Below are 57494 nucleotides of genomic sequence, written 5' to 3'. Positions count from 1 at the left end.
GTGGGAACCGACTGCCGACACCGCGAAGGCGATCATGGAGTACGCCCGCGACCATCTCGCGCCGTACCTGAAGGTGCGCCGGGTGGAGTTCTTTGAGTTGCCGAAGACAATCTCGGGCAAGATCCGTCGCGTGGAACTGCAGCAACGTGAGTCGTCGGCCTCGACGGCGGGCGAAATGATTCCGACCGAATACCGCTACGAGGACTTGCTGAGCTGACGCTCGTGACTACCGCAGCGTCGTCTTAGAGGAGGGTCGCCGGACGAATCAGGTTCGCGAGGTCCACGAGGAGGAAGCGGTGGGCGCGGTTATCGCGGGTGGCTCGTGCCAGTTCGCGGAGGGAGCGTTCGGTACCGGCGCGCAGGCCATGCTCGTTGAACGGGAAACCGAGGAAGTCATCGGCCGGGAAATCCTCGTCGAGATGGCTGTCGATCCAGCCGAGGGCCGTCCCCAGAATGATGAGCTGTAGTCGGCCGCGGCGGGGGTCGTCCCAGCTGATCTCCTCAAACCGTTCAGCCGCCTCGAACAATTCCCACCGAGCCACTTCGCTCGGATTGCGGCCGTGCACCAGGGTGACGATCGCCGATAGCTGGGCGGTGCCGTAGTGCCGCGACGTGGTGGGGACTTCGTCAAGGGGTTCAATCGCCTCGTCAAAACTCCCCTCGGCCAGAATCATCCGGGCCAAACCAAACGCCGCGGAGACGATGCCGTGGTCGGTGAGCCATAGGTCGTGATAGTTCTGGCGAGCAATGTCGTACCAGCGCTCCACCTGGGACAGTTGGTTATTGGAGGTCGAATCCTGCGCCGACAACCAATACCCGATCAACTCGGCCGTACCCGCGACCGCAAGCTTCGGCGCAACCTCACCGGGCATCGCCTCGAGGACCTCGTGGAAGCGTTCGAACGCCAACTCCGGTTCCGCATTCAGGAGTGAACAAATTCCGAGATACCAGTGCAGTCGCCACGAATCCCCGTGGTGCACGGCCACTTCACGCAGCAACTGCAGTGCCGTATCGAGGTTTCCCAACTCCAGATGGGCGCGGGCCTCGGCAAGATCGAGTTCCAACGACGGGTGCAGCGGATCGATATTGTCGCTGGCATCAACGTTCGCCAGCATCGCCTTGAATCCCTCGGCGCGGGCCGCGCGGATCGTGTCCAACGTCTGCCTCGGATACGACAGCGCCGCCGAGGTCAAGATTCCGGCAGCCGGATCCGCCGGGTCGACGAGGGGAACCGGAAGGGCGCGGGCAATGTCTGCCGGGTCGTGGAGCGCGGCATCCTTGGGGTCGAAGAACCCGTCGACCGGTGCCAGCAGCAAGTCGGTCCCGAAGGTCGACCGCTGCGGGGTAAACACCGTCGACATCGACGGGCGTGGCACACCGGTGTGCAACGCCACCGTCTCGCGGAGCACGTTGAGGACCTGCGTCGTCATTTCCTCAGCCGAGGAAAAACGCTCGTTCGGATCCTCCGATGTCGCGCGGTGTAGCAAGAAGTAGAACGACGGGTTTTCCCTGAACAGCGGGGTGGTTTCCGGATCGGGCAGACCATCCAGGTAGCGGCCGTCGACCATGGGCATATCGACAGTCAATACGGCCAGAGTGCGCCCGATGCTGTAAATATCGGTGACGATCTGCGGTCCGGTTTGAACAATCTCCGGTGCCTGAAAACCGGGCGTTCCGTACAGGTGGCCGGTGCCGTTAATCGCCGAAACCGCACCCATATCAATGAGTTTCACCTCATCGCTGGTGATCATGATGTTGTCGGGCTTCACGTCGTTGTAAACCAAACCGACCGAATGCAGATACCCGACGGCCGAAAGCACTTCCAAGATGTACGCCATGGCGTGTTCGATCGGCATCAATGTCGGCTCGCCACGATCCGATGTGGTGAGTTGCTTCAGCGTGTGACCGCCGACGTACTCCATCACGATGTAGCCGACCGGGCGACCATCGTCGGTGACCCACTCGACAAAGTTGAAAATCTTGACGATGCCGGGGTCATTGACCGACGCCAAGAACTGTCGCTCCGAGATTGCGACAGCCTGAGCTTGGGAGTCGGACGAGTTCAGCAGGCCCTTGAGAACGACCGGGCGATCGGACACGTTGTGGTCCACGGCCAGGTAAATCCAACCCATACCGCCGTGGGCGATAGCGCCGGCGATCTCGTACTGATCGGCGACGATGGTGCCGCGCTTAAGCCCGGGCACAAATGAGTAGCGCGAACCGCAATTCCAACAGTCGCCGGAGAGCGGCCCCTCGCCGCGACCAGACGAACGCCCGACGGGTTCCCCGCACTTCCAGCACTTGCGTTTGCTTTCCACGATCACCGGATCGGACAGCACGGCGTCGGCCGGGTCGATATCGGTGATCTCGGGGAGCGGCACCAGTTCGCTGCCGAGGCGGCGGTCGTGAATGTGGGCGGCCTTGCGACTCTTGCGGCGGGAGGCGGCGATGTCGTCGAGAATGCGTCGGACCTGGGTCGACTGCGTAATCGGGGTGGCGAATGCGCCACCAGCCCCGACTGTCCCCACTGTCCCGGCCGTCCCGACAGTCTCTACGGTGCCGGCTGGCATGGTGCCCGCCTGCGTTTCGACGGGCTCAACCTTTTTTTCGTCACTCATGGTGGGTCAATCTCGATATCTGGTCGGCGGTGGCGAACCCGGCCCCAAAATGGCGAGGTACTGGTTGTACGACCGTTGCCAGCTGCCGTCGGCGCTGCGTGCGGCAAGGACCGCGTTGACGAAGCGAACCATGTCGTTCTGGTTTTTGGGGATGCCGACACCGTAATTTTCGGTACCGAGGCTGGCACCGGTCACGTGCACCCACGGATCCTGGCTGGCGAGACCGGCGAGGATGGGGTCGTCGGAGGTGACGGCATCAACCTGTCCCTGCTGCATCAGCACCAGGCAGTCGGCCCAACTCGACGTGGTGATGAACTTGACGTCGGGCACCCGTTCTTGCACCCGTGCGATCGAGGTGGATGCGCGCGTGGCGCACACGTTCTTCCCCGCGAGGTCCGACACGGTCGAGATTCCCGAATTTCGATACACCAGGATCTGCTGCGAGGCGGCGTAGTAGGGGACAGAGAAACTCACCGACTTGAGCCGATCGCACGTGATCGACATGGTTTTCACCACGATGTCGACGGTGCCGTCCTCGAGGGCTTTCATGCGGTTCTCGTTCGACAGCATTCGGTATTCGATCAGGTTGGGGTCGCCGAAAATCGCGTCGGCAATCCAATGCGCGACGTCGATGTCGAAGCCTTGGACGTCACCGCTGATGGGATCGCGGAAGCTCAACGGGTTGCTGCCGAGGTCGGTGCCGACAATGAGGCGACCACGCTGGAAGATCCGTTCCATCGTCGACTTGGCGGGCATGCTCCGGGGTTCCGGCAGCGGAGTCGGGCGGAGTCCGACGGTGGCATCGCAGGTGTCGTTCGACGCCGGTGCGTCGGGTGGGGCACCAACGGTCACCTCCGGCGGCCACGGGGCCTGCGCGGTGGCCGAGGGAGGCGGATTGGCACTGTCGGCTTCGGTGGTGCAACCGGTCATCGCGATCATGATGGCTGCCGCTGCGACAGCGAGGCGGGCTGAGCGGGATCTCGTCATCGGTACTCCCGAATGCGTGGGATGAGGCCGAAAATCACCGCGAAGGCGGCCAACACGCACACCAGGCCGATGCCGGTGCCGGTATACCCGAGAAGCGTCTGAGCGGTACTGATGTTGTCCCGGAAGGTGGTGCGGGCGTCCGCGATCGCCTTCACCAGGGCGTCATTGACTTCGTTGTAGCCGGTGGCCGTACTGATTTTGCCGTTACCGATAGTCAGGGCACGCGCGGCGGTGAAGTCGCCTCCGGCGAGCCGTCGACCCACTTCTTCGTGGGCGCCACGCCACCTTTCGAGCGCGGCTTGGGCATCGCTGATCGGCTGGGTGAGCCCGGGGTTCTCGGCGTGAGATGGATCGTTCGCGAGTCGGTCGGCGTCTGCGCTGATCTGTTCCAGGTCTTGCACAAAGCCGACGTCGAGTTCGCCGGGATCGGTGCGGCGCACCAGCGACAGAGTTTCCGCTGACCGGGCTTGCTGGGTCAGGATGCGCATCGTCGTCAGCGTGTGGAGTGGTTCGGCACCCGCGGTCTTAGCCGTGTTGGCCGCAGCCACCGACAATAGTCCCGACACCAACAGCCAAACCGTGCCGATCCCGAGGGCGGCCAGCGCCCCGATCAACCCGAGATTGAAGTGCCTGCGCGTGCGTCTGGCCAAGTATCGGCCGGTCGCGAGCAGCATCAAAATAATGATCAGCAAGGCCACGTACACCCCCCACGGGGGCACGGTCAGAGTGCGCTGAGGATCGGAGATTGCCGCCGACCGGTCCTCGTAAAGGCGCTGTGCCGCAGGCAGAATCGTGCCAAGCATCAGGGTCGACGCTTCGCTCAAGTAGGCCGAGCCGACCGGGTTGGCGAGCCGATTGTTGGTGCGGGCAGTTTCGATCAGCCCGGTGTACACCGGGATGCTGGTCGAGAGCGTGTTGAGGTCGTTGCGGGCGGCCCGCTGACTGTCGGTCAGGTCGTCGCCGTTCGCCACACCGTCGGCAGCGGCGACGAGCGCTGTGGCCGCCGTGGCGATGGAATCGGTGTACTCCGACCGCAATTCGGGGGATTCGCGCCCCCCGGAAATGAAGGCGGAGTTGGCGGCGGCGTCAGCAACCGACAGTGAGCTGTACAGGACTTCGGCCGCCTCGGCTTGCGGTTCGGCCCGGCTGACCAGCGCTTCGAGGGTCTGACTGCGATTGTTCAGCGAAGCCGACGAGTAGAAGCCGGTGAGGCCGCACGCGAGCGTCATCGTGATCATGATCATCAGCAACTTGCCGGGCGTCGTCGTGGCATAAAACCGCAGTGTGAGCAGCGGAGACGAGACGCGTTCGCGGGTAATCGCCGAGATCTCGCGGCGGTCGGCGATAACCTGCCGAAGGGTGGGGTTCGCCGACCCGCGCTCGGGCAGCACGCTTCGGCCCGCGTGGGTGAGTGCAGAGCGCACTCGGTAAACCTGGCCGGCCACGTTGTTCCCTTCGAATGAACTGTGTCCAACCCTAGTCGGCGCGACTGCGCTCGCGCTGCCAGGCCGGTACGGTGATTCTTCAGATATCGGAAAATCCCTTTGCTGGAGGCAACGCAGTGCGTGGAGACGGTGACGGCTGGGTGTTCGACGGCGCAGGCGGGCGGTACTGGGGGCGGCACGGTGCGGCCGGTCTGCTGCTGTTTGCGCCCGACGCCGAAGGAACGGTGGTCGTGCTGTTGCAGCACCGGGCGATTTGGTCGCACCAGGGCGGAACTTGGGGGCTGCCGGGCGGTGCCCGCGATTCCCACGAGACTGTTGAGCAGGCCGCCGTCCGTGAGGCCAACGAAGAAGCCGGGATCATCGAAGCTGACCTCACCGTGGTCGAATCGATTGTCACCCACACCGCATCCGGTGGCTGGACGTACACGACGGTCCTCGCCGAGGCCGAGAAGCCGGTGGTGACCGTCGGCAACGGCGAGTCCGCCGAACTGCGCTGGGTCCCGGCCGACGAAGTCGCCAACCTGCCCCTTCACCCGGGTCTGGCCGCCTCCTGGGCCGACCTGCTACCGAAACTGCTGGTTTAGCTGTCGGTGACTCCGGACTTCAGAAACGCTAAGCGGCAAGCTGGTTTGCCCCGGCGATCAGCGCATTGACTGTCGCTTCGTCGCCGTCCCGGCCACGGCCCGACGACCATCCCTGTCGAGAGTCGCGTTCGCACAGAAGGTAGGTGACGGTTTCGTCGCCGTCGCGCTGCTGCGACAGCCGGACGATTTCGATGCCCGCGCCGAGGGCGTACAGGATTTCGGTCATGGCGGCGATGGTGCCGGTGGCGGTCGCCGAAATGTCGTGGGCGTCCCTGCCGAGAGTGATGTGGGCGCGCGCGACGACCGTGTCGGCCCGCGCGGGCTCAATGGACAGAGTTTGCAAGGTGATGAAAGCTGCCGCGCTCATGTCTGCAGAGGATGGCTGGGGGAATTGAATGTAAGGCATCTGGAAACTTCATTTCGGTCGAATCTTTGATGACCGACTAGCTCCAGGGTGTGGAGACGACAAACCCGCAGCGGGGGGTCGGTCGAGATCAGACCCCGCTGCGGCGGGTTACGAGAAGGTTCCACAACATGATGTCGGGCAGCCTACCCGATTTTGAGGGCTCGCGCAGCTGTCGTCGGATCAGTGGCGCCGGTAATCGCGCGGACCACCACAATCCGCTGTGCGCCAGCAGCTTTCACCTCATCGAGACGTTCGAGGTCGATCCCGCCGATCGCGAACCACGGCTTATTGGGGTGGCGTGCGGCGACGTCGGAGACGAAGTCCAGGCCCGTCGCTGCGCGGCCCGGCTTGGTTGGCGTGGTCCAGCAGGGGCCGGTGCAGAAGTAGTCGATATCGGGATCGGTGATGGCGTCGATGGCCTCGTCAATGCGGTGGGTGGAACGGCCAATCACCATGTCCGGCCCCACAATTTCCCGTGCCGCCGCCGGTGGCAGGTCGTCCTGGCCGAGGTGCAGCACGTCGGCACCGACGGCCGCCGCCAGGTCGGCGCGGTCGTTCACGGCAAGCAGCGCCCGATAGGCCTTCGTGAGTTCAGCGATCTGCCCCAACAGGTCGATCTGCTGCAGGGTCGTCAGCTCACCGAACTCGCGCTCGCCGGGGGACCCCTTATCGCGCAACTGAACTATGTCGACGCCACCGTCGAGGGCCGCGCGGACAAAGTCGACGAGGTCACCGCGTTCGCGTCGTGCGTCGGTACACAGGTACAAGCTGGCATCTTCGAGGCGGGTGCGCGCGTTCATGACCGCCACCTTAGTGGTGTGCCCGGCGCGGTAAACTCGGGGCGTATTCCTCACACGGGAGCTCGGAGGTTCGTCGGGCTGAGAGGGCGTCGCGCCGACGCTGACCGTCACACCTGATCCGGATAATGCCGGCGTAGGAAGGCTCTCATGCTCGGTGAACTAGCGGTCGTCGGTGGTGGCGTCGTCGGCTTGACGTGCGCTCTCGCCGCCGTCGATAGCGGTTGGCGCGTCACGGTATTCGACGCCGGACCCGACCGCCGAGCCTCCGATGTGGCGGGTGGCATGCTCGGTTGCCTCGCCGAAGGGCACCCCGGTGAAGACCGGCTCCTGGCCATTTCCCGCGAGTCGACGTCCCTGTGGCCGGGGTTGCTGAATCGTCTCAGTTGCCCTGACATTCTGACCGCGACCGACAGTCTCCTGGTCGGGGCCACACCGTCGGATGTTGCCGCGCTGGAAACGCAGATGCGGTTTCTGCGGTCGGAACTGCCCGACGACACACACCGGATCCCGTCGGCGTCGGCCCGCGAACTACGAACCCTGGAACCGGCCCTTGCCCGAAATGTGGCGGGCGGATTCCAAGCGGTCGGGGAGGGCGCGGTCGACAACCGTAAGCTCCTCGCCGCTTTGCGTGCGGCGCTCGACGCGGCGGGCGTAATGCAGGTGCGTGCCGAGATCGACAACCTCGCCGACGTGCCCGGCGAGCAGATTCTGGTGGCCGCCGGACTCGACACTCGACGACTTCTCCCCGACGTCGACCTCCGCGGTGAGAAGGGGGAAATCCTCCGACTGCGCCGCACTCGATGGTCAGTTGCTCCGCCGCGCAATGTGATTCGCGCGCGCTGGCACGGCCGGCCGGTGTATCTCGTGCCACGCGAAGACGGCATTGTTCTGGGTGCCACCCAATACGAGGCCTACGACGACACCGACCGCGCCCCACTGGCCGGGGGCGTCGCGGACCTGCTGGGCGACGCCGATGAATTGATGCCGGGCCTGCGAACTTACGAACTCACCGAGGTCAGCGCAGGCATCCGACCGTCGTCGGCGGACGGCGTACCGCTCATCGAACGCGTCGATGAGCGGGTGACGGTAGCCGCCGGACATGGCCGTAACGGGATCGCGCTGGCACCCTGGACGGCGCAGCAGGTCCTCGCGGTACTGGCACAACACTCAACACACACCTCGACCGAAGATAGGGGAGTCCACCATGGAATTGACCGTGAACGGTGACACCGTCACCCTCGATGAAGCGCCGACCGTCGCGCAGTTGTTGACCCACCTCGACCTGCCCGAAACGGGGGTCGCGGTGGCCGTCAACGGGATTGTGCGACCTAAGAGCGAGTGGGACCAGGTCTTGCTGCCGTTCGCCGAACTCGACATTCTGACGGCTGTGCAAGGTGGCTAGCCCGGGAATCGAACCGCTCCGCATTGCCGAGCGTGAGTTCGGGTCGCGGCTCATCACCGGAACCGGCGGAGCCAGCAACCTGGCGATTCTGGAACGCGCGCTGGTGGCGTCCGGAACCGAGTTGACGACCGTCGCGATGCGCCGGATCAGCCCGGAGTCGGGGACCGGCTTGCTCGACCTCCTCCGCCGCCTGGGGATCGCGCTGCTGCCGAACACGGCGGGATGCCATACGACAGCCGAGGCCGTTTTGACCGCGCAACTGGGGCGCGAGGCGTGCGAAACCAACCTGGTGAAACTGGAGGTGGTCGCCGACGACCGCACGCTGCTCCCGGATCCGCTCGAGCTGGTCGACGCCGCGCTGGCGCTGGTCGCCGACGGATTCGATGTGCTGGCATACACCAACGACGACCCCGTCCTGGCGCTCCGGCTCGAGGACGCCGGGGTTGCGGCGGTGATGCCGCTCGGGTCCCCGATCGGTACCGGACTGGGCATTTCAAATCCGCACAACATTGAGATGATCGTGGCGCGCGCCGGGGTGCCCGTCGTTTTGGACGCAGGCATTGGGACGGCGAGCGACGCCGCCCTCGCGATGGAACTCGGTTGCGACGCAGTGCTTCTCGCCTCTGCCGTGACGCGCGCCGACGATCCGGAAGTGATGGGCGCAGCGATGAAGCATGCGGTGATCGGCGGCTATTTGGCGGCCAGGGCCGGGCGTATTCCGAAACGCTTCTGGGCGCAGGCGTCGTCCCCGGCCCGAGGGTAGGAACGGTGGCTTAGGCTTCGGCGTCTTCGCGTCCGCGGTGCCAACCGCCCTTCTCCGGCGGTGCTTCACCGAAGTGGTCGGGTTCGCCGGTGCCATACCAAGCCACAAGGACCGCACCGACCACCGCGCCGATGAAACCGACGACGGCTAGCCAGCCGAGGCCGACGCGCGCTGAGTCGCCGAGGAATGCGACGCCAATGATGCTGGGGCCAGCCGTTTCGCCAACCACCAGCATGGCGGTGACGCCACTGACCGCACCCACCTGCAGGGCAACGGTTTGGACATAGAAGCCGATCGCCCCCGCGATCGCGATCGACCACGCGGCCGGATCAGTCAGCAGGGTTACCAGGTGGAACGGTTCGAGCCCGTGCAGAACGCGGACGGCGCATGCAATGACGCCGAACAGCAGACCGGCGCACGCGCCGCCGATGGGTGCCGCGAACTTGCCGCCGCGGTAGACGCCCACCAGCGAGATGGTGCACAGCGCGAGGGTCGCGATGAACAATCCCCAGTGGAATGCCATCGAGGCGTTGTCGTTGGCGCCGGGCGATGACGAAACGCCGAGCATAAACAGCGAAAGCACCACCAGCCAGATCGCGACCCAGTCGCGGGTGTGCAGCGTAATGCCGAGCAGCAACGTACCGAGCAGGGCTGTGACCACCAGGTTTGCCGACACGATCGATTGCGCGAGGAAGAGCGGAAGAAAGCGGGCGGCTACGGCTCCGCCAGCAAATCCGACCACCACCATCACGGTGCCGAAAATGAATGCGGGGTCGGCGATTGTCGAGAACGTCGATTCGACGGATGGCGAAGAGCTACCATCGATTCCGGCTTTGCCGTCTTCGCGTTGCTCTACGGCGACCCGTCGGGCGCCCAGTGCACGGAGCACGGTCGAGACGCCATAGGCCACCGCGGCCATCGACGCCGCAATGATCCCGATGACAAACAAGTAGACAATCCCCTGCGTTGATGTGGTCGAGCTGGTCTTCTGGAGTACTGATCTTATTGAGTACTGAGGCGATTCTGAGTACTTGGTAAGAACACGCTACACGGCCAGCATGTTCCCGGGCGTTCTCATTGTTTGGTTCTTGTCTAGGCTGTACCCGTGGACTCTGGTGCGCGCAAACATATATTGATTACCTTCGGCAGGTCATTTCTGACCTTGAACCTGGCGAGGCTCCTCGCTGCGGGCGGATACAAGGTCTCGACCTGCGACAGTTTGCCGATTGCGGTGAGCAGGTATTCAAACGCGGTGTCGAAGTTTCATCGGGTGAGCCCGCCGAAGTTCAAGCCGCAGGAATACTGCCGCGATGTTGCCGAGATTGTGCGGTCCGAGGGCATCGACATGGTGATCCCCATTCACGAAGAGACCGACATTCTGGCGATGATGCAGGGCCTCTTCCCTCCGACGTGCGATCTGTTCCTGTCGCCCTTCGAGGTCGAAGAGATGCTGCACAATAAGTTGTCGTACCAGGAGGCTCTTGTCGAGCGGGGTTTTCCGACGTTGAAGTTTGCGAAGCTGGCGTCGCCCGACGACGTCAAGGATCTTGACTTCACTACGCCCTTCGCCGTGAAGCAGACCTATTCGCGAGGCTCGCAGCAGGTTTACAAGGTGCAACCGGGGCAGTCTCTCGACTTCTTGACCTACGATCCCGACAATCCCTGGATTGCCCAGGAATGGTTGGAGGGCGACCGCTACTGCACGTACTCGGTGTGCCGCGATGGCGAAGTCTTCGCTCACGCCACGTACCCGGTTCGGTATGCGATCGACGGGAGTTCGTGCCTGACCTTTGAGCAGGTCGACCATCCGGGGATCCTCGAATGGGTGCAGCGGTTCGCGAAGTCGGTCAATTTCACCGGGCACATGGGTCTGGACTTTATCGACCATCCGGACCGCGGCCTCTACACGATCGAATGCAATCCGCGGGGAACCAGCGGCATCATGATGTTTACCCGGGAATGCGGTCTCGACCGCGCCTTCTTTGGACAAAACACCGAGGTCCTCAGCCCTCCGACCGGGAACGTCCGGATGATCGGGGTTGGCATGGCGCTGTACGGCTGGCGGAAATCGTCGTTGCCGAACAATAAGTTCCGCACCTTCTTGCGCGACTTCCGCGCGGCGAGTGACGTCATCTACGACCCGCAAGACAAGATGCCCGCGGTGATGCTGATCCCCGCCTACGCCGCGATTCTGACCCACGGTTACAAGTACAAAGTCGGCCTTGCCGAGGCGTTCATGCACGACCACGAGTGGGACGGCCACCAAATCCAAGGGTTGGATTAAACTCCTAGGGGCTGGTGCGCAGTCGCGAACAGAAGTCGACCAGCAGGCCTGCGGCGCGGCGTTCGGGGTCGAGCATCACGCCGCCGTGGGCTTGGCCACCGATTTCATGGAATTCGGCGTTCGGCAGGTGACTTGCGGCCTCCCGACCGCCCGCGGGCGGGAAAAAGAGGTCGTTCTCGAAGGCGATGACCAACGCCGGCGCGGTGATCCCGGCGAGACGGTCATCGGTGGGCTCCTTGGCGAGCATCCAACTCCGCGACGCCGACAGTTGCCCCTTCAGACCATCGGGCGCCGACCACACCGGATCGCCGGAACTCAAGATCTCCCGCCATGAGCGGACGGCCGCGTCGTTCGACAGGGTGGTCGGGCTGAGGGTGGTCATTAACTGTTCAAAGATGGCGACGTGCTCGGGGATTTCGCCGAGTCGATCGAGGAGTCCCAACTCCATGTCGTTGACGATTTCCCCGATGGCCGATGAGCGTAGACCCGCCAACATGGCAACACCCCTCACGTGGCCGGGCCATGCCGATGCCAAGGCCTGCGTCACGTAGCAGCCCATGGAATATCCAGCGAGAATCGCGTCGTCGACTTCGAAATGGTTCAGCACGGCAGCGGCGTCGTCGGCCATTTCGGGCACCGAGTATGGTGCTGGCGGTGCCGAAGACGGGGTCACGCCCCGCGCGGAATAGGTGATCACTGAGAACCCGGCTTTAACGAGGTCGTTGGGGATTCCAGTGAATTGCCATACGCCAGAAGGCATCCCGAGTCCGCCGCTGAGCAGCACGGTGGGGCCGTCGCCGATGCGCGTTGCCGCGATGGCGGTGTCGGACGCGGTCGTGATGAGTTGACGCTCGGTCACGATTGCGCGGCGGCCAGGCGGTCGATGATTTGCTGCAAACTCTGTGGCGACCGGGCCATCACGGTCTCGCCCTCGGCGACCACCAGTGGGCGCTGGATCAGCGACGGATTCGCGACCATCGCATCAAGCAGGGCGTCATCGTCGGCGTCGTCGAGATCTAGGGTCGCGTACACGGGTTCGCCCGACCGGATCGCGTCGCGGACCGACAGCCCGGCCGAGGCGATCAACTGTTTAAGTTCGGCACGGTCGGGGGTGTCGGTGAGGTACTCGACGACGGTGACGTCGGCCCCAGCTTGCCGCAGCGCGTCGAGGGCGGTGCGGGACTTGCTGCAGCTGGGGTTGTAGTAGATCGTGGCGTCCACGGATGGCCCTTCTTTACTGGCTAAACGAGATCGGCGAGCGGCACGCTCGAGTCGGCGAGTTTCGCCGGATCGACGGGATTTCGCGCCGCAAGGAGGGCGGCGATGTCATCGCCAGCATCCCAAATATTGACGTTCATTCCCGCCTGGACAATACCGTCGCTGGTGACCCAGAAGGCGAGGAACTCCCGGCCTGGCACATCACCGCGGGTAACGACGCTGGTCTCGCCCGCGGTGTGGCCACGGTATTCCATGCCGAGGTCGTACTGGTCGGTGAAGAAGTACGGCATCCGCGAGTACTCGTCGTTGCCGCCGAGAATGTTGGCGACCGCGGTCGCTGGCTGGTTGAGCGCGTTTGCCCAATGCTCGGTTCGGACACGCATACCGAGGACAGGGTGTTCTGCGGCGGCAATGTCGCCGACCGCATACACGTCGGGTGCGCTGGTCCGCAGACCCGCATCGGTAGCGACGCCACCGTCGACAATTTCGAGGCCACCGTTCTCCGCGACCGCAGTTTCCGGCCGGGCCCCCACCGCCACGAGGACGGCATCGGCGGCGATCGTCTCACCGTTCTCGAGTTTGATTCCGGTGGCCTTCTCGTCCGCGACGGTGATGGCGGCGACCTTGCAATTAGTTTTCAGGTCGACGCCGTGGGCGCGATGCAGTTCGGCGAATGCTGCCCCGATTTCGGTGCCCAGCGCCGCTTGTAAGGGCTGGTCGGCGGCTTCGACAACGGTCACCTCGGTGCCCGCATTGCGTGCCCCGGCGGCCACTTCGAGACCGATCCAGCCGCCGCCGATGATGGCCAGGCGCTTGCCCTCACCGAAAGTCTGCAGCAGGGCGTCGGCTTCGGCGACAGTCCGCAGGTAGTAGACGCCGTCGGCGTCCGACCCGGGGATGGGTGGGCGCGCGGAGGTAGATCCGGTCGCCAAAACGAGTGAGGAGTACCGAACCGATGACCCGTCGTCGAGCTCGACGGAGTGGGCGGCGGTGTCGAGGGTGGTGGCGCGGACGCCGAGGCGAAGGTCGATGTTGTTGTCGCGGTACCAGGCTTCGTCGTGCACGGTGAAGTCCGGCAGCGCCTTGGTGGAGGCGAGGAACTCTTTCGACAGTGGTGGGCGTTCGTAGGGTGCAACGCTCTCGGCGGCGATGAAGGTGACCGGTCCGGTGAACCCCTTCTCGCGCAGGCCTTCGGCGGTCTTCGCGCCCGCGAGCCCACCCCCGACGATCACGATGGGATTGGACGAATTTGTACCTGTGGACATGTCACTCTCCCTACTAAAGACGAATTCCTTCAATTATAGAGAGTCTTGGGGGCTCTGGCTACGTCGCAGGTGAAGAGAATCTCGACGACTGAGGCCTCGCCATGTCGGTAGAGTCAGGTTTTGTGCGCGACTCACGAGCCCGATACATCGTCATCGGGCTGATGCTGGCATTGGCCGGAATCTGCTATTCGTCGTGGGTTCTCGACTACTTTTTCCACTCCGGACTCGACCCCCTGCGGTCGTTCCTGTCGGAACTCGATAGCCGGCACATGCCGCACCGGCACGTCTACACGGTGGGCGACGTTCTAACGGGGATCTTCTCGATTCTGGCCGCCATCGGTCTCCTGTTTCCGCCGAGCCTGGTGCGCAATAAGTTCTCCGTCACGGCAGCCATCGCCATTGCCGCGTTCGGTGCCTCGACCATCGCCGATGCGCTCATGCCGATCGACTGCCTGGCTGGCCGCGACGTAGGTTGCCCGGACCAGTCGCGAGGTCTGCTGCCGCAACTGGAGCACATTCATGCCCTGACATCGTCGTTGGCAGTGATCGCCATCTTCGTTGCGATGATTGCCGCATCCCTGGCCGCCTGGCGCACCCGCGACTGGGACACCCTGCGATATGGCGGCGGACTGGTGTTCGCGGTCGTCGTGCTGGCTACCGTGTGGATGCTGGCCGCCGACCGGCTTAGCGGCGACTACCGGTTGGGGTTGGCGCAGCGGATTCAGGTCGGCGGCATGAGTATCTGGCTGATCTTCTGGGGCGCGTCGATCACGCGATGGCGGCCGCGCCCCAGCCAGGTCAGCGGCGGAACGTCGTCGTAAACGCCTCGCGCGCGCCCGGTGCGTTCGCCTTCACTTCGTAAGCGGACAGCTTCAGCGACGAACTGTCGACGTCGAGGGTCATGAACCCGCGGTCTTGGTGGTTCTCATACTTGGAGCGGAATCGCTTGGTCGACGGCTTGCTCGTCGACTTTGCGGCGGCACCCGAGACGATCTGTCGCGTGCCTTTGAGGCCCGCAACGTTCTCGAAGACCTGCTGGCTGTGGTCGTGGCCGGAGAACAGGAAGTTGGCGCGCCCGGCAATGTGCTTCTCGATGAAGCGCTTCGCTTCAATGCCGTTCATCGGGGCGGGCAGGCCGTCGTAGTCGCCGGCTGGGCCGTGCGAGCCATTACTGACGTAGGCGTGGTGGGTGCAGACAATCTTCCACGGTGCCTTTGAGGCAGCCAACGACTTGTCGAGCCACTTGCCCTGCGCGGTCATGTAGTGGCCGTCGGGATTCCACTCCGGGGACAGGAACGGCGGGATGTAGGCGGCGAGCGGGTTCAAGTCGACGATGAAAAAGTCAACAACACCGAGCGACACCGAGTAGTAGCGCTCCGGCATGTACCAGCGACGCGATCGCTTGTGGTACTCCACCTCGGTGTTTCCGCGGAGCAGCCAGCCGCCGTCGCCGGGGAAGATCGCCGTGTTGTCGTGGTTGCCAAGCGTCATCAACCACGGGAAATCCAGCCCGGCATTCGGCTTCTCGAACTTGTTCTGGAACTGCTTGTCGTCGGGGCCGTCGGGTCCGGTCTCGTAGATGTTGTCGCCTAGACCGAGCGCGACGTCGAAGGGCTTGGCCGCGTGCAGCTTCCGCGCCGCATCGGTGACGGCATACTGCGGCTTCTCGCCGGTGCCTGCGTCTCCGGTCACGAGGACACGGAGTGCGCTGCTTCCAGTGGGGAGCGGGTACCGGTTGACGGCCGACGCGACACCGGTCCCGAGAGTGCCAAGGCCTGCGGCTGCGACGCCGGTGGCTGCGGCACCGGCAAGGAAGGAACGACGATCGATGGTCATGGGCATCGATGCTGCCATGCCGAGGTTAACGGCGCAGGGCTCGGGGAAGCTTCGTCAGCCAACTTGGCGCAGTTTCAAGTTCACGTTTTAGTAGCCGGCATCTGTCAGACTGACACGCGATGTATGCAGAAGATGACTCCCTCCCAGTTACTCAGTCCCGTGTATCGCGCCGCACCTTTATGGGTGCCGCGGGCGCGGGTGCCCTCGCCGTCGCGATGCCTGCGGGAATTGCTTCCGCGAAGCCCGCTTCCAGTGGCGCATTCCGGCACGGTGTCGCCTCCGGTGACCCGCTTCCCGGCGGCATCATTCTCTGGACGCGCGTAACTCCGTCGGCCGATGCCAAGCCGGGATCGGGCCGCGGCGCGGGCTCGACCCTGACCTGGGAAATATCCTCTAACCAGGGATTTGGTTCCATTGCGGCCTCGGGTTCGGTCTCGACTGATGCCTCACGCGACCACACGGTGAAGGTCGACGTGAGCGGCCTCGCTCCCGCGACGCACTACTGGTACCGCTTCCGTGTCACCGGTGGTCCTGCCGCTGGCGCTGTGTCGCCGACCGGTCGAACCAAGACTGCGCCCGCGACCGATGCTGATGTCAGCAAGGTCCGATTCGGTGTTGTCAGCTGCGCCAACTGGGAAGCCGGCTATTTCTCGGCCTACCGTCACCTGGCGAACAAGTCGAACCTTGACGCGATCATTCACCTCGGCGACTACATCTACGAGTACGGCGTTGGTGGCTACGGCGGCAAATATGGGACGGTCCGCAAGCACGAACCTGCACATGACATCGTCTCGCTCGCCGACTACCGGATCCGGCACGCCCAGTACAAGACTGACCCCGATCTGATGAAGCTCCACGCCGAGTATCCGTTCATCACAACGTGGGACGATCACGAGACCGCCGACAACTCCTGGCGGGCCGGTGCTGAGAACCACAACCCACGCACGCAGGGCAGTTGGGCAGCACGCAAGGCGAACGCCGACAAGGCGTACTTCGAGTGGATGCCGATCCGCCCGGTCGTCTCGGCCAACAACCGCCAGATTTACCGTCGGCTGCGCTACGGCAATCTGCTGGAGCTGTCGATGCTCGACCTGCGTACCTACCGTGACCAGGAAGTCTCGCAGTTCAGCAACAAGACCGACAGCAACACCGCCACCATCACCGGCAAGGCCCAGATGAAGTGGGTGACCGGTGGCATCACCACGTCGACCACCAAGTGGCAGCTCGTCGGCAATCCGGTGTTGATTTCACCGTTCCTGTTGCCGCCGCTCGATCCCAAGACCACTGGCCCGCTGACCGAACTGACCGGCATTCCGGAGAACGGCATTCCGTTCAACGCCGACGTGTGGGACGGCTACACCAAAGACCGGGCACGACTGCTCAATGCGGTCGACAAGGCCGGGAAAAAGAACGTCGTCTTCCTTACCGGCGACATCCACATGTCGTGGGCCAACGACATTCCGCGCGAGCCAGCCAACTATCCGGGCGCGGGCACCTTCGGTACCGAGTTTGTGGTGACGTCGGTGACCAGTAATAACCTCGACGACATGGTCGGAGCGCCCGAGCACACGATCGGCAGTGTTGCTGGCGACGCCATCAAGGCCGCCAACCGGCACACCCAGTGGATCGACACCGACGCGCACGGCTATGCCGTCCTGACCGTCGATTCCGCTGCCGCTCAAATGGATTGGTACTCCGTCCGCGACCGCGCCGACCGCAACACCGGCGAGTACTACTCGCAATCGTGGAAGGTTCGCTCGGGCACGCGCCGGTTAAGCAAGGCTGCCGGTCCACGGTCGTAGCCGCGCAGGCGAACTTTCTGAACGTCGCCGGACGCTATCAGAGTGATATCATTAGGCTATGAACTTCAGGCAGGCGTGGCGTACCAACGGATTCCTCGGACTGATCGGCGCGCTCGTCGTGCTGCTTGTTTGTGCGGCGGCGGTGATCGGCACCATTGCGGCGATCTCCGGCGGATCGTCCCCGGCGCTAGCGGTCATTACCGTGCTCGCGGTGATCGTCGGAATCGCCGCGCTCCTCACCCTGACTGGCCTCACGACGGTGAACCCCAACGAGGCACGCGTCGTGCAGTTCTTCGGCCGGTACATCGGCTCGGTCAGCGACGCGGGCTTCTATCTCGTCACCCCGCTCAGCGAGCGTCGCGCCATCTCGCTTCGTATCCGAAACTTTGAGACCCAAAAGCTCAAGGTCAACGACGCAGACGGTAACCCCGTCGAGATCGCGGCCGTCGTGGTCTACCGGGTCGTCGACAGCTTCAAGGCGGCCTTCGCGGTCGACGACTACGAAGAGTACGTCGCGATCCAGTCTGAGGCTGCGGTCCGGCACCTGGCGACAACGCATCCCTACGACTCGCACATCACCGACGTGGTGAGCCTGCGCGACGGCGCGACCGTCGCCGAAGAAATGACCGTCGAGCTGCGCGAACGCACCAAGCTGGCAGGCATCGAGATCATCGAAGCCCGCATCACCCACCTGGCCTACGCGCCGGAAATCGCCCAAGCCATGCTGGTGCGCCAGCAGGCCGCGCAGGTGGTTGCCGCACGACAGCAGATCGTCGAAGGTGCCGTCGGGATGGTCCGGCTCGCGCTCGACCGTCTCGCCGAGGAAGGCGTCGTGGAACTGAACGACGAACGCCGCGCCGCCATGGTGTCGAACCTGTTGGTGGTGCTGTGTGGTGATCGCGCTACCCAGCCGGTCGTAAACGCGGGCAGCCTGTACGCGTGACCCGTGCCAAGCGTGAACCCAAAAAGGTGTTGCTTCGCCTGGACCCGGACGTCCACGAGGCAATCGCCAAGTGGGCAGCTGACGACCTTCGTAGCGTCAACGGCCAGTTGGAGTTCGCGTTGCGGCTGGCGCTGAGACAGGTCGGCCGAGAACCGAAATAGCGGCGGACTCCAGGCAACTGCCGGGTGCGGCGACCAGTGAGCACAGTGTCGCCGGCCGCGTCGGCCGGTATCCGCGGCCCACGCCGTTGTTCGCCGTGATCTTCCGGTAGGCGCCAACGCCGTCGGTCGGGATGCGTCGCAGCGTCGGATCGGTTTTTACGTTCACCGTGTACAGGCCGAATCGCGGGGTATAGCTGCCCCATTCGTAGTTGTCGGTGAGACTCCAGTAGTTCAGGCCCATCACCGGTAGACCGTCGCTGCGCGCCCGTTGTACCCAGTAGACGAGGTCGCGGAGATGGTCGGCGCGGCGATAGTGGTCGGGGCGGCGCTGGCCGTTCTTGGTGGCCATGCCCGCCTCCACCACGTAGAGCGGTTTGCCCGGGAAGCGGCGACCCATGTCGCGGAGGGCGTAATAGATGCCGTCGGCGGCGACCGTGGCCTTCCAGAACTCACCGTTCGCGGCGAACGACGCCGTCGTATCGGTTGGCGACACCGAGTAGTAATAGTCGAGGCCCACGTAGTCCAGGGAGTCGCGGACCCGGTCGAGGAACAGTGCGTCGAGTCCCGGTTCGACGGTCGGGATGTAGGCGACGTTGGAGCTGACTTGCGCGCCGGGATCCTTGCGGTGGATGTACTTGTAGATGGTGCGGTGGGCCTGGACCAGACGGTCGAACATCAACGTGGTGGACTGCGCGGGGAGCCCGCCGAACTGAACTTCCTTCATAACGTACGTCGTTGGTTCGTTAACGGTGATCCACAGCGGGTGATACCTGGCGTAACGGTCGACCATGATCCGGTTGTGCCGAAGCCATGCGGGCAGCGTTTTGGCATCGGCCCAGCCGCCGCGCTCGGCAATCCAACCCGGGTATACCCAGTGGTCGAGCGTGATCATCGGCCGCATCCCCGAGTCGACGATTGCTTTGATCATCGCGTCGTAGTAATTGAGTTCTTTCGCGGCGAGTTGTCCCGGGGCGGGTTCCACGCGGGCCCACTCGATGCCGACTCGATAGACCTTGGCACCGAGATGTTTGGCGAGGGCAATGTCGGACAGGTAGCGGTTGCGGAAATCGACAGACGTGCCGACGTGATCGTCGGTCTTGCCTTGTTCGATGTATCGGGTCCAGTTGCTGTCCGGTGAACCGCCTTCGGCCTGGAAGCCCGACGATGCGACGCCCCAAAGGAAGTTCGATGGGAGGCCGGTGCTTGGTTGTGCGCTGGCGGTTCCGGCCATGAGGGGGAGCGCGAACGCGGCAGAAAGCAAAGAGACTGCCGTGCGAGCAATCAATCCGTGCATAGCGCTCACGCTAACGCCTATCGGTGAGAGGGGCGGGACTTCTGAAGTTAAGGGTCGCTGAACGTCTGAGCTCACCGTGGGGACAAATGCGGGCCGAGGATTCACAAAATGCCATAGCCTGCGTGAATGCGATTGTTACCGTCGCAGTTGTGAACCCCTTCCCGCTGAGCCAAAGCATCCGCACTGCTGGAAAACGGGTAGTGACTATTGCCCTTAGCGTTGCGGTTCCCTTCGGAATGGTGGGCATCGGTCCGGCCGGGGCGGCCCCCGCAGGTCTTACCGTGACCGTCGACGCGTCGAAGCCGGGCTTTCAGATCCCCGCCGATTTTGTGGGGCTGTCGTTCGAGGCCAACCAGATGCACCGCACGTGGACCGACCCGAACCGGGGGAACGTGGCGGCGCTCCTGGCGAACCTCGGGCCGGGCAATCTGCGGTTCAGCGCCAACCAGGTCGACAACACGGCCTGGATGCCCGACCCGTCGAAGCCGACGCCGTCGTGGGCCAAGGATGGACAACGGGTCGAACCCGCCGACCTTTCGCGAGTCGGCGATTTGGCGCGCGCGATCGGTTGGAGCGTCGACCTCGGCGTGAACTTTGGGCACTTTGATCCGGCCGCAGCCGCGAATCAGGCTGCGGCCGCGCAGGCGCGGATTGGTAGCAGCCTACGGTCGATCCAGATCGGCAACGAACCCAACGCCTACGCGTTGAATATCGCCTCCGGCGACCGGAAGATCTACAACCCGCGGTCGTATGTGCACGATTCCAAGGTGTACCGGAATGCGATACGGGCGCAGGCACCGGGAGTTCGGATCGAAGGTCCGGACACGATCGGCGCGTCGATTGGTGTGGCGGCGGTTGATCCCGGGATGTGGCCGACGATCGTGCAGCCGTGGCTCGACGCTTATACGGCGGCCTTCGCCTCGGAAAGTCGGTTCTTGACCCAGCACTATTACCCGTACTGAACGTGACACGCGTCGGTGTGCCCGCGGGCGTCGCCGATCCGGTCGGAGCGTTGCCGACGATTGACCGACTGCTCGATCCCGCGACCCGCGCCAAGCAGGATAAGTTTCTGCGGACGTTCGCGTCCACCGCGCACAAGGCGGGCCTGAAGGCACACCTGACGGAGACGAACTCTGTCGCCAAGGAGGGTCGAGAAGGTGTCACAAACTCGTTCGGCGCGGCCCTGTGGACCGTCGACTATTTGATGACTGCGGCGCGCGCCGGGGTTGCCGGGTTTAACCTGCATAATCAGGTCGACGACTGCCAGAGCTATCCGCTGTTCTGCTTCCCGAACGCCGCGGCCAAACAGTCCGACATGGCGATCGTTAACCCGAACTACTATGCGACGCTGATGGTTTCGAAGATGGCCGGCGGTCGTGTGCTGCCGACCGCCACCACGGGCAGGGCAGGCGTCACTGCGCACGCCGTCCGCATGAGCGACGGCCAGGTCAAGGTCATCGTCACCAACCTCGACAAGAACTTCCGCGGCAAGGTCACCGTCAAGGTGGTTGGCGTGGACAGTTCGTCGGCCAGCGTTCAACAGTTGACCGCACCGTCGATCTACGCAACCACCGGCACCCGCTTTGCCGGCTCGACGGTAACCCCGCAGGGTAGCTTCGCCGTCCAACCGGGAACACCGATCGCTAAGGGTGTGAACGGCTATCCGCTTACCTTTGGGAAGCCCGGCGCGGCCCTGATGACCGTGGGCTAACCCGCCTTTTGCTAGTGTTGGTTCCGCGAGCCAAGGCTCGCAATGCCGGTGTGGTGTAGTGGCAACACGTCACCTTCCCAAGGTGAAATTGCGAGTTCGATTCTCGTCACCGGCTCCACGAAACCCCCTGGCCAGAGTGTTATTGGTCGGGGGATTCGTCGTCAGCCCCGGGCGCCGCGGGGCCGTGTTCTAGCGGACCGACTTTCGCGGCAGCCCGCGCGGGCCGTTGGTGAGTGGCCGTGTAGGTGCCTTAATCAAAGAATCCATCTGTGCATCGAGCGTCCGACTGTGAGTTAATCCCCGACGGTCGATCTTCTATACCTGGTCGTGTGGCTACAAATGGGTCTCGGCGAGACGTCTAAGCGGTCGCACTCGTCGTCTCCGACGCCAAGTCGTCGTCTTCGACCGCCTCGTCGTCCGACAACCCGCGGCTCAGCAGGAAGCCGAAGGCCGGCGCGATGATGTACATCAGGATCGAGTAGACGGCGGCGGGGATGGCGATCTCGGTGCTGTTGAGAACACTGAGCGCGATGGTCAGGGCGATGGTGGTGTTGTGGATGCCGACCTCCATGGAGGTCGCGATCGCCTGCGGCTTGTTCAGGCGCAGCATGCGTGCCAGGGCATACCCGGCAGAGAGGCTGATCAGGCAGAACAGTGCGGTCACCAGACCGACCTGCTTCAGGTAGGTGAGCACGTTCTCGCGCTCGCCGATGATGGCGCCGATGGTGATGGCCACGAGAACGACGATGGAGAAGATTCGCACCGGGCGGTCGGCCTTGCGGGCGAACTGAGGGTTGCGGGCCCGGACGAGCATGCCCAACAGAACCGGCACCAGCACCAGCGTCACAACTTGGGCGATCTTCCCGAACTGCAGGCCCAGGGTGTCGCCGAGGTCGAAGTAGTTGATCGCGAGGTTGGTGATCAACGGAATGCTGAACGCCGCGAAGACCGAGTTGATGGCGGTCAGCGAAATGTTGAGGGCCACGTCGCCGCGGAATAGGTGGCTGAACAGGTTCGCGGTCGTGCCGCCGGGCGACGCCGCCAGCAGCATGACGCCCACGGCCAGCAGGGGTGGAAGATCGAAGAGGACGATCAGGCCGAATGCCACCGCAGGCAGCACCAGGATCTGCAAGATCAAGGCACCGACAACAGCTTTGGGCGAGCGAGCCACGCGGGCGAAGTCGCCCGTCGTGAGTGAGAGGCCGAGGCCAAACATGATGATCGCCAGCGCGATCGGTAAACCGACGGTGATCAGTGCCGAATCTTGCACGAAGGCGCTCCTGAGAAAATTCGCCGGGAATCCGGCCGCTGACATATCGCGTTCAGTGTGACCGAGAAAGTCGGAATTCTCGCGTAACCAGCCAGGTCGAGAAGGGATTTGGCACGGAACGGCTCACAACCAGCGGCGCACACGACTGGAATAGGCCTCGAACTCGGCGGGCGCGCGCAGACTCAGGTACGTCTCCTCCGGGCGGATCACCAGGAACCGCACAGCGAGCAACGCAAACGGCAAGGTGACCAGCGGCCACCAACTGGGGGTGACGCCGACGATCCCGAGATAGATGATCGCAATGCCCGTGTACATCGGATTGCGCGAGAGTCGATACACACCGGTCGTCACCATCTGGCTGACTGGGCGGTGCGGGATGATCGTCGTGTGGTGGCTCCTGAACGCGGCGACCGCAGCGAGAACCATGGCCGCACCGGCGACGATCAGGGCGATGCCGACCCATCGATACCAGCCGCCGGAATCCTTGTTCCACTCGGCGACGGCGTCCAGTCCGATGCCAACGAGGAATGCGACAACGAAGTACAAGGGTGGCGGAATTTTGGTGACATGCGCGCCCGACGCAGTTGGCTCACTCGAGATAGGAGAGTGGCTACCGTCGCGGCCCGTCTCTATTGAGGACATCATTGCCTCCTATACAGTGATTGTGCAGTCGATGCAGTGGTACTGCAATCAATGCACTGTTAGTGTGATCCTTGATGGATGCAGATGTCAAGACCGAAAGTTACCGGCAGCAGCAAGCGGCGCAGACCCGTGCCCGCATCGCGGACGCGGCCCGCAGACTGTTCGGCACCGACGGCTACAACGCGACAAGCATCGCCGCGATCGCGTCCGAGGCGGGCGTGGCAGTCCGTACTGTTTACGCTGCGTACGGCACTAAGCGGGAGATCATTTCGGCGATCTGCGAACGCTGGCTTGCTGATGCCGGGGCCCGCGAACTCGCCGGTGCCGTGCTTGCCGAACCCATTCCCCGACAGCGGCTCCGCGCCGCCGCAGGCTGGCTCACCAACCTGTACAGCGCCGGGTTCGACGTCGTACTGATCCTTGATGCGGCGATGGACTCCGATGCCGAGACTCGCGAATTGCTGCGCGCCAAACTCGCCGGACGCAATCAGGTGATGGACATGATGATCGCGTCGCTGCGCGACGGCGCCGATGGCGATTCGACCATCCCCGTCGAGCGTCTCCAGACGGTGTTCCGCGCCTACGCGGCACCCGGCTTCTACGATGAGTTGGTGATCCAATCCCATTGGAGTGCCACCGAATTCACCGACTTTGTGGCCGAGGCCCTGGAGCGGATCGCATTCGGATGAGTAGCTAGCCCCGCCGCTTAGATAGTAGGAAGTCGATCACCTGACGATCCAGGTTCGGCCCATTCACAGTGAGTCCGCCCGGGCCCGATGGATGATCAGCGCCGTTGACTTCGGCAAATCGGACCTCGCGTTGCCCGGACCCGTACGACCGCACCACTGTCCGGTACCGATCGGTGGCCGACGCGGGCACGATCGTCGTGCGGGCTGGCGCGGTGATCGGTAAACCGTTGGCGATTCGGGCCGCGCTGGCCGACGACTGGCCCAGGAGGAAGGGCGCGACGCTGTCGGCGTCGCCGTGGATCACGTACGTCGGCACCGGGCGTCCGCGTCGGGCAGCCCGGAGTGCGGTGCCGGTCGGATCGGCGAGGTACGGGAATCCGGCGCTCACCGAGATCGCCGCAAACAGCTCCGGATACAGGGCCGAGACATCACTGACGATGCCCCCACCAGCCGAGTGGCCAGTGAGGTAGACGCGCTTCGGGTCGGCCCGCAGATCGCGAGTTGACCGCTTGATGATGTCAGCGATAATCGACGTCTCGCCTTGGCCGCGAACAACATTGGCGGGATTGAATAACTGCCACGTCCCGGTCGGGTCGACCTTCAACGACTGCATCGGTGCCACCACCGAATACCCGCGCCGATTTGCCTCCGACAACAGCGTGCTCGACGGTGAGAGTTCCTGTCGGTCGCCACCCTTCACCTTGCTTGCGCCATGAAGCCACACAATCATCGGACTGCCAGCGCGCAGCCCCTTAGGCGAATAGACCTGGTACTGCCGGGTGCCAGCGCTGTTGGCCGGTGCGGCGTGGGCGGGACAAACGAATCCCACCGACGCCACCAGCAGGCTGACGATTGTCGCGCACACTGCGATCCGTCGATTCATCTGTACTCCGATCGATCCACACGGATGGGCCGATCGGCACGATACTGGAAAGTAGTTACACCTGATTGTCGTTCGCGACATACACCGGCATGTCCGCATCCCACGGCTGGCGGTTCACCATGTCCGACACCCGCACGTGGCCGTGCTCAAACTCGCCGGTTGCGGCGTCGAGTAGTCGGTAGTCCTGCGTCTGTCGTTGGATCGGCTGCCCATCGAGGACCAGCACTCGCAGCTCGCCGGGCTCGAAGTGGCAGCGTTCTTGCAGCGCGTTGACGAGCTGTTCCGAGTGCAGGTGGCCGTCGCCGAAGTTCCAGCCGAGCACCACGCCAGCGACCGTCTCACCGTCGAGTTCCACATAGTCGACGTCGGGCTGGTCGCCGACGAGCCGTGGGATCAGCGCAGCCTGAGCCCGACCGTGGGTGTGGATGGCGCGGAACGCGAAACCGGTGAGCCGGGTGACGCGGGCTTCGTCCTCGCCGCCATAAATCTTTTCCAACTGTCGGTGCGGCAGCATCGCCGAGCGCAGCGTGTTGCTGGTCAGCTTCTCTTCACCGCTCGGCGACAACATCCACACCGTGGTGTCCCAGTTGCCCGCGTAATAGCGCATGCCGGGCAGGAACGAAATCTTCCGCGGGAACAGATTTCCCAAAACAATCAGCACGAGACTCATCGCCGGAATCAGCAGGGCAACGGGATACGTGAGGTTGCTGACGCCCAGGTCTGCGTGGTTTACGAACAACACCAGGACCGCAAAAATCATGAAGACGTTCCACTCGAGCGGGGTCCCCATCGGGATCGTCACGATGATGTGCAGGTGGAACAAGATCATCACGGTGGCCGCCACATAGGTGACGGGGCCGCCGTTTGAGAAGAACAGCACCATCGGAACCGCGAACTCGATCACCGTGCCGCCATGTGCGAGCAGTTTCGACAACGCCGACGGACGCAGGTCCTCCGGGTACGACTTCGTGAACATGTGCTTGAGTCGCGCACCCCGCCAGATGGGACTGTTGGTTTCCATCACCTGCACCACCGACGGGAAGTGCTGGTTGATCTTCGAAACCGCCGCGCCCAACCAGATGCACAACAGCACCAGCTTCGCGACCGACATCGAATCGGGGAACGGGACCAGGAAGGTCAACGCGATTGCCCCGTACACCTCGGCGCGGGCGGCCAGGAAGATTGTCTGGTCGCGCAGGCCGATCAAAACCAAGATCACCAGTACCGCAGCCACTCGCTGCCACGGCAATTGCTCACTGTCGGGGGCGGTCGACGACAGTAGCGCCACGACCAGTGAAACGAGCAGCGCGGCATAGAGCACCACGTCGACCAAGCTTCGGTGGGTGCCGCGGGTCAGCGGAATCTTCCCCGAGAACGGGGGCAGCCGGATGGTTCCGGGGCGGAGCCAGTACAGGAACGACCCCAGCGGGGGCAGGAACCGCAGATTCAGCGGGCCAAAGCCGCAGCCGAATCCGGTGACCTCGAACAGGATGCACCACAGCACGACCTTTTCCCAGACCACTGGCAGTGCCCACCAGTCGGCGACGTCGAACAGGCCGCCGACGCCGGGGGTGGTGATCGCGAACAGTGCGCCGCCGAGGATGAACAACGCGATCTTGAGGAGGTAGCCGACGTAGATCACGTCGGGTGTCCCGAAGCCCTGAGACAGGAAGTTCTCGGAAAGCAGGCGCATCTGAACGGGCCGGGTGCTGCGGCCCAGTTCATCGGTGTCGACTTTCGGTTCCACCGGTTGCAGGAATCCCATGCGTCCTCCGTCGTAGCTGTGAGCGAGTGATCCCCGCCACAGCTGAACGTAAGCCGGTAGACACATTTCCACAAGTGTTTACAACAATGTTGGCACCGGTCCGGCATCCGACCAGGATGGGAGAGATGCCCGAATCGCCATCAACTCGCGGGCGTGGTTGTCGAGCTCGATATCTTCGGCGGTTACGGGCGTCCACCGGCGGACGGTCGTGGCATCGCCATCGGCGTCGACCGCCGCGACGATCGTCAAGCTGTGCGCACAGTGCTTCAACTCTCCGGAACGAGGATCGCCTGCCCGAACATGCACCGAGACGTGCATCGTCTGCTTGCCGGTATGGATCAGTCGCGCATCCAGTTCGACGACGTCACCGATGTGTATCGGGGCGTAGAACCGAATGCCGCCCACGTACGCGGATACGCACCGACCGCCGCTCCAGCGCGCGGCGTTGAGGTAGGCGGACTCGTCCATCCATTCCATCACCCGACCGCCGTGCGCGTTGCCGCCCCAGTTCACGTCGGTCGGGGCGGCGAGGAAGCGGGTCGCCGACCGCGGCGCGGAACCGGCGTCGGAGTAGGTGACGGAGGCCATCGCGTCCTCGATTTTCCGCCGGACTGGAATGCGGGCGGTCGCAAAGCGCTCGGCGGCGACGTCGGTCTCGGTGTCCGGTACCCATTGCCGCACGGGCCGGGGACGACGGTCCTCTCCGACGGCGACAAAGATGACCAGGCATTCGCTCGCGACGGTGAAGACGCCGCTGTGTGGCGCGGCCGACGAGACCGTGCACCGAATATGCATGCTTGACGTGCCCGTGTGAATCAGGGTGGCAGTCACTTCGACGATGTCGCCCGGCTCGATACCGCGCGTGAACGTGATGTTCCCGAAGTAGGCAGTCACCGTGTAGCCGCCCGACCACGCCGCAGCGCAGGCGTACGCGGCCTTATCGATCCACGACAGCAGGCGCCCGCCGCGCACATCACCGCCGAGGGTCGTCGCATCGGTGGGGGCGGCAAGGAAGCGAAGTGTCATTTCGCGGGCAGGGGTCGTGGACAAGGCGAACTCCTCAAACGTGGGCGTTGATGGCAATGATCATGCACGCACCAAAGTCCTTACGGCACACCAATATCAGCAGGTGAGCAAGCTGGTACACGGTGTTTACGTCCGGAAACGTGGCGGTGATCGTGCGATGCGAACCGGAAAACAAAATCGAAAATAGGTTCGAGAAATGTGTTGCATAACACACTGACGCTATCTATGATTAGAACAACAGTTCGATTCGAGGAGGTTTCAGATGACGAACACCAGGTGGAACGAGGTCAACCTCGACGAGGTTGGTGCCACCGGCCCGGCAGGTGCGGCAGTGATTGAAGCTCTCGCCTCGGGCGAGAGTTTCCTCGCGTGGCGTCGGCTGGTCGTCATCATCGAGATGCTCGCGGCTGGCATGGCCGCACTCGGGGCCGACGCTGGCGACTGCGCCCGCCGCATGATCGACCTCGAGGCAAACATTGCCAGCGAAGTGGCCGTCGGCATGCGAGTTGCCCGCTCCACTGCGGAACGTCACGTCGCGCTGGCGGTCGAAGCACGCGATCGTTTGCCGCAGAGCGCGCGTTTGCTGCGTGATGGGGTCATCTCGCTGCCGTGCTTCCGCGAGATTGTTCTGCAGACCACTGGCGTCACCGACGGTGACGCGATTGCTGCCGTCGATGCAGCCATCGCACAGGAACTCCGTGAGATTGGTGGCGTTAGCTACGGCGACGCCAGCAACGTCGCCCGCCGCATGGTCGCTGAATTCGACGCCGACGCCCTCCGTGAGCGTCGTCGTGCACACAGCAAGGGTGTCACCGTCAGCAACGACGTCGATGACGCTACGCTCACCATCGCCGCAAGCGTTGAGGAAATTGCCCTCGCCTCCAAGGCAATCGACGCTCGTGCCGCCCGCGTCTGCAAAAACGACAGTCGTAGCTGTGGTGCTCGTCGCGCCGATGCTGCGCTCGCAGCCCTCACTGGCAACAAGTTCGGCTGCGACTGCGGCAGCGACAACTGCGCAGTACGCGCCACTGACAGCGAGATCGCCGAAGAGTTTGCCAAGATCGTCGTGCACGTCATCGCCCACGAGTCCACCCTCAACGGCGATAGCAGCAAGGCCGCCTGGTTCGACGGTTTCGGCGTCATCGATGCCCATCACGCTCGCGAAATCGCTTCCCGCCCGGGCACGCTAATCCGGCCGCTCGATCTTGACGCCGTTGCCGACTGCCCGTTTCAGCTCGGTAATCACTACCGTCCAACAGCCGGGACCGACGTCGCGATGCGCGGCGTACACGGCACCTGCGTATTTCCCGGATGCAAGCGCCCGGCGTGGGGTTGCGACCTCGACCACGTTTGCGAGTACAACCACGAGGACCCCGCCGCCGGAGGCGCCACCTGCCAGTGCAATCTGAACCCGAAGTGCCGCTTCCATCACCTGCTCAAGACCTACGGCGAAGGCTGGATCGACGACCAGGTCGTCGACGCCAACGGGGTGATCTGGACCGAGCTCACCACCCCGAGCGGGCATACCGTGCGCTCGCGGGCCCGCAACCAGTGGCTCCTGCCGCAACTTGGCCTCATACCGTGCAAGCATGGGCGGCCAGTTGCGCCAGGGGCTATCGATGCCGCCACCGAGCCGGAACGAAAGCGGACCCGGACGCAGGCCAAGCATGCGCAGCGGATGCAAATCCGCTCGCAGCGTCGCTATGCGATGGCCTGCGCCAAGGCTGCTGCTACGGCGCAGTACGACTCCGCTGAGCCGCCGCCATTCTGATCGGTGGCGCGGCTAGTACGCGGTTGCGAACTTCCACGCCGAATGGATGGCGCCCTCGATGTAGTCGACCTTGCCTGCGTCACCAACCACTTCGACGCTCACGCCGGAGGACTCGAGTGCCTGCGCCAACGGGGCATCCGCTGCGGTATCGGCCGCGTAAATCACCATCGACGCGGGCGCGGACTGCTCCTCGCCGTTCACCGAGTACACAACTTCGGTAGGCGTAATACGCGAGACGGTCGCCTCCCGGTGGATCTTGACGCCCAGTTCCTTTGCCGTGCGGACCGCGGTCCATCGACGCGGCATCGCCATTGGCAACCCTAGTGGCTTGCCTTCTTCAAGCAGCGTGACGCGACGACCGCGGTCGGCCAGCCACTCCGCCAACTCCAACCCCACCAGCGAACCGCCGATTACCACCACGTCCTTGCCCATCGGCAGGAAGGCGTGCGTCAGTTTGCGAATCGCATTGGGGCTCTTAGTGATGCCGGAGAGCTTGCCCAGCTTGCCGATGGTCCGCAGGAATGCCGATCCGTCTTCGGCCTCGGCGCTGCCGAGCAGAAGGTTACGCAGGCTGTCGCCGGTGTGAACGTGCGGGAGGTCGCCGCCCGGGATGCTCGGCCGCGGGCGCACCGCGCCGGTCGCCACCACCACATGATCCGGGGCAAACAGTCGCACCACCTCCGGCGTCGCCTCGGTATTCAACCGGACGTCGATGTCGAGACGTTTCATCTCGTTAGACAGCCAATTCAGGAGACGTTCGTTGTCGGGAGTGGTGAGCGTCGAGAACCACAGCGTTCCGCCCAGTCGGTCCGACTTATCGACCACTGTCACGCGATGCCCGCGCAGCGTCAACAGGCGAGCGGTCTCCAAGCCCGACGGTCCCGCGCCAACAATCAGCACGTGCTTGCGGGTATCGGTCGGGGTCAACGGCAACAGGTCTTCGTGACCGAGAGCCGGGTTGACCGCGCAGATCGGGGTGTCGTCCCAGAAATTTTCCTGCACGCACACGTAGCAGTTGATGCACGGGCGCACCTGTTCCGGCGTGCCAGCCTTCAGTTTGTTGACCAACTCCGGATCGGCAAGTAGTTGCCGTCCCATTGCGGCGAAATCGATGCGGCCCTCCGCAATGGCTTCTTCGGCGAGGTCGGGCAGCATACGTCCGACAGCGATCACCGGGATGCTGACGCGCTTCTTGACCTCCGTCGCAAGGTCGACGTACGCGCCAACCTTGTTCGGCAGGGGCCCGTCGGTGAAGTTGGAGAAGGGATTCCGGCCCCAGCCCGTCACGTCGATGGCATCGGCCCCAGCCTTCTCGAACAGGACCGCAGCTTCGCACGCTTCCTCGTTGGTGAGGCCACCTTCCTGGCCGAATTCCGCGCCCGCGACGCGAACCAGCACGGCCATGGTGGCGCCAACCGCAGCCTTCACCGAGGCGATCACCTCGCACGCCAGCCGGGCCCGGTTCTCCAAGCTGCCGCCGTATTCGTCGGTGCGCTTGTTGTCGGCGCTCGCCAGGAAACCGCCCAAGACGTAGCCATGCGCGCAGTGGATTTCGATGGCGTCGACGCCAGCCTCCTGGCAGCGGCGTGCTGCCGAAGTCCACGATTCGACCAGCCAGACCAAGTCTTCCTTGGTGGCCTCGTGGAAGCTGCCCTGCTTTCCGCCGGTCACCGCCCCCATCTTCATCAGCTCATCCATGGTGCTATCGGCGAGCGCACTCATGTCGTACTTGAAGTCCGGCGTCGACGGCACCAGCATGGGCCGGTCGTTCAGGGTGTCGATGCGGGCGACTTTCCCGTGATGCGTGCTCTGCACACACAGCTTGCTGCCCGCGGCGTGCACAGTATCGGCCAACGCCTTCAGACCGGGGATGAACCGGTCGTCCGACAGTCCCGGCTCCTTATTGCTGGTAGCGCCGATCGGATAGGCAATGGCCGACGCACCGGTAATCACCAGCCCGGTGCCGCCCGCGGCGCGCGCCCCATAGTGCACGAGGTCGCCGGTCTCTATCTCGCCGTCGTTGCACACGTTCATGTCCATCGCGGACAAGATGACGCGGTTGCTGAGCTTCATCGGGCCGATCCGGCCGGGAGCGAGAAGGTGATCGTAAGTTTTAGTTCGGGCCACGTCTCAAGACGTTAATCTTTATTGCGGCAGAAATACCTGGTATGTGCCACGCAGTGGGATAAAACGATTGCTCGACCATCATGGAGGTGCCATGCACTCCGTACCGCCCACGTCGATCTGCCTCGGAACGCTGGGCGGTCGCCCGCACCTGAGGGAGGGGGTGGCAATCACCCGCACCTTGCAATCTCTGCCGGGGCAGTACCACTTTCGAGTGTTCGTCGCGGCCATCATCTACATCTTCTTCGTGGCGTTATGACGGAACAGATGGACGACCATAGTGACCAGCGCGGCGTCTCCGTGCGGTATGCCCTGCTAAGACCGCTCGGAGCGACGATCATTTTGCTGGCCGGCTACTTCTTGCTGCCGATCGGCGGCGACAGCAAATGGCAGTTCGTTGGACTCATTGTGGGTGTAGTCCTGCTGGCCGCATTCTGCGCGTGGGAAGTCCGACACTTCCTCCGCTCAGATCGGCCCGTCGCGACCGCGATCGAAATGCTTGCGGCGGTGATGTGCTTTTACATTGTCACGTTCTCGTCCGCGTACTTTCTCCTCGGCGACCATCACCTCGCGTCGTTTACGCAGCCGCTCACCAGGGTCGACGCCCTGTACTTCTGCCTGACCGTTTTCACCACGACCGGGTTTGGCGACATTGCCGCAGTCTCGCAGCCCGCACGGATCGCCGTCTCGATTCAAATGGCGAGCACTCTCGCCCTCGTCGGACTCGGGCTGCGCTTCGTCAATGTCGTCATCCAAAACCGCATCCCAAGTGTAGAAAAGCTGCACCGGTACCGGAACGAGAATTAAGGTCCGCTAGCACGAGTCGACTACTCTTAGCCACGTGCTGCTATCAGACCGCGACATTCGTGCCGAGATTGAATCCGGCAGGCTCGGCATCGATCCGTACGATCCGGCCTTGGTGCAACCGTCCAGCGTCGACGTTCGACTCGACTCGCTATTCCGGGTTTTCAATAACACCAAGTACACGCACATCGATCCCGCCAAGCGGCAAGACGAACTGACCACCCTGGTGGAACCCGCCGCAGACGAGCCATTTGTGCTGCACCCGGGCGAATTTGTGCTCGGCTCTACTCTCGAAGTGTGCTCGCTGCCCGACGATCTCGCCGGTCGGCTCGAAGGCAAGTCCTCGCTGGGGCGCCTCGGCCTCCTCACCCATTCGACGGCCGGTTTTATTGACCCCGGATTCTCCGGCCACATCACGCTGGAACTGTCGAATGTCGCGAACCTGCCCATCACGCTGTGGCCCGGCATGAAGATCGGGCAGCTTTGCCTGTTCCGCCTCACCAGCCCGGCAGAGAACCCGTACGGCAGTGCGGCAGTGGGATCGAAGTACCAGGGTCAGCGGGGGCCGACACCATCGAAGGCATACCTGAACTTCCAGAAGTGACGGGCCAATCACTCAAGAGCAAATTCAAATAAGAGGCATCGGCCGCACACAAGACCACTAGGGGAGGGGGTCGAAATGACGGGTCCATTTAGTCGGCAGCCATCGTGGTTGACCGGCTTCGACTTGCCTGCGTTACCCACCGGCGCCGTTATTGCCCTCGACTTCAGCCCGGACGGACTGTGGGCCGCCCGCATGGAACGCGGTGAGGCGGGAACCTTTGCCGCGGTCGAAAGCACCACCGAAACCCGCATCCACCCGGAAGTCCTCGACGCCCGAATCGCCACCTACCTGCGCGACACCGGAAAAGCTTCAGCCCCCACCGATGAACTCTTCGACGAACTGATTTCCCTGGCGCGCCGGGCACGACGGTCGTTGATCGACCGCGATACGACCGTCGTGATGGGCGGTGCCGCCTTGGCCCCGATCAGCTTTTCCATCGACGACGCGATCGAAGCGACCGTCCCCGAAACCAATCGGGCGCACGGCATGGTCATGGAACTCGCCGGACTTAGCCCGGTCGACGCCATCCTCCTCGGGCCGGGGCTTGACGATTGGCCAGGACTTCCGCGGGCCCTCACCGAACGTGGCTTCACGCCCATCTCCCCCGGCGATCCGTTCCCAGCGACCTTCGGCGGTGACAACGAGGCCACCGCTCTCCTCGAAGCCGTACAGGCACCCCAAGAGGTTCGTGCCTGGGAACACAGTGACCAGAACTTGGTGCTCGTCGATCCCGCGGATTACGGGCTCGACCGCTTCGGCAATGCCGTCCCCGACGTCTACGCCGACAGCAATGAGACTTACGCGGGCGCCGAACCCGAACGTGCGGCCGGCATGCGCGGGCGGTTGGTGGCACTCGGTGGCGTGGTGCTCCTTGCCGTCGGCGGAGGCGGAGTCGCCATTGCCATGAACGCCGACGAACAGTCGAACCCGGGAATCGGGGCCACCCACAGTTCGACGACGTCGACACCGTCGGGCAGTAGACCGTCAACGCCGGAACCCGAACGGGTCAACAATTCCGTCGACCCGGCAGACATGTCGGCCGCCCGGGTACCCGTGCTGAAGTACACCACGCCGCCACCGCCGCCCAAGTCGACGAGTCAGCCGCGGTCGACCCAAGCGCGACCGGCACCGGGGCCACTGCCGCCGGGACCGCCGCAAAACCGCCCGAAGCGAACCATCCCGAATCCGATCCCGGGACTACCGCCCATCGTCGTCGGATAGGTGCTCGCGTCGCTCTCGGGCGACCGCGAGGTAATCGTCGAGCTGGCGTGCCAACTCGCGATCGAGTGCCCGATACAGGGTGTTGTGGGCCGCGACCCGTCCGGTGGTGCGGAGCTCGCCGAGGAACTTCGACGCCCAATCAGCTTCGACACCGCGCGACGGGATCCACCCGTCAAAGCGGCCCTCGGTGATAGCGCGACGGCCCGCGCTGATCAGCGTTTTCGCTGCCCGATCCATGTCCTCGTCGAGCTGCCGCTGCATCCCCAAAATATAGGTGAGCGGAATACCGATCTGCATCAGTCGCTGGTAGGCCTCGATCGTGTCGACGTCGTTGATGCGGTACTGCTTCGGCGGGTCGTCGTCGCCGACTGGCTCAATGAGCCCAAAATCTTGGAGCTGGGCCAGCAGCAACGGATCGCTCGTATTGAGCTTCACGTGCAAGGCTTCGGGCGAAACCACTTCCGTCGGCGTCTGCGACCACGGCTGCGATACTGTCTCCCGCAAGCCCAGCGACTCGGCAATGTCGTCGCCGGTCTGGACGCGCTTAAAGAAGTCGCCGATGTGGGTCATCGTGAAACCCCGCGACAGCAGGTCGTTGATCACCCGCAATTTCGCCAAATGCTCGTCGCCGTAGATCGCGATCCGCCCCCGCCGCAGCGGTCGAGGAATTAATCCCCGGTCCTGATAACCACGCACGTTCCGCGTCGTAGTGCCCGCCGCGCGAGCCAGATCGTCGATTCGGTACTCGGTCATGGCAACCATTGTCCCAAACAGACGTCGGCTGCCACTCACATGTCGACCTTCAACGTGTCGTCGTTGCACCGGGACACGCAGGGGAGGAACCAACCTTCGTCGCGTTCTGACTGCGTCAGCAAGCCGTCGCGGTGGTCGACGTCGCCCGAAATTGTCTTCATCCGGCAGGTCCCGCAGAACCCCTGCTGGCAGGAGTACGGCTGAGCCGGATTTACCCGGCGCAACGCCGTCAAGACCGACTCATCCGCTGCGACCGTCTCGGTGTGGCCCGTCGAACCGATGACCACATCGAACTCGGTGCCGTCGAGAATTGGGGGCGGCGAGAACCGCTCAAAGTGCAGTTCAATGTCACTCCGCTCGGCCAGGAACACCCGCAGCCCCTCCAGCATCGGCACCGGACCGCAGCAATACACCGACAGACCAGCATCTGAATCAGGAACGGGCCCAACAAGGTCGGCCATCGACGGCAACCCGTCTACGTCGTCGGTCCGGACGGTCACCTTGCTGCCGTAGCGGGCAAGTTCGTCAAGGAACGGAATCGAATCCGCCGACCGTCCCGCGTACACCATCGACCAGTCCAAGCCATACCGGTCAGCCATCGCCAGCATCGGCATGATCGGGGTGATACCAATACCCGCAGCCACAAACCGCAGCTTCGTCGTCGGCGAACCGTGACCGGGCAACACCAAGGGGAACGCATTCCGCGGACCCTTGATCTGCACCGAATCGCCCACCCGCAGGCTGTCGTGCACCTCGATGGAACCGCCGCCGCCGTCCGGGATGCGGCGCACCGCAATCCGGTAGGTGGTGCGGTCGCCCGGATCGCCACACAGCGAATACTCGCGCATCTTGCCCGACGGCAACAACAAATCCAGATGGGCACCCGGATGCCACTGCGGAAGAATCGACCGGTCGGGTGCGGCAAAGGTCAACGCGATCACGTTGTCGTCGACCGCCACCACTTCACGGTCAACAATGTCGAGCGTCTGAATGTGATCGATGGCAGCCCGATCCCGCAGCGGCGACATCGGTGCCCACAGGGGGAACCACACCTTGCCGATACCCGTGATGAGCCGCATCAGCGGGTCCCGCCGGAACCTGCCGTACAAATGTGGGGGCTCCGCCGACAAGTCGATCTGGCGCGGTGCCCGCTCTTCGTTTGGAACCACGATCACGCCGCCCGTCGAGCTCCCGGTGACGTGGCGAGGAAGGCCACAGCCTGCGCAGTATCGCCGATGTCGGTCGGCGTGAAACCCGGCTTGAAATAGCTGAGCGTCGCGACCGCGAGACCCGAGATTTTTGGGAACACGCCCTGGCGCGAATCCCGGAAGTAGCTTGTTACCGCCAGCTTCGACTTCGCCAACGGGCTCAAATGCGACACCGACGGATCCTGGCTGTTGATGAACCGGAAACCGCGGAGCAGCAGCCACGCCAAGAACGGCAGGGCCAAGCTCATCGATCGAGCGCGCCGCAGAGGGCTGTCGGCGAAATAGGCTGCCGCCTCGTGCGCCACCGCCCGGTGCTCAACTTCCTCGGCACCGTGCCAGGTGAACATGTCGACCATCCCCGGATGGCCGCCCTTCTCGGCCCACGAACAGTTCAGTGCAAAATCGCCGAGCAGTGCCGTGTAGTGCTCGATGGCGGCGATGAGCCACAACCGCTCGATGAGGTCCTTCTGCTTCTGTTTGGCCGACCGGTTCTCGCGTGGTCCCAGCACACGGCGGAAAATCCACTCCATCTGCTGCAAGTACGCGGTCGGATCGACACCCTGATCGAGCATCCAGTCCTTCACGGCACGATCGTGAACCTCGGCGTGCATGGCCTCCTGGCCCACAAAACCGCGAATGTCGGCGGCGAGGGCGTCGTCCTTGATCATCGGCAGCGCTTCGTTAAATGTCTCGACAAACCAGCGCTCGCCCTCGGGGAGCAGCAGGTTCAACACCGAGATCATGTTCGACGACATCGGATGATTGGGAATCCAATGCAGCGGTGCACCCGAAAGGTCAAAAACCACGTTGCGGGCGTGCAACTCCACCTTGCCGGGGTCGGTAGCGGTATCGGAATGCGTTGGTGCGGTAGTCATCTGGGCCTCCAGGGGTGCTTACTTGGCGACTTGCTGGCGGGCACCGATACGCGAAGCCCACGGGAAGAATCGGTAAATGCGGTAGCCAACCTCGGCCTCCGGCGTCACCGGTACAACGGCCTTGTTGCTGCGGATAGACGCAACAATCTGGCTGGCGACACGGTCGGGAGTGAAGTTGCGCTTCTCGTAGAAGCCGTCGACCTTCTTGCGAAGGGCATCTTGGTCGTCGGCCCCGGCAAACTCAGTTTTCGACGTGATGTTGGTGTGCACGATGCCCGGGCAAATTGCCGACACCCCAATGCGGTGCTCGGCCAGCTCAGCCCGCAGCGACTCGGAGAACATCAAAACACCGGCCTTGCTGGCGGCGTACAGGCCGAGGTCGCGCGACGGAGTGAACGCGGCGGCCGAGGCGAGGTTCACGATATGGCCGCCCGTGCCGCGTTCCACCATCTGCTTGCCGAAGGCACGACTGCCGCTGATGACGCCGCGAAGGTTGATCGCGAGGAGACGATCCACCTGCTCGTCGCTGGCGGCCAATGCCGAACCGGCGAGGGCGATGCCAGCATTGTTGATCACGATGTCGGCGACACCGTGGGCTTCGCGAACGGTGTCGGCGAACACGGTGACGGCTGCCGAATCGGAGACGTCGAGTCGGTAGACGGTGGTCAAGACACCCTTGGCCTTGCACTGCGTCGCTGTTTCTTCTGCGGAGTCAACGTCGATGTCGGCGAGCACCAACTCGGCACCGAGGTCGGCGAGCGCGAACGCGGTTTCGCGGCCGATGCCGCTGCCTGCGCCGGTAACGACGGCGAGCTTGCCGATCAGTTCCGGTGCCTTGCCGACCACATGAGCGCGGTCGATCGTGTTCGGCGCCGCAGAAGCGCCACGCTCCACGAGGTCAATGAACTCGCTGGCAGACGCCGCCAAGTAGTCGGGATTGGTGTACGGCAACCAGTGCCCGGTGGTGCTGCGCTTGCGCCAGAGCTTGCCCGCGTAGTCGGACGTGCCGTCGTAGATGGCGGGGCGCAGGGCGACGTCGCGGTCGTTGACGATCTCCAAAACCGGGATAGCGGTCGTGCGCGGGTTCGGCTTCGCCAACTTGCCGCGAATGTTGGCGCGGTACAGCTTGAGGCCGCTAATCATGTCCTCGCGCAGAGTCGGCGCAAACGTGGCGTTCTCTCGGGGCGTGCCTTCGACGAAATGCAAGAACTCGGTCCAGACCTTGTCGGAGCCGAAGGTGCGGAAGAACAGGTCCGAGGCACCGGGCACCTGGAAGAATCCGGTGTAGGCGGACGAGGCAACCTGCGAGAGCGCCTGACGAATATTGCGCGGCGTGGGGTTCGAGACCTTGTCGTGCGCCCACTTGCCGAGGAAGTCGAGGTTGGGGCCAGACACCGAGGTGAACGACGCGATCAGATCCTCGGCGCCCGGGGTCGTCACCGTTTCCCAGGCCTGCACCGAACCCCAGTCGTGCGCGACGATATGCGTCTTGCCATCGGGATTGACGGCGCGGGCCACGGCCAGCATGTCTTGCGCGAGGGTGTCGAGCCGGTAGTCGGCGACGGCGGTCGGCCGGTCGCTTTCGCCGAATCCGCGTGTGTCGTAGGCGTAGACGCGGTACTTTTCGGCGAGCTGCGGTGCCACGTTGTCCCAGAGGTGGTGGGTGTCGGGCCATCCGTGAATGAGTAGGACCACGGGCTTGTCGGCGGTGTCTTTGCCAGCGCTGCCGTATGAGAATGCTGCCAGGTCGAAACCGTCTCCGGTGACGTTAAAGCTGTGCCAGTCGGCCATGCCGTGTCTCCCTCAATCATGGATTTCGTTAGACGTTACCACCAGTTACAAACAACTGCTAGCACTTGTTAGCACAACCAGAAAAAAGCCCCGCACCTGCGAGTATACGCAGATGCGGGGCTAAGTTTGGGCGAAGTTACTGGCGGTACGACACCAGGAAGTTGCCGATCCGCTCAATGGCCTCTGACAAATCCTGTGCCCACGGCAGCGTCACAATCCGGAAATGGTGGGTATCAGACAGGTTGAAACCGGACCCTTGCACAACCAGAATTTTCTCCTGCAACAGCAAATCCTGCACCAGCTGCTCGTCGTCGCGGATGTCGTAGACATCGGGATCGAGCCGAGGGAAGGCGTACAGCGCGCCCATGGGTTTCACACAGCTCACTCCGGGAATCTCGTTCAGCTTCTGCCAAGTCACATTGCGCTGTTCGTACAGCCGTCCGCCCGGTGCGGTCAGCGCATCGATGGACTGGTAGCCGCCCAACGCCACCTGAATCGCGTGCTGTGCGGGCACATTGGCACAAAGGCGCGTCGACGCCAGCACGCCCATACCCTCGATAAAGCCCTTGGCGTGATCCTTCGGACCCGTCCGAACCACCCAGCCCGCGCGGTAACCGCACACGCGATACGCCTTCGACAATCCGTTGAACGTCAACACCAACAAGTCCGGAGCCAACGACGCGATGTTGATGTGCTCGGCATCGTCGTAGAGGATCTTGTCGTAAATCTCGTCGGCCAAAATCAGCAGCGAATGCTTGCGGGCGAGGTCTACCAAGCGCTGCAGCACCTCGCGCGAATACACCGCGCCCGTCGGGTTATTCGGGTTGATCACCACGATCGCCTTGGTGTTCGGCGTGATCTTGGCTTCGATGTCCTCGATGCTGGGATTCCAGCCGTTGTTCTCGTCGCACTGATAGTGCACAGGGGTGCCGCCCGAAAGCGCCGTCATCGCAGTCCACAGTGGGTAGTCCGGTGACGGGATGAGCACCTCGTCGCCGGTGTTCAGCAGGGCCTGCATCGTCATGGTGATGAGCTCGGAAACACCGTTGCCCAACAGCACGTCGTCGACGTCGAAGTACGGAAAGTCGAGGATCAGCTCGTAGCGCGTGACCACTGCCCGACGGGCCGATAGCACGCCGGCCGACTCCGAATAACCCTGAGAGAAGGGGAGCGCGTGGATCATGTCGCGCATGATCACGTCGGGTGCTTCAAACCCGAACAACGCGGGGTTGCCGATGTTCAGCTTCATGATCCGGTGACCCTCGGATTCGAGTCGCGCCGCATGCTCGTGCACGGGGCCGCGGATCTCGTAGCAGACATTCTGCAGCTTCTCAGACTGCCCGAGTGGCCGCAGATGAACGTTGGGGTGCGATACGCGAGGTCGGCTCATGGACTTATTCTGTCAGCCCGGCGCAACCGAATTGCATCGCACGGGCATAGTTGTGAGCGTGACAACCCGCGAGCTGAAGATCGCTTCATTTAACGTCAACGGTATTCGCGCCGCTCGCAGGCGCGGATTCGACGAGTGGCTCGCCCGCAGGCAACCCGACGTGATTGGCATCCAAGAACTACGCAGCCCCGCCGAGTTGGTCGGCGAATTCCCTGGATACACCGTGTGTTTTGATTCCGGCTCGATTCCCGGGCGCAATGGCGTCGCGATTGCCACGCGCGTGCCGCCGCTGGCGCACCGCACCTGGGTGACGCATCCGCCCAAAGCGCGGGGGCTGGCGCCGTACGCCCATCACGGTCGGTACATCGAAGTGGATTTGGGTGAGGAACCCCTCACGGTGGCTTGCCTTTACCTACCGAAAGGCGGGCTCCCCGCCAACCTGCAACGCCCGGGAAATATTCGAGAGAAGCCCGACGGAGGTGCCAAGCACCAGCGCAAGATGACCTTCCTCGACGGCTTTGCCCGCGAACTCGACCGAAACCGACTGGCGGCCAAACGGGCCGGTCGCGAGTTCCTCCTTATCGGCGACCTCAACATCGCGCACCTCGAACACGATGTCACCAACTGGCGGCCCGCCCGCAAGATGGAAGGCTTCCTCCCCGAAGAGCGCGCCTGGCTCGGTGACCAACTTTCGCCGCGGAAACTCGTCGATGTGGTCCGACAGTTACACGGCGATCGCCCCGGGCCACTGAGCTGGTGGAGTTGGGCGGGCGAGTCGTTCACCAAAGACGTCGGCTGGCGTATCGATCACCAACTCGCCACGCCGGGCCTCGCCAAACGCGCCCGATGGGTGCAAGTGGACAAGGAGACCAGCCCGGACGAGCGGCTGTCGGACCACGCGCCGGTGGTCGTGGGGTACGAGCGCAGTTGAGTCGCGAACGTTGTCGACATCGTGCCCGGAAAACCAGGAAAAATGTGGGCAACGTTGCGTGTCGAGGGAACCGAACGCGCGGCAAATGCGTCTAAAGACGCATGGGGGAGAAAACATCGGTCCTGAACCAGTCGGCGTTGGCTGTTGCGCAGCACCTTGCCGACCACGACGGCGTGATTACGAAGGCGCAGGCAGCTGCCCTGGGAATGTCGCGAAACCGGATCCAAGGTCGTCTTGATTCGGGACTGTGGACCGCAGAGGCGAGCGGTGTTTATCTTTCTGCTGAGCATCAGCTTTCGCCAGCGGCGAGAGTCCGGATCGCAGTGGCTGCACACAGGGGAGTGCTCGACAGGACGGCGGCAGCGTGGTGGCACGGACTGATTCCGGAGTTGCCAAGTCCCATCACCGTTTCGATACCGAGGACCGCGAGAAAGCAGGTGGTGTGTTCGGTCGAGGTCGAGATGAAAAGCCGAACCTTCCCAGCGGAGGACGTCGCCGTGGTTCGGGGGATTTCTGTGACCGGGCTTCCGCTGACAGTTCTCGCCGCTTCGGCCGAGCTTGAGGAAGGCATCTCCATGATGGATCGCGCGCTGCAAATTCATCTAGTGGGTCTGACCGAGCTTCGCGCCAGCCTCAGTCGTAACTCGGGAGCGCACGGCATGCGGCAGGCGCGCAGACTCCTCGCCGCAGCTGAAGATGTTTCTGAGTCGGCGGCCGAACGACTATTCGCGAAGCTCCTACGCGAATACGGGATCACCGGATGGACCCAGCAATTCCCGTTCTGCGGTATGCGCCTCGATTTCGCGTGGGTTTCCGAGCGCATCGCTATCGAGATCCATGGCTGGAAGTTTCACCGCGACAACAGGCAGTGGCAGCGGGACCAGCACAAAACCAATGTGATCGGCGGTGCTGGCTGGCTACCGCTGATCTACACGTGGGAAATGATGACGCGCCACACGCACGCAACCATGCGGGAGGTTGCCGATGCGGTGAATGCCCGACGGCAGTAGCTCCCGCAAACGTTGTCGACATCGTGCCCGGAAAATCAGGAAAATGTAGGCAACGTTGAACGCCAACAAAAAAGCCCGGCTGCACCTATGTGCAGCCGGGCATTTTTGCTTAGTGCTTACTTGCCTCCGGGGCGCTTCTTGCCGGGAGCCATGCCGAATCCCTTGGCCTTGGCCGGACCGGCCTCGGTGGGAGCTTCGGGCTCGGCAGCCGGAGCAGCCTCAGCAACCGGAGTTGCCTCAGCGGCGGGAGCTGCTGCAGCAGGCTTAGCTGCACCGGGCTTCTTGGCACCCGGCTTCTTCAAGCCTCCTGCCATGCCGAAGCCCTTCGCTGCACCTTTGGTGCCCTCGGTGACTGCGGGTGCTTCAGCAACCGGAGCAGTCTCAGCGGCCGGAGCTTCAGCAACCGGGGTTGCCTCAGCGGCGGGAGCTGCTGCGGCAGGCTTAGCCGCACCGGGCTTCTTGGCACCGGGCTTCTTCAAGCCTCCTGCCATGCCGAAGCCCTTGGCTGCGCCGGTGGTGCTGGCAGTGGTTGCCTCGGTTGCCGGAGCTTCGGTTGCCGGGACCTCAGCTGCCGGTGCTGCTGCGGGCTTTGCGCCGCCCGGCTTCTTCAAGCCGCCGGGCTTCTTGAGTCCGCCGCCCATGGCCAGACCCTTTGCGGGTGCGGCCTCGGCTGCGGGAGCCGCCGGAGCTGCAGCGGCAGGTGCTGCGCCACCGGGCTTCTTCAAGCCGCCCGGCTTTTTCAGTCCGCCACTCTTCGGTGCCAAACCAACTGCGGGCTTTGCCGCGGCGGGCGCAGCAGCCGGGGCAGCCGCGGCAGCCTTCGGTGCAGCCGCAACCGGTTCGGGTTCGGGGGCCCGCTCGGTCTGGATTGGTCCCAGGAACTTTCCGCCACGCTCAACCTGCTGACGACCGCGAAGCACGCCGTCCAGGATGATCTGCGCGACGTCAACAACCTCGACCTGACCCTCGTCCTCGGTGCCAGCGGTCTGCGCTGTGACACCGTCGGTCAGCATCACGCGGCAGAACGGGCAACCCGTCGCCACCTTGCGGACCGACTTGCTGCCGTCGGCAGCCTTGGGACGCGAATTCAGCGTGTTCAGCGCCTCATCGGCACGGTCGATGTTGATGCGCTTACCGGTCTGCTCCTCCATCCACATGCGGGCACCACCGGCACCACAGCACATGGAACGCTCGCCGTGGCGAGGCATCTCGGTGAGGGTCGATCCGGACGACTCCACGAGTTCGCGAGGCGCATCGTAGATCTGGTTGTGACGGCCCAGGTAGCACGGGTCGTGGTAGGTGATCTGCTCACCGGCCGGCGGAGCCACCGGAACCAAACGCTTCTCGCGGACCAAGCGGTTCAGCAGCTGCGTGTGGTGGACAACCTCGTACTTGCCGCCCAGCTGCGGGTATTCGTTGCCGATGGCATTGAAGCAGTGGGCACAGGTCACGACGATCTTCTTGCGCTGCTCGGGAGCGGTCGCAAACAGTTCGTTGAAGGTTTCGATGTTCTGCTGCGCCAGCATCTGGAACAGGAACTCGTTACCTGCACGACGAGCGGAGTCACCGTTACAGGTTTCGCCCTCACCCAGCACCATGAAGTCGACGGCCGCGATATCGAGCAGTTCGGCGACGGCCTTTGTGGTGCGCTTGGCGCGGTCCTCGTAGGCGCCGGCACAACCAACCCAGAAGAGGTACTCGTAGCCCTCAAATGAGTCGGTGTCCTTGCCGTACACCGGAATGTTGATGTCCATCTCGTCGATCCAGGCGGTGCGCTGTGAGGCGTTCTGGCCCCACGGGTTGCCCTTGTTCTCGAGATTCTTGAACATGCCAGCCAGCTCGGACGGGAAGTCCGACTCGATCAGCACCTGGTAGCGGCGCATGTCGATGAAGTGGTCGACGTGCTCGATGTCGACGGGGCACTGTTCCACGCAGGCGCCACACATGGTGCAGCTCCACAGCGCTTCGGCGTCGATGACGGCGCCGGTGGTGCCTTCGGATTCGCCGACCAGCTTGCGCCCGGCTTCGAGGCGGGCAGCCTCGGGGACCTTCGCTAGACGTGCTTCGTCGACGTTTCCGTCCTTGTCGACGATGCCGACTTCGTCGCCACCCATGTCCTTGCGGCCACCGGCGAACAGGTACGGGGCCTTGGCCTGACCATGGTCGCGCAGCGACATCATCATCAGCTTCGGCGACAGCGGCTTACCGGTGTTCCATGCGGGGCACTGGCTCTGGCAACGACCACACTCGGTACAGGTGGTGAAGTCGAGCCAGCCCTTCCAGCTGAAGTCTTCGATCTTGCCTGCGCCGAACGCGTCGACGTCGGGGTCGGCGGTCTCCATGTCGAGGACCTTGCCCTGGCTCATCATCGGCTTGGCTGCACCCAGTGCGACGCCGCCGTCAGATTCGCGCTTGAACAGGATGTTGGGGAATGCCGAGAAGCGGTGCCAAGCGACACCCCAGTCGATGTTGAGACCAACCACGGCCAGCCAGATCATGCCGCTCATCAGCTTCACGACGGCAGCGGCGGTAACCCAGTAGACAGAGCTTCCGTCGAACAGCTGCGCAAAGTTCTTGGTGAAGAATGAGGTCCACATTGGCGGATCTTCGAGGCCCGAGGAAATCTTGAAGGTCTTCACGAAGATCATGCCGAGGCCTTCGATGAGCACAACCAGCTCAACAAAGTAGGCGGCACCGAAACGCGAACCGGAGAAGCGCGAGAGGCGCTTGGGCAGGCGGGGGTGGTTCAGCTGGCGAAGGATGATCAGCGTAACGATGCCGATTACCGTTCCGAGGCCGAGGATTTCGTCAGCAAAGATGTAGATGTTCCAGCTGCCGATGATCGGCCAGTGGAAGGCGGGATCGTAGATCTGGCCGTACGCCTCAAACCAGAAGATCGCGCCCAGCAGGAAGCCGAACATCACCAGCCAGTGAGCCCATCCGACGGTGCGGAACTTGGTCATACGGGTGTGGGCGACGAACTCTTTGAGCATCGTCCCGAGGCGTTTAAGCGGGTAGGCGAATCGCTCGGATTCGACCTTCTGTCCTTGTGCGATCGAGCGCACCATCGTGAAGACACCGCGTAAAAAGAGCGCCCAACAGACGAGACTGATCAGCGCTGCGATGGTTCCGATCACAGCGGTAGTGGTTGTCACTGGAAGTACCGGCCTTTCTTTCCAGGTCGTACCGAACCTTTATTCCTGGTAACCGTAATTGGTCAACCCTGCTCAGCGCTGCAAAGGATTACCTAAGTTGGCGGGGAGATTCCTGTTCACGGTCTGCGTGGACTCATGTTACCCACGAGTAATAAGTGGGTCTAGTTGGTTGGGTGCATGCTGCGTCACGTTCATCTGACGCGCAACGTCAATTTTGTGCCGCCGATTTGTGTCAGCTGAACGATTGAAGGTGTGGCACGTCACACCAAAGTTACTCTTCAGTAGAAGTTCGCAAGCGGGTCTATTTGGACTTTCGGGGGCGCGCGCAAACTTTGGCTTTTCTCTCCATCACTACCGAAAGAAGTCCCACGTGACCTTGCTTAACGACCGGCCGCGCACCAGGCGTCGCACCCCCAGAATGCTCGCGGGGGTGACGGCGCTGGCCGCCTCCTCCGCACTCTTGGCAACCGGTATCGCCCCGGCGCCAGCCCAGGCAGCACCGGACCTCCCCGTTGTGGTCTGCCAACCGGGCGACGCGGCAGCGACCGAGTTCGGCGACACCGCGAACTGCCGCAAAGCGGCACCGGCCATCATTGCCAAACTGGGTGACGGTCTCCTCGGGCTGATCCTGCCGGACGCCGGAATCAATCTGTCCGACCTCAACTCGGCAACGGCAATCAGCCTGAAGCCGATCCTCGGCGATTTCGTCGATGCAGGGTCGGCGACCATCACTGGTTCGGGCCTCGCATCGGCAATCTCCGTCGCGGGTACCGCAAACGCGAACGCCCACGCGATCGCCTCGGCCGCGATCTCGGTGGGGTCACTCGGCGGAGTGGCCGACTCGCGTGCAATCGGAGGACTTGGACTCTCGATCGCAACGGGCATGTCTAAGACTTCAGTGCTGGCACTGCCTGCTGGCATCGCGATTGCGCTGGGTATGGGCGAGAATGCTTCGGCCACCGCGCTCGGTGGTTTTGCCTCGGCGGTCGGCGTCCTCGATGCCGCATCCGGCGCGTCCGACCCCAAGCTGTCGTCGGCCATCTGTACTGCGGCCTACGGATCGGCGCAAGTGTCGGACGGTGTGACCGGCGAGAATTTCTCCTCGTGCACCAGCGTGGCATTCATCTTCCAGAAGTCGCAGCAGGGGGACGGGCCCGTCGTATATGCGATCAAGAATCCGTTCTCGCTGACCTTCGCCGCGCCGTTGGCGCCGCTGAACGACCTGCTCGATACTGTCGCTGCCCTGGGCATCGCGGCACCTTTCCCGGCGTCGGTCACCGACATTCTGACCGGAAAGGTAATTCCGTCCTTCACGAGCGACCTTCTGCGCGTGACGATGACCGACGACGGCCCGAAGTTGGGTACTGACCTCTTCGGGCAGACCCAAGCCCAGCAACAAGTGCCCGCACCGGCCGACGTGACTCCCGTTGCCGAATCGACCGTCTTGGCGCCGGAGATTGCCGCAGCGCCTGCCCCGGAGCCGACCGTCGTCGAGCCCGTCGTGGAGCCTGCCCCGGAGCCGACTGTCGTAGAGCCCGTCGTGGAGTCGGTTGCTGACCCGGTTGTTGACGCACCCGTCGTCGAGCCGGTTGTTGAGGAAGCTGCCGCACCGGCCGCTGACGACAGCAGTCTCGTGACCGAATAATCGGAATTGGGGAATCTGTATGTGATACGTGTCACTTGAGCTTATGTTGGGGTCAAGCAAAAGCTGACCAAGTGATTCAGAGAGGACCGACGATGACCGTTTGGGCTCGAATTCGCAAACAGGTGACGAGCTACTTCGCTGTGGGTGCAACGGTGGCCTTGATGACAAGCGGCATGGCCTAGCCTGAAGATTCTCCAAAGCCCGCCCCGAGCACTCGCACGGGGCGGGCTTTCTAAACGCCGGAAAGTTGAGAACTCATGAGCGAGGCGAACCTGCGCTACACCATGAACATGGACTGGATCTGGGGCCCAGATAATCCGGGCCTCAGGAAGAAGGCCAGCCTCGCGATGATGCTGCGCGGCGCGGATCCCGCGCAGTTGGATGCATTGCTGAACGACTGGTTGGCTAGCCTCTCGCGAGAAGAGGGCAGCAATGTCTTCTCTGGCGGTGGGTGCAGCGTCGAACTTCTGGCCGCCGGAGATGGGGGTGCCGATATGGTCTTCTCTTCCGGCGGCCAGGATGTGGCTGAGTCGCTGGGTTACGTCGTCGATTGCTTCTACGAGAAGGTCCTCGTGTCCCTCGACACCGCCGAAGTGACGTGGACAGAACTGCCGTTGGAGGGCTGACGTCGCGTCCTCTACCGTGATCGCGTGCGCATTCGATTCCTGACCGCCGCAGTGCTCGCGGTGGAAGTCCTCGTGACGATTGCGTCGCTGTGGGTGTGGCTCGGGTCGCGCGGACGCGTGGTCGACGCCGCGGCAATCGCTGAGGATGCGCCGCGCACCATGATTGTGCTTGGCGCCAAGGTCCGCGACGGCCAGGTCGGCGACTACGTCGGAGCCCGCCTCGACGTTGCCATTGCGGCCTATCGGGATGGTCGTATCGATCGAATCCTAAACTCCGGCAACGATTCCGACTCCGCAGGTAACGAAGTTACGGTGATGCGGAACTATCTCGAGGCCGCTGGCGTACCGTCGACGGCCATCACCGACGACCGTCTCGGTCTCAACACCAATGCGACATGTCGTCGTGCGGCCGCGATCTACGGCATCGACTCGGCCACGATCGTGACCCAGAACTTCCACATCGCGAGAGCGGTGACGCTGTGCCAGGCGTGGGGAATCGATGCCACCGGTGTGATCGCGCCGTGCAATCAATGCTCAACCCTCAGCCTGATTCGCAACCAATTTCGTGAGGCGCTGCTGTCCCGGCCGCGCGCCGTCATCGACGCGCTGCGCGCCGGTCATTCGGACGGCTGATTAGGGGTGCCTGCGGCCGTAGCGTGGGGGAATGGCTGACGACCCCCGCGACCGGATGAACCGTGCTGTCGTGGTGACCGGGATTGCGGTTCACGAGCACGACGAACTCCAGTCTGCCCGTGACGCGTTTGACGACGCCGGACGTGACGTCGAAGAACTGTCGTGTGTCATCTACGTGGCACCGTCGCACTGGGGTGACAGGCCATCGCAATCTGCGGCCGGAGTGTGCGCAGGTTTGCGCGTACGGGGGCAATCCGTCACCGCATTGGACGTGGTCGAGGACGGCTGTGGGGTGCCGTCCTCGATCGCGGTTGGCTCATCGGTGCTGGCACAGCGCGGCGGGGTGGTTCTCGTCGTCGCAGATGGTGCGGCACTGGTGCTAGCTGGAACTGAAGCATCGACGGGTGCATCGCGGGTCGCCGTGGAACATGTCCTGGCCACCGTCGACAGTGCTGCTCCGATTGTCGCCGTGCTTCCCGAGGGGCGCAGTCTGCAACCTGCGGCCACGGCGATCGGCGGGCTACTGAAAGCCAGGACCGACGGGTTTCGGGAAGTGGTGCTGGTGACGGCTGCTGCGCGGGGGCGGGCCGCCGCCGTGGTGTGTCACTTCGGCGGCCGCTCTCCCGTCCATTAGCGGGCACCCATTAGCGGGCGTTCGTTAGCGCCAGTAGTTGTTGGCGGCGGCGACTGTCTGGAAATTAAGTGCCACCACCTGCGAGCCAGCGATCAGCGAGTCGGCATCTTCTGCATAGTTGGGGCGAAGCTTGTGGAGCACTTCGCCGTCTGGCTGGGTGTACTTAACGCCACGTCGGCTCAGCGTGATCGCGAGTTCGAAACCCTCTTGCGGAGTCTTCGTGGTGAGGCTGGTGAGCCAGGTGTCAGTCATGTGTTTCCCTCTCGATTCGCTAGCCCGGCGAAAAGTCGCATCGGGCATGCCGATTTTACTTGGAGGGTCGGATATTTCGCCCGACTACCACCAACCGGTGGCCTTCTGCAGGTCGCGATCCAGGAATGGCACCAGGCTCCGCATAAACGCCGTCGAGACGTGGTGACGGTCGTGCCAGACGAGGATGTTGCCGACAACCGCCGAACAGTAGTCGGCCGTGCAGAAACCATCGCTGTAGTCGAGGAACGACATGTTCGGGTAGTCGGGGATCAACGCATCCGCCGGATTCACCGGCGACAGTGCGCGGGCTCGTGACACGCCGCACACACGCGGCAGGTTGCCCGACGCCAGGCAGTCCGGCGGCGACTTTGCGCCCCGCGGCCACGGGGTGTCGCGGACGGCAACGACCTTCTGCCCGCGTTCGCGGAACTCGTCGAAGATGTCGATATACCCCTTGGGGACCACGTCGCCTTTCGCTCGGTCGTCCGCTGGCCGCGTGGCCGTCGTGAACACCACATCGGGCTTGTCGACGGCGAGCTTATCCATCACGCGGCGCGTCCAGTCGTTGCACTCGGTCAACGTACGACCGTCGATTTCGACTTCGGCCTCGGTCGACAGTGCGCAACCGGCCTTCATGTAAGTGGTGACACGGAAGCCGCGCTCTTTGCCGATCTCGTCGAGGGCCGTCATCCAATGTTCGGAGTGCGATCCGCCGACGACCGCCATGGTGTGGGTACCGGCGGGATCGCCGTACACGCCGACCTTGATGGCTGGGTCGCCGAAGTTGGAGAAGTTGGGGCCGTGGCTGAGCGGCCAATCGTTGGCGGCCGCTTCCGGCGATGGTGCGACGGGGACTGCGGGCACAGGCGCGCCATCGAGTAGGGCGCGGGCACCGGGGTACTGGCGGGCGTCGAGGTTGGCGGTATCGATGATCAGTTTGCTCTGCCGATACTGCCAATATCCGGCGCTGGTGAACGCGAACAGCGACGCGATGACCAAGCCGATTGTGAGGATCCGCCGGTACCGCTGCGAGAAGCCGCCGCCGCGACCTGCTCGGAGCGGAGCCTCGAGGTATCGCGTCATCACCCACGCGGCGAGCACCGAGATCAGCAAAATCGCGGTGCCTTCGACGAAGGTGGCGTGGTCGATGCCCCGCCAACTCAGGTAGAACACCAGCAGCGGCCAGTGGATGAGGTACAGCGAGTATGCGATGGAACCGAGCCACACGATCCACGGATGGGCTAACACGCGGCCGGCGAAGCTGAGGTCGTTGCCGGGAACCGGGCGGGGCGCGGTGGCCGACGAGCCGATCCAAATCAGCAAGAGGGTGGAACCGACCGGCACCAAGGCGAGCAGACCCGGGTACTCCTGGACGCCTGCGATCCAAATGCCCGACGTGGCGATCATTGTGACCGCGAAGACGGTCAGCAGGTTCCGGAGCCAGTTCGCTATCGCCAGGCGCGGCATCCAGATGGCGAGCAGTCCGCCAGCCATTGGTTCCCACATGCGGGCGACGGTGTCGTAGTAGTTGAACGGTTGGTTGATGCCGTGGCGGTAGTTGGCCCATGCGAACGATACGACGGTGACGGCGAGAAGGGCCCCGCCAACGATCCCGCGGATTACGTTGTACCTGGTCAGGACTTCCCAGCGCTTGCCGCCCCACTTGAGGAGGCCGCCGAGGGCAAGGGCCGTCAGCAGGGTGAGGACAAAGAACTGCCCCTGCATCGACATTGACCACAGGTGCTGCATGGGACTGACGGCCGAGTTGGCTGCGCCGTAATCCTGCGACAGAAACGCCAGGTGATAGTTCTGGTAATAGAGCGCCGACGCGATGATCTCTTTGCCGAGCGGGCCCCAACGGGTGGTCGGCATCAGCCACCACACGCCCGCCGCGATGAGCGCCAGGAGCAAGAACATCGCCGGAATCAGGCGACGCAGCAGGCGCGACAACCGCGGCCACGGATTCACGGCTTCGCGCCACGACACATTCGTGGGCTGCGTCTTCACCACGTGCTTAAGCAGTGAGGCGACGAAGAAGTAACCGGACAGCGTGAGGAAGACGTCGACGCCGCCCGAAACGCGGCCAAACCACACGTGGAAGACGGCGACGAGGAATATTGCGATACCGCGAAGGCCGTCCAGATCGAGACGGTAACCGGATGTGTTGCCTGTCGCGGCGTCCTCATTGGGACGAGGCGGTGAGAGCTTCGCCGAACCGTTCCGTACAGACATCACCATGCGGATGCTACTGGGGTGGCGTAGACAATTGCCATTCTGCCGGTTCGGCGCGTTGTCCGTCGTCCGAGCGACGTCCGACCGGTGGGCCGGGGTTTGTGGTGGCGGCTGTCGCAATCAGTTCGACGAGCGATGCATAGGTTGGCGACTTTCCCCGAAACATGGAGGTGTGGGTGATGCCGGGGAGTAGTCGGAGTTCCCCGTGGCCCCCGTGCGCAAGGTACTCGGACATAAAGAGGACAGAGTTCAGGTCGGACACCACGTGGTCGGAAGTGCCGTGGATGGCGATGAAGGTGGGGGCGCTGGCATCGGCGCGGTTGGCGACCTGCATCGGGTCAACAGTGCGGTACCTGCTGGCGACTGCGGTCGGCGAGCCGCCGAGTACTCGAACGATGCGGCTGTCGCCGTGCCGGGCCGCCATCCGCATATCGAGTGGGCCGGAGATGCTGACGATCCTCGACGGTATCCAACGCGGGGCACCCAGCGACAGCGCCGGTTCGGCGGTAGTCCGAAGCCCAGCCCACGCCGCCAGTTGGGCACCCGCACTGTGGCCGACCAGGACCGAGTTTGCGAGGCCAATCTGCGGGTATCTCTGCGCGACGAGTGGAAGATTATCGAGTGCGGTCCCGACGTCGGTGAAGGTGGTCGGCCAGCCGCCGCCGGTCCCGACGCGACGGTATTCGACGTTGTAGACGGCGATTCCGCGGGTGGTGAGGTCGTGCGCGAGGTGGTTGAAGCTCCGGGCGGTGACCCCGCGAGCCCATGATCCGCCATGGATCAGCACCGCGATCGGGATGTTGGTGCGACTGGAGTAGTCGGCGGGAAGGAAGAGGTCGGCGTAATTCTGAGTGGGATCGGCGTTGACGGCCCGGTACGGGATCCGGGCGGTCGGCGCGTACGTCACGGAGTGCTGCGCGGTCGGCTTCACGACCCGATTGGTTGGCCGAGCCGAGGCCTGCGGGATTAGCAGCGCCACAACTGCCAGTGCCGCCAGCAAGGTCCACGCGGCGCTGGTGAGTAGCGGGTGCCTGCGCGCGAGTTTCACGTCTCCATTGTTCGGAAGACTCCTTGCGTTTCCCTTAAGTCCTGCGCGACTGCCGATTCACGGCCAGGATGAGATACGACCGTCATCTGTGATGGCAGACACACAAGTGGAAAGTAGGCGTGATCGCGATGAAGACGAAAGCCGCAGTCCTGCATGGGGTTAACGAGGAGTGGCAAATTGAGGAGGTCGAGCTCGGCGACCCGGTTGCCGGCGAGGTTCAGGTGCGCCTGGCTAGTACCGGCTTGTGCCACTCCGACCACCACCTCCGGACCGGACAGAGTCCGGCACCGTTCCCGGTGGTCGGCGGTCACGAGGGTGCGGGCGTTGTCGTCAAGGTGGGCGAAGGCGTCACCCGGTTCGCCGAGGGCGACCACGTCGTCACCGCGTTCATCCCCGCTTGCGGCGTTTGTGGCCCGTGTTCGCGAGGCGCGCAGAACATCTGTGACGAGGGTGCCGGCCTGCTGACTGGCCTTTCGATTTCGGACAAGACGCACCGCGTCACCCAAGGCGACGTCGGTCTTACTCAGATGTGCTTGCTTGGCACGTTCTCGCCGTACATCACCGTCAACCAGGCGTCGCTGGTGAAGATCGAGGACGACATTCCGCTGCAGCAGGCGGCGCTCCTTGGTTGCGGTATCGCGACCGGTTGGGGTTCGGTCACCGAGATTGGCGGCACGCGCGTCGGCGACACCGTCGTCGTTGTCGGTATCGGCGGGGTCGGTATTAACGCGATCCAGGGTGCGAAGGCTGCTGGCGCACGGCACGTCGTGGCTGTTGACCCGGTGAAGTTCAAACGCGACATGGCCGAGAAGCTCGGCGCGACCCACACGTTCGAGAGCATGGAGGCCGCCATTCCGGCGGTCGGCGAAATGACGTGGGGCACCATGGCCAACACCGTTGTCCTCACCATTGGCGAGATGAAGGGCGAATACATTGCGCCCGCCATGGCGTTGACCGGCAAGGGTGGCCAGGCGGTTGTTGTCGGCATGGGTGATTACGCCGCCATGGACGTGAGCCTCAACCTGTTCGAGATGACGCTGCTGCAGAAGCGCCTTCAGGGCGCCATTTTCGGTGGCGCAGGCCCCCGCACCCAGGTTCCGAAGCTCCTTAACGAGTACCGCGCAGGGCAGCTCAACCTCTCGGACCTCGTGACCCAGACCTACAAGCTGGAAGACATCAACCGCGCCTACGACGACATGCTCGAAGGCAACAACATCCGCGGCATGGTCGTCTTCGACGAGTCCGACTGGTAGGCCCACGCTTCTAGGTTGACCAGATCACTTACTCCGTTGATTAGGCCCAGTATTTGGGCCTAATCGACGGAGTAAGTGGTTGTGGGGGGTGCTGACATCGATCAGTTTTCAAGAAGCGCACGCTCGTGCCAGGTCGTAGCGTCGAAGGCATGACAAAAATCAACGCAATCACCCTTCAGGTCAACGACGTGGCGTCGGCGCAAAAGTTCTACGACAGCGCGTTCGGAATCTCCGACCGTCTCCAACTCGTCGAAGGTGCGGAACCCTCGTCCGGCTTCCGCGGTTTCGTCACCTCGCTCGTCGTGGCTGATCCGACGGTCGTCGACTCCTTCATCGAACCGGCTCTGGCTGCCGGTGCCCGAGAGATCAAGCCGGCGAAAAAGTCGTTCTGGGGTTACGGCGGCGTGCTGCAGGCGCCCGATGGCGCCATCTGGAAGGTCGCGGCGTCGTCGAAGAAGCCCACCGGAGCACCACCGCGGACCATCGACTCGATGGTTCTCCTTCTCGGCACCGGCGATATTTCCGTCAGCAAGTCGTTCTACGAAGAGCAAGGCCTGCCGGTCGAGAAGAGTTTCGGCCGCAAGTACGTCGAGTTCGGCGGCGACGGCGCAGTCACCTTGGCGCTCTACGGACGCAAGGCTGCAGCGAAGGACGCCGGCGTTTCACCGGAAGGAAGCGGGTCGCATCGGCTGGTGATCGGCGGTGCCGGACCGGGCTTCGTCGACCCGGACGGGTTTGTTTGGGCCTGATCGCTGACGGCGAACACCACCCCGGAACAAACCGCAACCCCCATGGGTTGAGTCGGACAGGCTTAACTTTGGAGGTTTGATGTCTGACACTTATTCAGTTCCCGTCCTCTTTGTCCCCGACCTGGTGGTGCTGCCCGGAATGGTGGTCCCGGTCCCGCTCGACGACACCGCGCAGGCGGCCGTCGACGCCGCCCGCGCCAGCGACGACGGCAAACTGCTGATTGCTCCGCGCCTCGACGACCGCTACCCGACGTACGGCGTCATCGCGTCAATCATGCAGGTCGGGCGTATGCCCGGACGGGACAACTCGGTCGCGGTGGTCCGCGGCGAACAACGCGCCCACATCGGTACCGGCACCACCGGGCCGGGCGCAGCGCTCTGGGTGGAGGTGGAGACGGTCGACGAATCGGCCACCACCGACGCCACGGCGGCATTAGCCGCCGAGTACCGCAAGGTGATCCTCGCGATGCTCCAGCGTCGTGAGGCCTGGCAGGTGATCGACGCCGTCAACAAGATCACCGAACCGTCGGCCCTCGCCGACACCGCCGGCTACGCCTCGTGGATGAACGACAACCAAAAGCGTGAACTCCTCGAAACCCCGGACGTCGATGAACGACTGCGCCTACTGATCTCTTGGACCAGCGACAATCTGGCCGAAACGGAAGTCAGCGACAAGATCGCCAACGACGTCCGCGACGGCATGGAGAAGACGCAGAAGGAATTCCTGCTGCGCCAGCAACTCAACGCCATCCGCAAGGAACTCGGCGAAGACGAGCCCGACGGCGCCGAAGATTACCGCGGTCGGGTGGAAGCGGCCGACTTGCCCGACAATGTCCGCGAGGCGGCGTTGCGGGAGGTCGGGAAGCTGGAACGTGCCAGCGACCAGAGTCCGGAAACGGGTTGGATCCGCACCTGGCTCGATACTGTCCTCGATCTGCCGTGGTCGGTCACGACGGACGACGCAACGGACTTGGCTGGCGCTCGGGAAATCCTCGACGCCGACCATCACGGCCTCGACGATGTGAAAGACCGGATCGTCGAATACCTGGCTGTCCGGTCGCGGCGTGCTGAGCGCGGACTGTCCGTTGTTGGCGGTCGTGGGTCAGGTGCCGTGATGCTTCTGGCTGGACCTCCCGGCGTCGGTAAGACGTCGCTCGGCGAGTCGGTGGCTCGGGCGTTGGGCCGCAACTTTGTGCGCGTTGCTCTTGGTGGCGTGCGCGATGAGGCCGAGATCCGCGGTCACCGTCGCACCTACGTCGGTGCCTTGCCTGGCCGTATTGTGCGAGCTATCGGTGAAGCGGGATCGATGAACCCGGTCGTGCTGCTCGACGAGATCGACAAGGTTGGTTCCGACTACCGCGGCGACCCCGCCGCTGCCTTGCTCGAGGTGCTCGATCCAGCGCAGAACCACACGTTCCGCGACCACTACCTGGACCTGGACCTCGACTTGTCGGACGTGGTGTTCCTCGCGACCGCCAACGTTGTCGAGAACATTCCGTCGGCCCTGATCGACCGCATGGAATTGGTCACGATCGACGGCTACACCGAGGACGACAAGGTCGCCATCGCCCGGGACTACCTGGTCCCGCGTCAGATGGAACGTGCCGCACTGACGTCCGACGACGTTGAAGTCACCGACGCTGCACTCCGCGAAATTGCCGCCAACTACACCCGCGAACCGGGCGTGCGACAGTTCGAGCGGATGCTCGCGAAGGTGGCCCGCAAGGTGGCGGTGAAGGCCGACGGCGAACGCATCGTCGTCGACGTCGCCGATCTCAACGACTACCTGGGCCGTCCGCGGTTCATGCCGGAGACTGCCGAACGCACCGAGGTGCCTGGCGTCGCGACCGGCTTGGCTGTGACGGGCATGGGCGGCGACGTGCTGTTCATCGAGGCGCTCAAGGCTGCCGGAACGTCGGACAAGGATGCGCCGACCGGCCCGCAACTGAAGCTGACTGGACAGTTGGGTGACGTGATGAAGGAGTCGGCGCAGATTGCGCTGAGCTACGTTCAGGCCCACGCTGCCGACTTCGGGATCGATCCGGCCGCGCTGAACGGGACGGTGCACATCCACTTCCCGGCGGGCGCGGTCCCGAAGGACGGTCCGTCGGCGGGTGTCACGATGGTGACGGCGCTGGTGTCGATGCTGACCGGTCGTCGCGTCCGCAGCGATGTCGGCATGACCGGCGAGGTCACGCTGAACGGTCGGGTCCTCCCGATCGGCGGCGTCAAGCAGAAGTTGCTGGCCGCGCAACGCAACGGGCTGAAGACCATCTTCATCCCGCAGCGCAACGAGGCCGACCTCGACGACGTGCCAGCCGAAGTCCTCGACAAGCTCGACGTGCGCCCGATGACCGACGTTGCGGTGATCGTCGCGCAGGCTTTGGAGGAGGCTGTCGAAGCGCACGCGGCAGCGTAAAACTAGGGTGGCCGGTCGGTTGTCGTTCTGATGACCGACCGGCCACTTTTGCGTGAGTATGGTCCAAAACGATTACAGCGCAACCTCAATCGGGGAGCGACGGGCCTGCACGACGGTCGGAGAAGAGATGGCACGAAACCGCGAGACCTACACCGGGTTCTCGCCTGCCGCCGTTGTCGCTATGGCGGGGGCTGTGTTGACACTGGTCTCGTACGTGATGCCCTGGTACCAAGTGTCCGGCGACCCGGCGACCACTCTGAACGGCTTCGACGCGCAGGGGAGCTCGTGGCATTGGTACGCCGGTGGCAGTGCGATCGGCGTCCTGATCCTGATGATCTTCCGGCTGATGGGCATCCTCGACTGGAAGCGCGCGAATGCGGCGGAGGCCTTCGCCGTCTTTGGGACGCTCGCCGCCGTGATGTGCGTCTTCTTCCCGAACGACGGGTTCAGTGCCCATGTTGGCAGCGCTGTCGCGCTCGTCGGGTCGGTGACCACGGTGGTGGCAGTGCTCCTGGTTGTCGAAGCCAGAAAGTAGCGGCTCAACATCAAACAGTGGCGGCCCTCCCCAACTC

General features: G+C 63.6%; 53 protein-coding genes, 1 tRNA gene and 1 riboswitch (1 of these 55 running past the window's edge). Of the genes, 28 read left to right on the top strand and 26 right to left on the bottom strand.

The annotated features are described in order from the left end of the window. On the top strand, positions 1-217 hold the 3' end of the coding sequence (locus WBA38_RS06010) for an AMP-binding protein (protein ID WP_424322303.1). Its footprint begins 1475 nt before the window's first position; the window shows 217 of its 1692 coding nt (coding positions 1476-1692); its start codon lies beyond the left edge, outside the window; it ends in the stop codon at positions 215-217. Positions 218-242: 25 nt separating this feature from the next. Here the strand turns inward: WBA38_RS06010 and WBA38_RS06005 are convergent, their stop codons facing one another. The 3 genes from WBA38_RS06005 to WBA38_RS05995 are packed head-to-tail and all read right to left on the bottom strand — an operon-like array spanning position 243 to position 5050. Continuing rightward, positions 243-2618: a tetratricopeptide repeat protein gene (locus WBA38_RS06005; RefSeq protein WP_424322302.1), complete on the bottom strand. Its 2376-nt coding sequence runs from the start codon at positions 2616-2618 to the stop codon at positions 243-245. A 6-nt stretch (positions 2619-2624) separates the two neighbouring features. Beyond that, a complete protein-coding gene (locus tag WBA38_RS06000; RefSeq protein WP_424293375.1) occupies positions 2625-3605 on the bottom strand; it encodes a glutamate ABC transporter substrate-binding protein in 981 nt (326 codons plus the stop codon). Further along, a complete protein-coding gene (locus tag WBA38_RS05995) occupies positions 3602-5050 on the bottom strand; it encodes a hypothetical protein (protein ID WP_424293376.1) in 1449 nt (482 codons plus the stop codon). Before WBA38_RS05995 ends, WBA38_RS06000 begins: the two co-directional genes overlap by 4 nt. Before the next feature lie 116 nt (positions 5051-5166). On the opposite strand from WBA38_RS05995, the gene WBA38_RS05990 reads away from it, so the two are divergent. Next, positions 5167-5634, top strand: coding sequence for an NUDIX hydrolase (locus WBA38_RS05990; protein ID WP_424293377.1), 468 nt, complete (start codon positions 5167-5169; stop codon positions 5632-5634). 28 nt (positions 5635-5662) lie between these two features. On the opposite strand, the gene WBA38_RS05985 is transcribed toward WBA38_RS05990, so the two are convergent. Further along, positions 5663-6001, bottom strand: a complete 339-nt coding sequence (locus WBA38_RS05985; protein ID WP_424293378.1) for a hypothetical protein — start codon at positions 5999-6001, stop codon at positions 5663-5665. A 182-nt stretch (positions 6002-6183) separates the two neighbouring features. After that, the gene (gene thiE, locus WBA38_RS05980; protein WP_424322301.1) at positions 6184-6840 is read right to left on the bottom strand and encodes a thiamine phosphate synthase; all 657 of its coding nucleotides are present in this window, start codon (positions 6838-6840) and stop codon (positions 6184-6186) included. A 53-nt stretch (positions 6841-6893) separates the two neighbouring features. Beyond that, positions 6894-6997, top strand: a riboswitch (TPP riboswitch). Here thiE and WBA38_RS05975 point away from each other — a divergent pair. The 3 genes from WBA38_RS05975 (at position 6988) to WBA38_RS05965 (ending at position 9005) form a co-directional block, all read left to right on the top strand. Next, the gene (locus WBA38_RS05975; protein WP_424293148.1) at positions 6988-8067 is read left to right on the top strand and encodes an FAD-dependent oxidoreductase; all 1080 of its coding nucleotides are present in this window, start codon (positions 6988-6990) and stop codon (positions 8065-8067) included. Its footprint overlaps the riboswitch before it by 10 nt. Then, positions 8045-8242, top strand: a complete 198-nt coding sequence (gene thiS, locus WBA38_RS05970; RefSeq protein ID WP_424293149.1) for a sulfur carrier protein ThiS — start codon at positions 8045-8047, stop codon at positions 8240-8242. Before WBA38_RS05975 ends, thiS begins: the two co-directional genes overlap by 23 nt. Then, positions 8235-9005 carry a thiazole synthase gene (locus WBA38_RS05965; RefSeq protein ID WP_424293150.1) on the top strand — a complete coding sequence of 257 codons (771 nt, stop codon included), beginning with the start codon at positions 8235-8237 and terminating at the stop codon, positions 9003-9005. Before thiS ends, WBA38_RS05965 begins: the two co-directional genes overlap by 8 nt. A 10-nt stretch (positions 9006-9015) precedes the next feature. Here the strand turns inward: WBA38_RS05965 and WBA38_RS05960 are convergent, their stop codons facing one another. Beyond that, complete coding sequence (locus WBA38_RS05960) at positions 9016-9954, bottom strand: EamA/RhaT family transporter (RefSeq protein ID WP_424293151.1); 939 nt, start codon at positions 9952-9954, stop codon at positions 9016-9018. 156 nt (positions 9955-10110) lie between these two features. On the opposite strand from WBA38_RS05960, the gene WBA38_RS05955 reads away from it, so the two are divergent. Continuing rightward, a complete protein-coding gene (locus tag WBA38_RS05955; protein WP_424322300.1) occupies positions 10111-11289 on the top strand; it encodes an ATP-grasp domain-containing protein in 1179 nt (392 codons plus the stop codon). Positions 11290-11293: 4 nt separating this feature from the next. Here WBA38_RS05955 and WBA38_RS05950 read toward each other — a convergent pair whose 3' ends face one another. The 3 genes from WBA38_RS05950 to WBA38_RS05940 are packed head-to-tail and all read right to left on the bottom strand — an operon-like array spanning position 11294 to position 13772. Next, positions 11294-12148: an alpha/beta fold hydrolase gene (locus WBA38_RS05950; RefSeq protein WP_424322299.1), complete on the bottom strand. Its 855-nt coding sequence runs from the start codon at positions 12146-12148 to the stop codon at positions 11294-11296. Then, positions 12145-12510 (bottom strand): arsenate reductase (glutaredoxin), encoded by a 366-nt coding sequence (arsC, locus tag WBA38_RS05945; RefSeq protein WP_424322298.1) that lies wholly within the window; start codon positions 12508-12510, stop codon positions 12145-12147. The genes WBA38_RS05950 and arsC overlap by 4 nt, the downstream gene beginning before the upstream one ends. Before the next feature lie 20 nt (positions 12511-12530). Next, positions 12531-13772 (bottom strand): NAD(P)/FAD-dependent oxidoreductase, encoded by a 1242-nt coding sequence (locus WBA38_RS05940; RefSeq protein ID WP_424322297.1) that lies wholly within the window; start codon positions 13770-13772, stop codon positions 12531-12533. A gap of 161 nt (positions 13773-13933) precedes the next feature. On the opposite strand from WBA38_RS05940, the gene WBA38_RS05935 reads away from it, so the two are divergent. Beyond that, a complete protein-coding gene (locus WBA38_RS05935) occupies positions 13934-14593 on the top strand; it encodes a DUF998 domain-containing protein (RefSeq protein ID WP_424295362.1) in 660 nt (219 codons plus the stop codon). Here the strand turns inward: WBA38_RS05935 and WBA38_RS05930 are convergent. Beyond that, the gene (locus WBA38_RS05930; RefSeq protein ID WP_424295354.1) at positions 14571-15608 is read right to left on the bottom strand and encodes a metallophosphoesterase; all 1038 of its coding nucleotides are present in this window, start codon (positions 15606-15608) and stop codon (positions 14571-14573) included. The two genes, WBA38_RS05935 and WBA38_RS05930, sit on opposite strands and share 23 nt — an antisense overlap. Positions 15609-15727: 119 nt before the next feature. On the opposite strand from WBA38_RS05930, the gene WBA38_RS05925 reads away from it, so the two are divergent. Together WBA38_RS05925 and WBA38_RS05920 are read left to right on the top strand one after the other, a co-directional pair. Further along, positions 15728-17410, top strand: coding sequence for an alkaline phosphatase D family protein (locus WBA38_RS05925; protein ID WP_424322296.1), 1683 nt, complete (start codon positions 15728-15730; stop codon positions 17408-17410). A 58-nt stretch (positions 17411-17468) separates the two neighbouring features. Beyond that, the gene (locus WBA38_RS05920; RefSeq protein WP_424295351.1) at positions 17469-18353 is read left to right on the top strand and encodes an SPFH domain-containing protein; all 885 of its coding nucleotides are present in this window, start codon (positions 17469-17471) and stop codon (positions 18351-18353) included. 96 nt (positions 18354-18449) lie between these two features. Here WBA38_RS05920 and WBA38_RS05915 read toward each other — a convergent pair whose 3' ends face one another. Then, on the bottom strand, positions 18450-19808 hold the full coding sequence (locus WBA38_RS05915; RefSeq protein WP_424322307.1) for a family 1 glycosylhydrolase: 1359 nt from the start codon (positions 19806-19808) through the stop codon (positions 18450-18452). A gap of 200 nt (positions 19809-20008) precedes the next feature. On the opposite strand from WBA38_RS05915, the gene WBA38_RS05910 reads away from it, so the two are divergent. The 3 genes from WBA38_RS05910 to WBA38_RS05900 all read left to right on the top strand — a co-directional run bounded on the left by WBA38_RS05910 (position 20009) and on the right by WBA38_RS05900 (position 21637). Next, positions 20009-20770 (top strand): hypothetical protein, encoded by a 762-nt coding sequence (locus tag WBA38_RS05910; RefSeq protein WP_424322295.1) that lies wholly within the window; start codon positions 20009-20011, stop codon positions 20768-20770. Between the two features lie 2 nt (positions 20771-20772). Next, positions 20773-21519 carry a hypothetical protein gene (locus tag WBA38_RS05905; RefSeq protein WP_424322294.1) on the top strand — a complete coding sequence of 249 codons (747 nt, stop codon included), beginning with the start codon at positions 20773-20775 and terminating at the stop codon, positions 21517-21519. A 44-nt stretch (positions 21520-21563) separates the two neighbouring features. Beyond that, a tRNA-Gly gene (locus tag WBA38_RS05900) sits at positions 21564-21637 on the top strand. A gap of 240 nt (positions 21638-21877) precedes the next feature. On the opposite strand, the gene WBA38_RS05895 is transcribed toward WBA38_RS05900, so the two are convergent. Then, entirely contained in the window at positions 21878-22789 is a 912-nt protein-coding gene (locus tag WBA38_RS05895; protein WP_424295349.1) for a bile acid:sodium symporter family protein, read from the bottom strand. A gap of 123 nt (positions 22790-22912) precedes the next feature. Continuing rightward, positions 22913-23434, bottom strand: coding sequence for a methyltransferase family protein (locus WBA38_RS05890; RefSeq protein WP_424295347.1), 522 nt, complete (start codon positions 23432-23434; stop codon positions 22913-22915). Positions 23435-23505: 71 nt separating this feature from the next. On the opposite strand from WBA38_RS05890, the gene WBA38_RS05885 reads away from it, so the two are divergent. Further along, positions 23506-24120, top strand: coding sequence for a TetR/AcrR family transcriptional regulator (locus WBA38_RS05885; protein ID WP_424295345.1), 615 nt, complete (start codon positions 23506-23508; stop codon positions 24118-24120). 4 nt (positions 24121-24124) lie between these two features. On the opposite strand, the gene WBA38_RS05880 is transcribed toward WBA38_RS05885, so the two are convergent. From WBA38_RS05880 to WBA38_RS05870, 3 genes are all read right to left on the bottom strand, one after another. Then, positions 24125-25003 (bottom strand): alpha/beta hydrolase family esterase, encoded by an 879-nt coding sequence (locus WBA38_RS05880; RefSeq protein ID WP_424295343.1) that lies wholly within the window; start codon positions 25001-25003, stop codon positions 24125-24127. A 55-nt stretch (positions 25004-25058) separates the two neighbouring features. Next, complete coding sequence (locus WBA38_RS05875) at positions 25059-26768, bottom strand: DUF3556 domain-containing protein (RefSeq protein ID WP_424322293.1); 1710 nt, start codon at positions 26766-26768, stop codon at positions 25059-25061. A 78-nt stretch (positions 26769-26846) separates the two neighbouring features. Continuing rightward, entirely contained in the window at positions 26847-27794 is a 948-nt protein-coding gene (locus WBA38_RS05870; protein ID WP_424295358.1) for an acyl-CoA thioesterase, read from the bottom strand. A 262-nt stretch (positions 27795-28056) separates the two neighbouring features. Between WBA38_RS05870 and WBA38_RS05865 the strand changes: the two genes are divergently transcribed. Next, positions 28057-29565, top strand: a complete 1509-nt coding sequence (locus WBA38_RS05865; RefSeq protein ID WP_424322292.1) for a DUF222 domain-containing protein — start codon at positions 28057-28059, stop codon at positions 29563-29565. 12 nt (positions 29566-29577) lie between these two features. On the opposite strand, the gene WBA38_RS05860 is transcribed toward WBA38_RS05865, so the two are convergent. Next, positions 29578-31692 (bottom strand): FAD-dependent oxidoreductase, encoded by a 2115-nt coding sequence (locus WBA38_RS05860; protein ID WP_424322291.1) that lies wholly within the window; start codon positions 31690-31692, stop codon positions 29578-29580. A gap of 91 nt (positions 31693-31783) precedes the next feature. Between WBA38_RS05860 and WBA38_RS05855 the strand changes: the two genes are divergently transcribed. From WBA38_RS05855 to WBA38_RS05840, 4 genes are all read left to right on the top strand, one after another. Next, positions 31784-31948 carry a hypothetical protein gene (locus tag WBA38_RS05855; protein WP_424322290.1) on the top strand — a complete coding sequence of 55 codons (165 nt, stop codon included), beginning with the start codon at positions 31784-31786 and terminating at the stop codon, positions 31946-31948. Further along, positions 31945-32496, top strand: a complete 552-nt coding sequence (locus WBA38_RS05850; protein WP_424293278.1) for a potassium channel family protein — start codon at positions 31945-31947, stop codon at positions 32494-32496. The genes WBA38_RS05855 and WBA38_RS05850 overlap by 4 nt, the downstream gene beginning before the upstream one ends. Positions 32497-32530: 34 nt before the next feature. Beyond that, on the top strand, positions 32531-33097 hold the full coding sequence (dcd, locus tag WBA38_RS05845) for a dCTP deaminase (protein ID WP_424293277.1): 567 nt from the start codon (positions 32531-32533) through the stop codon (positions 33095-33097). A 75-nt stretch (positions 33098-33172) separates the two neighbouring features. Continuing rightward, positions 33173-34318 (top strand): hypothetical protein, encoded by a 1146-nt coding sequence (locus WBA38_RS05840; protein ID WP_424322289.1) that lies wholly within the window; start codon positions 33173-33175, stop codon positions 34316-34318. Here the strand turns inward: WBA38_RS05840 and WBA38_RS05835 are convergent. The 5 genes from WBA38_RS05835 to WBA38_RS05815 all read right to left on the bottom strand — a co-directional run bounded on the left by WBA38_RS05835 (position 34295) and on the right by WBA38_RS05815 (position 40335). Further along, complete coding sequence (locus WBA38_RS05835) at positions 34295-35071, bottom strand: MerR family transcriptional regulator (protein WP_424293275.1); 777 nt, start codon at positions 35069-35071, stop codon at positions 34295-34297. The two genes, WBA38_RS05840 and WBA38_RS05835, sit on opposite strands and share 24 nt — an antisense overlap. A gap of 35 nt (positions 35072-35106) precedes the next feature. Further along, positions 35107-36243 carry a PDR/VanB family oxidoreductase gene (locus WBA38_RS05830; RefSeq protein ID WP_424293282.1) on the bottom strand — a complete coding sequence of 379 codons (1137 nt, stop codon included), beginning with the start codon at positions 36241-36243 and terminating at the stop codon, positions 35107-35109. Beyond that, positions 36243-37154 (bottom strand): metal-dependent hydrolase, encoded by a 912-nt coding sequence (locus WBA38_RS05825; protein ID WP_424293274.1) that lies wholly within the window; start codon positions 37152-37154, stop codon positions 36243-36245. Before WBA38_RS05825 ends, WBA38_RS05830 begins: the two co-directional genes overlap by 1 nt. Before the next feature lie 18 nt (positions 37155-37172). Continuing rightward, on the bottom strand, positions 37173-38945 hold the full coding sequence (locus WBA38_RS05820) for an SDR family oxidoreductase (RefSeq protein ID WP_424322288.1): 1773 nt from the start codon (positions 38943-38945) through the stop codon (positions 37173-37175). A gap of 136 nt (positions 38946-39081) precedes the next feature. Beyond that, a complete protein-coding gene (locus WBA38_RS05815) occupies positions 39082-40335 on the bottom strand; it encodes a pyridoxal phosphate-dependent aminotransferase (RefSeq protein ID WP_424322287.1) in 1254 nt (417 codons plus the stop codon). Between the two features lie 58 nt (positions 40336-40393). On the opposite strand from WBA38_RS05815, the gene WBA38_RS05810 reads away from it, so the two are divergent. Both WBA38_RS05810 and WBA38_RS05805 read left to right on the top strand, forming a co-directional pair. Then, on the top strand, positions 40394-41266 hold the full coding sequence (locus tag WBA38_RS05810; protein WP_424293271.1) for an exodeoxyribonuclease III: 873 nt from the start codon (positions 40394-40396) through the stop codon (positions 41264-41266). Positions 41267-41367: 101 nt separating this feature from the next. Next, positions 41368-42276: a hypothetical protein gene (locus WBA38_RS05805; protein ID WP_424293270.1), complete on the top strand. Its 909-nt coding sequence runs from the start codon at positions 41368-41370 to the stop codon at positions 42274-42276. Positions 42277-42392: 116 nt separating this feature from the next. Here WBA38_RS05805 and WBA38_RS05800 read toward each other — a convergent pair whose 3' ends face one another. Next, a complete protein-coding gene (locus WBA38_RS05800; RefSeq protein WP_424293269.1) occupies positions 42393-45431 on the bottom strand; it encodes a (Fe-S)-binding protein in 3039 nt (1012 codons plus the stop codon). 370 nt (positions 45432-45801) lie between these two features. Here WBA38_RS05800 and WBA38_RS05795 point away from each other — a divergent pair, with 370 nt between their 5' ends. The 4 genes from WBA38_RS05795 to WBA38_RS05780 all read left to right on the top strand — a co-directional run bounded on the left by WBA38_RS05795 (position 45802) and on the right by WBA38_RS05780 (position 48969). Next, on the top strand, positions 45802-47076 hold the full coding sequence (locus tag WBA38_RS05795) for a hypothetical protein (RefSeq protein ID WP_424293268.1): 1275 nt from the start codon (positions 45802-45804) through the stop codon (positions 47074-47076). 257 nt (positions 47077-47333) lie between these two features. Beyond that, positions 47334-47702, top strand: a complete 369-nt coding sequence (locus WBA38_RS05790) for a hypothetical protein (protein WP_424293267.1) — start codon at positions 47334-47336, stop codon at positions 47700-47702. 24 nt (positions 47703-47726) lie between these two features. Next, a complete protein-coding gene (locus WBA38_RS05785) occupies positions 47727-48335 on the top strand; it encodes a SanA/YdcF family protein (protein ID WP_424293266.1) in 609 nt (202 codons plus the stop codon). 31 nt (positions 48336-48366) lie between these two features. Further along, positions 48367-48969, top strand: a complete 603-nt coding sequence (locus WBA38_RS05780) for a hypothetical protein (protein ID WP_424322286.1) — start codon at positions 48367-48369, stop codon at positions 48967-48969. A 24-nt stretch (positions 48970-48993) separates the two neighbouring features. On the opposite strand, the gene WBA38_RS05775 is transcribed toward WBA38_RS05780, so the two are convergent. The 3 genes from WBA38_RS05775 to WBA38_RS05765 form a co-directional block, all read right to left on the bottom strand. Next, positions 48994-49221, bottom strand: coding sequence for a hexameric tyrosine-coordinated heme protein (locus tag WBA38_RS05775; RefSeq protein WP_424293264.1), 228 nt, complete (start codon positions 49219-49221; stop codon positions 48994-48996). Positions 49222-49305: 84 nt separating this feature from the next. After that, positions 49306-51453 carry an acyltransferase family protein gene (locus WBA38_RS05770; RefSeq protein WP_424322285.1) on the bottom strand — a complete coding sequence of 716 codons (2148 nt, stop codon included), beginning with the start codon at positions 51451-51453 and terminating at the stop codon, positions 49306-49308. A 13-nt stretch (positions 51454-51466) separates the two neighbouring features. Beyond that, positions 51467-52501 (bottom strand): alpha/beta hydrolase, encoded by a 1035-nt coding sequence (locus tag WBA38_RS05765; RefSeq protein ID WP_424293262.1) that lies wholly within the window; start codon positions 52499-52501, stop codon positions 51467-51469. A 128-nt stretch (positions 52502-52629) separates the two neighbouring features. On the opposite strand from WBA38_RS05765, the gene WBA38_RS05760 reads away from it, so the two are divergent. The 4 genes from WBA38_RS05760 (at position 52630) to WBA38_RS05745 (ending at position 57457) form a co-directional block, all read left to right on the top strand. Next, a complete protein-coding gene (locus WBA38_RS05760; protein WP_424322284.1) occupies positions 52630-53754 on the top strand; it encodes an NDMA-dependent alcohol dehydrogenase in 1125 nt (374 codons plus the stop codon). 149 nt (positions 53755-53903) lie between these two features. After that, positions 53904-54503: a glyoxalase gene (locus tag WBA38_RS05755; RefSeq protein ID WP_424296098.1), complete on the top strand. Its 600-nt coding sequence runs from the start codon at positions 53904-53906 to the stop codon at positions 54501-54503. A 79-nt stretch (positions 54504-54582) separates the two neighbouring features. Then, on the top strand, positions 54583-56922 hold the full coding sequence (gene lon, locus WBA38_RS05750; protein ID WP_424296100.1) for an endopeptidase La: 2340 nt from the start codon (positions 54583-54585) through the stop codon (positions 56920-56922). Between the two features lie 127 nt (positions 56923-57049). Next, positions 57050-57457 carry a hypothetical protein gene (locus WBA38_RS05745; protein ID WP_424322283.1) on the top strand — a complete coding sequence of 136 codons (408 nt, stop codon included), beginning with the start codon at positions 57050-57052 and terminating at the stop codon, positions 57455-57457. Positions 57458-57494: the final 37 nt, after the last annotated feature.

This window comes from Gordonia sp. (in: high G+C Gram-positive bacteria), from assembly GCF_049647785.1.
In the GTDB taxonomy this organism is placed as follows: domain Bacteria; phylum Actinomycetota; class Actinomycetes; order Mycobacteriales; family Mycobacteriaceae; genus Gordonia.
This window is presented reverse-complemented; position numbering and strand designations above follow the sequence as displayed.

Coding starts and splice junctions, on each gene's coding strand:
- WBA38_RS06005 (WP_424322302.1), bottom strand. CDS start 2,618: ATGAGTGACGAAAAAAAGGTTGAGCCCGTCGAAACGCAGGCGGGCACC.
- WBA38_RS06000 (WP_424293375.1), bottom strand. CDS start 3,605: ATGACGAGATCCCGCTCAGCCCGCCTCGCTGTCGCAGCGGCAGCCATC.
- WBA38_RS05985 (WP_424293378.1), bottom strand. CDS start 6,001: ATGAGCGCGGCAGCTTTCATCACCTTGCAAACTCTGTCCATTGAGCCC.
- thiE (WP_424322301.1), bottom strand. CDS start 6,840: ATGAACGCGCGCACCCGCCTCGAAGATGCCAGCTTGTACCTGTGTACC.
- WBA38_RS05975 (WP_424293148.1), top strand. CDS start 6,988: ATGCTCGGTGAACTAGCGGTCGTCGGTGGTGGCGTCGTCGGCTTGACG.
- thiS (WP_424293149.1), top strand. CDS start 8,045: ATGGAATTGACCGTGAACGGTGACACCGTCACCCTCGATGAAGCGCCG.
- WBA38_RS05940 (WP_424322297.1), bottom strand. CDS start 13,772: ATGTCCACAGGTACAAATTCGTCCAATCCCATCGTGATCGTCGGGGGT.
- WBA38_RS05935 (WP_424295362.1), top strand. CDS start 13,934: ATGCTGGCATTGGCCGGAATCTGCTATTCGTCGTGGGTTCTCGACTAC.
- WBA38_RS05930 (WP_424295354.1), bottom strand. CDS start 15,608: ATGACCATCGATCGTCGTTCCTTCCTTGCCGGTGCCGCAGCCACCGGC.
- WBA38_RS05925 (WP_424322296.1), top strand. CDS start 15,728: ATGTATGCAGAAGATGACTCCCTCCCAGTTACTCAGTCCCGTGTATCG.
- WBA38_RS05920 (WP_424295351.1), top strand. CDS start 17,469: ATGAACTTCAGGCAGGCGTGGCGTACCAACGGATTCCTCGGACTGATC.
- WBA38_RS05915 (WP_424322307.1), bottom strand. CDS start 19,808: ATGCACGGATTGATTGCTCGCACGGCAGTCTCTTTGCTTTCTGCCGCG.
- WBA38_RS05890 (WP_424295347.1), bottom strand. CDS start 23,434: ATGATGTCCTCAATAGAGACGGGCCGCGACGGTAGCCACTCTCCTATC.
- WBA38_RS05885 (WP_424295345.1), top strand. CDS start 23,506: ATGGATGCAGATGTCAAGACCGAAAGTTACCGGCAGCAGCAAGCGGCG.
- WBA38_RS05880 (WP_424295343.1), bottom strand. CDS start 25,003: ATGAATCGACGGATCGCAGTGTGCGCGACAATCGTCAGCCTGCTGGTG.
- WBA38_RS05875 (WP_424322293.1), bottom strand. CDS start 26,768: ATGGGATTCCTGCAACCGGTGGAACCGAAAGTCGACACCGATGAACTG.
- WBA38_RS05870 (WP_424295358.1), bottom strand. CDS start 27,794: ATGACACTTCGCTTCCTTGCCGCCCCCACCGATGCGACGACCCTCGGC.
- WBA38_RS05865 (WP_424322292.1), top strand. CDS start 28,057: ATGACGAACACCAGGTGGAACGAGGTCAACCTCGACGAGGTTGGTGCC.
- WBA38_RS05855 (WP_424322290.1), top strand. CDS start 31,784: ATGCACTCCGTACCGCCCACGTCGATCTGCCTCGGAACGCTGGGCGGT.
- WBA38_RS05850 (WP_424293278.1), top strand. CDS start 31,945: ATGACGGAACAGATGGACGACCATAGTGACCAGCGCGGCGTCTCCGTG.
- WBA38_RS05840 (WP_424322289.1), top strand. CDS start 33,173: ATGACGGGTCCATTTAGTCGGCAGCCATCGTGGTTGACCGGCTTCGAC.
- WBA38_RS05835 (WP_424293275.1), bottom strand. CDS start 35,071: ATGACCGAGTACCGAATCGACGATCTGGCTCGCGCGGCGGGCACTACG.
- WBA38_RS05825 (WP_424293274.1), bottom strand. CDS start 37,154: ATGACTACCGCACCAACGCATTCCGATACCGCTACCGACCCCGGCAAG.
- WBA38_RS05820 (WP_424322288.1), bottom strand. CDS start 38,945: ATGGCCGACTGGCACAGCTTTAACGTCACCGGAGACGGTTTCGACCTG.
- WBA38_RS05815 (WP_424322287.1), bottom strand. CDS start 40,335: ATGAGCCGACCTCGCGTATCGCACCCCAACGTTCATCTGCGGCCACTC.
- WBA38_RS05805 (WP_424293270.1), top strand. CDS start 41,368: ATGGGGGAGAAAACATCGGTCCTGAACCAGTCGGCGTTGGCTGTTGCG.
- WBA38_RS05790 (WP_424293267.1), top strand. CDS start 47,334: ATGAGCGAGGCGAACCTGCGCTACACCATGAACATGGACTGGATCTGG.
- WBA38_RS05780 (WP_424322286.1), top strand. CDS start 48,367: ATGGCTGACGACCCCCGCGACCGGATGAACCGTGCTGTCGTGGTGACC.
- WBA38_RS05775 (WP_424293264.1), bottom strand. CDS start 49,221: ATGACTGACACCTGGCTCACCAGCCTCACCACGAAGACTCCGCAAGAG.
- WBA38_RS05770 (WP_424322285.1), bottom strand. CDS start 51,453: ATGTCTGTACGGAACGGTTCGGCGAAGCTCTCACCGCCTCGTCCCAAT.
- WBA38_RS05760 (WP_424322284.1), top strand. CDS start 52,630: ATGAAGACGAAAGCCGCAGTCCTGCATGGGGTTAACGAGGAGTGGCAA.
- WBA38_RS05755 (WP_424296098.1), top strand. CDS start 53,904: ATGACAAAAATCAACGCAATCACCCTTCAGGTCAACGACGTGGCGTCG.
- lon (WP_424296100.1), top strand. CDS start 54,583: ATGTCTGACACTTATTCAGTTCCCGTCCTCTTTGTCCCCGACCTGGTG.
- WBA38_RS05745 (WP_424322283.1), top strand. CDS start 57,050: ATGGCACGAAACCGCGAGACCTACACCGGGTTCTCGCCTGCCGCCGTT.